Annotated in this window: 59 protein-coding genes and 1 pseudogene (1 of these 60 only partly in view); 39 read left to right on the forward strand and 21 right to left on the reverse strand. The window is 70.2% G+C overall.

Annotated features, from left to right (window positions below; translation table 11 throughout):
* Positions 1-260, reverse strand: the 5' end (the start) of a protein-coding gene (locus CVO96_RS05730; RefSeq protein ID WP_103311319.1) for a DUF1266 domain-containing protein. It extends 655 nt beyond the left edge of the window; the window shows 260 of its 915 coding nt (coding positions 1-260); it begins with the start codon at positions 258-260; its stop codon lies off the left edge, out of view.
* Between the two features lie 357 nt (positions 261-617).
* Here CVO96_RS05730 and CVO96_RS05735 point away from each other — a divergent pair, with 357 nt between their 5' ends.
* From CVO96_RS05735 to CVO96_RS05755, 5 genes are all read left to right on the forward strand, one after another.
* Positions 618-1,856, forward strand: coding sequence for a M24 family metallopeptidase (locus tag CVO96_RS05735; protein WP_243398180.1), 1,239 nt, complete (start codon positions 618-620; stop codon positions 1,854-1,856).
* A gap of 36 nt (positions 1,857-1,892) precedes the next feature.
* Positions 1,893-2,576 (forward strand): SDR family oxidoreductase, encoded by a 684-nt coding sequence (locus CVO96_RS05740; RefSeq protein ID WP_103311322.1) that lies wholly within the window; start codon positions 1,893-1,895, stop codon positions 2,574-2,576.
* An 85-nt stretch (positions 2,577-2,661) separates the two neighbouring features.
* Positions 2,662-3,291, forward strand: coding sequence for a LysE family translocator (locus tag CVO96_RS05745; RefSeq protein ID WP_103311324.1), 630 nt, complete (start codon positions 2,662-2,664; stop codon positions 3,289-3,291).
* Between the two features lie 68 nt (positions 3,292-3,359).
* Complete coding sequence (locus CVO96_RS05750) at positions 3,360-4,706, forward strand: flavin monoamine oxidase family protein (RefSeq protein ID WP_103311326.1); 1,347 nt, start codon at positions 3,360-3,362, stop codon at positions 4,704-4,706.
* A 184-nt stretch (positions 4,707-4,890) separates the two neighbouring features.
* On the forward strand, positions 4,891-5,532 hold the full coding sequence (locus CVO96_RS05755; RefSeq protein WP_103311328.1) for a class I SAM-dependent methyltransferase: 642 nt from the start codon (positions 4,891-4,893) through the stop codon (positions 5,530-5,532).
* A 25-nt stretch (positions 5,533-5,557) separates the two neighbouring features.
* On the opposite strand, the gene CVO96_RS05760 is transcribed toward CVO96_RS05755, so the two are convergent.
* Positions 5,558-6,163: a DUF998 domain-containing protein gene (locus CVO96_RS05760; protein WP_103311330.1), complete on the reverse strand. Its 606-nt coding sequence runs from the start codon at positions 6,161-6,163 to the stop codon at positions 5,558-5,560.
* 54 nt (positions 6,164-6,217) lie between these two features.
* Complete coding sequence (gene ttcA, locus CVO96_RS05765; protein ID WP_103313319.1) at positions 6,218-7,111, reverse strand: tRNA 2-thiocytidine(32) synthetase TtcA; 894 nt, start codon at positions 7,109-7,111, stop codon at positions 6,218-6,220.
* A gap of 203 nt (positions 7,112-7,314) precedes the next feature.
* Here ttcA and CVO96_RS05770 point away from each other — a divergent pair, with 203 nt between their 5' ends.
* The 4 genes from CVO96_RS05770 to CVO96_RS05785 all read left to right on the forward strand — a co-directional run bounded on the left by CVO96_RS05770 (position 7,315) and on the right by CVO96_RS05785 (position 11,293).
* A complete protein-coding gene (locus tag CVO96_RS05770; protein ID WP_103311332.1) occupies positions 7,315-9,819 on the forward strand; it encodes a transglycosylase domain-containing protein in 2,505 nt (834 codons plus the stop codon).
* A gap of 42 nt (positions 9,820-9,861) precedes the next feature.
* Positions 9,862-10,143: a hypothetical protein gene (locus CVO96_RS05775; RefSeq protein WP_103311334.1), complete on the forward strand. Its 282-nt coding sequence runs from the start codon at positions 9,862-9,864 to the stop codon at positions 10,141-10,143.
* 86 nt (positions 10,144-10,229) lie between these two features.
* A complete protein-coding gene (locus CVO96_RS05780) occupies positions 10,230-10,718 on the forward strand; it encodes a winged helix-turn-helix domain-containing protein (RefSeq protein WP_103310445.1) in 489 nt (162 codons plus the stop codon).
* On the forward strand, positions 10,616-11,293 hold the full coding sequence (locus tag CVO96_RS05785; RefSeq protein ID WP_279326991.1) for a transposase: 678 nt from the start codon (positions 10,616-10,618) through the stop codon (positions 11,291-11,293). The genes CVO96_RS05780 and CVO96_RS05785 overlap by 103 nt, the downstream gene beginning before the upstream one ends.
* A 22-nt stretch (positions 11,294-11,315) precedes the next feature.
* Here the strand turns inward: CVO96_RS05785 and pnp are convergent, their stop codons facing one another.
* The 4 genes from pnp to CVO96_RS05805 all read right to left on the reverse strand — a co-directional run bounded on the left by pnp (position 11,316) and on the right by CVO96_RS05805 (position 18,264).
* Positions 11,316-13,487: a polyribonucleotide nucleotidyltransferase gene (gene pnp, locus CVO96_RS05790; protein ID WP_103311337.1), complete on the reverse strand. Its 2,172-nt coding sequence runs from the start codon at positions 13,485-13,487 to the stop codon at positions 11,316-11,318.
* A 553-nt stretch (positions 13,488-14,040) separates the two neighbouring features.
* Positions 14,041-15,309, reverse strand: a complete 1,269-nt coding sequence (locus CVO96_RS05795; RefSeq protein WP_103311340.1) for an alpha/beta fold hydrolase — start codon at positions 15,307-15,309, stop codon at positions 14,041-14,043.
* Between the two features lie 32 nt (positions 15,310-15,341).
* On the reverse strand, positions 15,342-17,156 hold the full coding sequence (locus CVO96_RS05800) for a S8 family peptidase (RefSeq protein WP_103311342.1): 1,815 nt from the start codon (positions 17,154-17,156) through the stop codon (positions 15,342-15,344).
* 151 nt (positions 17,157-17,307) lie between these two features.
* Positions 17,308-18,264: a DNA/RNA non-specific endonuclease gene (locus CVO96_RS05805; protein WP_103311344.1), complete on the reverse strand. Its 957-nt coding sequence runs from the start codon at positions 18,262-18,264 to the stop codon at positions 17,308-17,310.
* 115 nt (positions 18,265-18,379) lie between these two features.
* Here CVO96_RS05805 and dkgB point away from each other — a divergent pair, with 115 nt between their 5' ends.
* Together dkgB and CVO96_RS05815 are read left to right on the forward strand one after the other, a co-directional pair.
* Positions 18,380-19,183, forward strand: a complete 804-nt coding sequence (gene dkgB, locus CVO96_RS05810) for a 2,5-didehydrogluconate reductase DkgB (RefSeq protein WP_103311347.1) — start codon at positions 18,380-18,382, stop codon at positions 19,181-19,183.
* 83 nt (positions 19,184-19,266) lie between these two features.
* The gene (locus CVO96_RS05815) at positions 19,267-20,334 is read left to right on the forward strand and encodes a M36 family metallopeptidase (RefSeq protein ID WP_103311350.1); all 1,068 of its coding nucleotides are present in this window, start codon (positions 19,267-19,269) and stop codon (positions 20,332-20,334) included.
* 23 nt (positions 20,335-20,357) lie between these two features.
* Here CVO96_RS05815 and CVO96_RS21020 read toward each other — a convergent pair whose 3' ends face one another.
* The 3 genes from CVO96_RS21020 to CVO96_RS05825 are packed head-to-tail and all read right to left on the reverse strand — an operon-like array spanning position 20,358 to position 21,846.
* Positions 20,358-20,531, reverse strand: coding sequence for a hypothetical protein (locus CVO96_RS21020; protein WP_165795215.1), 174 nt, complete (start codon positions 20,529-20,531; stop codon positions 20,358-20,360).
* Positions 20,528-21,124: a GrpB family protein gene (locus CVO96_RS05820; RefSeq protein ID WP_103311354.1), complete on the reverse strand. Its 597-nt coding sequence runs from the start codon at positions 21,122-21,124 to the stop codon at positions 20,528-20,530. The genes CVO96_RS21020 and CVO96_RS05820 overlap by 4 nt, the downstream gene beginning before the upstream one ends.
* 50 nt (positions 21,125-21,174) lie before the next feature.
* On the reverse strand, positions 21,175-21,846 hold the full coding sequence (locus CVO96_RS05825) for a winged helix-turn-helix transcriptional regulator (protein WP_103311357.1): 672 nt from the start codon (positions 21,844-21,846) through the stop codon (positions 21,175-21,177).
* 191 nt (positions 21,847-22,037) lie between these two features.
* On the opposite strand from CVO96_RS05825, the gene CVO96_RS05830 reads away from it, so the two are divergent.
* From CVO96_RS05830 to CVO96_RS05925, 20 genes are all read left to right on the forward strand, one after another.
* On the forward strand, positions 22,038-22,601 hold the full coding sequence (locus CVO96_RS05830) for a dihydrofolate reductase family protein (RefSeq protein WP_103311359.1): 564 nt from the start codon (positions 22,038-22,040) through the stop codon (positions 22,599-22,601).
* Entirely contained in the window at positions 22,594-23,175 is a 582-nt protein-coding gene (locus CVO96_RS05835; RefSeq protein WP_103311362.1) for a dihydrofolate reductase family protein, read from the forward strand. Before CVO96_RS05830 ends, CVO96_RS05835 begins: the two co-directional genes overlap by 8 nt.
* A gap of 20 nt (positions 23,176-23,195) precedes the next feature.
* Entirely contained in the window at positions 23,196-23,738 is a 543-nt protein-coding gene (locus tag CVO96_RS05840) for a dihydrofolate reductase family protein (RefSeq protein WP_103311364.1), read from the forward strand.
* 20 nt (positions 23,739-23,758) lie between these two features.
* The gene (locus CVO96_RS05845; protein ID WP_103311367.1) at positions 23,759-23,956 is read left to right on the forward strand and encodes a hypothetical protein; all 198 of its coding nucleotides are present in this window, start codon (positions 23,759-23,761) and stop codon (positions 23,954-23,956) included.
* A complete protein-coding gene (locus CVO96_RS05850; RefSeq protein ID WP_103311370.1) occupies positions 23,953-24,657 on the forward strand; it encodes an N-acyl homoserine lactonase family protein in 705 nt (234 codons plus the stop codon). The genes CVO96_RS05845 and CVO96_RS05850 overlap by 4 nt, the downstream gene beginning before the upstream one ends.
* Before the next feature lie 117 nt (positions 24,658-24,774).
* Positions 24,775-25,155, forward strand: coding sequence for a VOC family protein (locus tag CVO96_RS05855; RefSeq protein ID WP_103311373.1), 381 nt, complete (start codon positions 24,775-24,777; stop codon positions 25,153-25,155).
* A gap of 27 nt (positions 25,156-25,182) precedes the next feature.
* Positions 25,183-25,635, forward strand: a complete 453-nt coding sequence (locus CVO96_RS05860; protein ID WP_103311375.1) for a DUF1569 domain-containing protein — start codon at positions 25,183-25,185, stop codon at positions 25,633-25,635.
* A 23-nt stretch (positions 25,636-25,658) separates the two neighbouring features.
* On the forward strand, positions 25,659-26,207 hold the full coding sequence (locus tag CVO96_RS05865) for a DUF4287 domain-containing protein (RefSeq protein ID WP_103311377.1): 549 nt from the start codon (positions 25,659-25,661) through the stop codon (positions 26,205-26,207).
* A 126-nt stretch (positions 26,208-26,333) separates the two neighbouring features.
* Complete coding sequence (locus CVO96_RS05870) at positions 26,334-26,783, forward strand: VOC family protein (protein ID WP_103311378.1); 450 nt, start codon at positions 26,334-26,336, stop codon at positions 26,781-26,783.
* A 203-nt stretch (positions 26,784-26,986) separates the two neighbouring features.
* Positions 26,987-27,541 (forward strand): dihydrofolate reductase family protein, encoded by a 555-nt coding sequence (locus CVO96_RS05875; protein WP_103313320.1) that lies wholly within the window; start codon positions 26,987-26,989, stop codon positions 27,539-27,541.
* A gap of 55 nt (positions 27,542-27,596) precedes the next feature.
* Positions 27,597-28,190, forward strand: coding sequence for a dihydrofolate reductase family protein (locus CVO96_RS05880; protein ID WP_103311380.1), 594 nt, complete (start codon positions 27,597-27,599; stop codon positions 28,188-28,190).
* On the forward strand, positions 28,187-29,650 hold the full coding sequence (locus CVO96_RS05885; RefSeq protein WP_103311382.1) for a DHA2 family efflux MFS transporter permease subunit: 1,464 nt from the start codon (positions 28,187-28,189) through the stop codon (positions 29,648-29,650). The genes CVO96_RS05880 and CVO96_RS05885 overlap by 4 nt, the downstream gene beginning before the upstream one ends.
* 62 nt (positions 29,651-29,712) lie before the next feature.
* Entirely contained in the window at positions 29,713-30,156 is a 444-nt protein-coding gene (locus CVO96_RS05890) for a YdeI/OmpD-associated family protein (protein WP_103311383.1), read from the forward strand.
* A 3-nt stretch (positions 30,157-30,159) separates the two neighbouring features.
* Positions 30,160-30,570, forward strand: coding sequence for a VOC family protein (locus CVO96_RS05895; RefSeq protein ID WP_103311385.1), 411 nt, complete (start codon positions 30,160-30,162; stop codon positions 30,568-30,570).
* Positions 30,567-30,980 carry a VOC family protein gene (locus CVO96_RS05900; protein ID WP_103311387.1) on the forward strand — a complete coding sequence of 138 codons (414 nt, stop codon included), beginning with the start codon at positions 30,567-30,569 and terminating at the stop codon, positions 30,978-30,980. The genes CVO96_RS05895 and CVO96_RS05900 overlap by 4 nt, the downstream gene beginning before the upstream one ends.
* Before the next feature lie 4 nt (positions 30,981-30,984).
* Positions 30,985-31,383 (forward strand): VOC family protein, encoded by a 399-nt coding sequence (locus tag CVO96_RS05905; protein WP_103311389.1) that lies wholly within the window; start codon positions 30,985-30,987, stop codon positions 31,381-31,383.
* 85 nt (positions 31,384-31,468) lie between these two features.
* Positions 31,469-32,098: a dihydrofolate reductase family protein gene (locus CVO96_RS05910; RefSeq protein ID WP_103311391.1), complete on the forward strand. Its 630-nt coding sequence runs from the start codon at positions 31,469-31,471 to the stop codon at positions 32,096-32,098.
* A gap of 137 nt (positions 32,099-32,235) precedes the next feature.
* Positions 32,236-32,778: a dihydrofolate reductase family protein gene (locus tag CVO96_RS05915; RefSeq protein ID WP_103311392.1), complete on the forward strand. Its 543-nt coding sequence runs from the start codon at positions 32,236-32,238 to the stop codon at positions 32,776-32,778.
* Positions 32,779-32,879: 101 nt separating this feature from the next.
* A complete protein-coding gene (locus CVO96_RS05920) occupies positions 32,880-33,497 on the forward strand; it encodes a TetR/AcrR family transcriptional regulator (protein ID WP_103311394.1) in 618 nt (205 codons plus the stop codon).
* Between the two features lie 52 nt (positions 33,498-33,549).
* The gene (locus CVO96_RS05925; RefSeq protein ID WP_103311396.1) at positions 33,550-34,815 is read left to right on the forward strand and encodes a glycosyltransferase; all 1,266 of its coding nucleotides are present in this window, start codon (positions 33,550-33,552) and stop codon (positions 34,813-34,815) included.
* 6 nt (positions 34,816-34,821) lie between these two features.
* On the opposite strand, the gene CVO96_RS05930 is transcribed toward CVO96_RS05925, so the two are convergent.
* Positions 34,822-36,558, reverse strand: coding sequence for an ABC transporter ATP-binding protein (locus CVO96_RS05930; protein WP_165795216.1), 1,737 nt, complete (start codon positions 36,556-36,558; stop codon positions 34,822-34,824).
* 411 nt (positions 36,559-36,969) lie between these two features.
* Between CVO96_RS05930 and CVO96_RS05935 the strand changes: the two genes are divergently transcribed.
* Entirely contained in the window at positions 36,970-37,362 is a 393-nt protein-coding gene (locus CVO96_RS05935) for a cytidine deaminase family protein (RefSeq protein ID WP_103311400.1), read from the forward strand.
* An 80-nt stretch (positions 37,363-37,442) separates the two neighbouring features.
* On the opposite strand, the gene CVO96_RS05940 is transcribed toward CVO96_RS05935, so the two are convergent.
* The gene (locus tag CVO96_RS05940; protein ID WP_165795217.1) at positions 37,443-38,624 is read right to left on the reverse strand and encodes a macrolide family glycosyltransferase; all 1,182 of its coding nucleotides are present in this window, start codon (positions 38,622-38,624) and stop codon (positions 37,443-37,445) included.
* Between the two features lie 161 nt (positions 38,625-38,785).
* Here CVO96_RS05940 and CVO96_RS05945 point away from each other — a divergent pair, with 161 nt between their 5' ends.
* Both CVO96_RS05945 and CVO96_RS05950 read left to right on the forward strand, forming a co-directional pair.
* Positions 38,786-39,430: a hypothetical protein gene (locus tag CVO96_RS05945; protein WP_103311404.1), complete on the forward strand. Its 645-nt coding sequence runs from the start codon at positions 38,786-38,788 to the stop codon at positions 39,428-39,430.
* A gap of 44 nt (positions 39,431-39,474) precedes the next feature.
* Positions 39,475-41,508 (forward strand): molybdopterin oxidoreductase family protein, encoded by a 2,034-nt coding sequence (locus tag CVO96_RS05950; protein WP_103311406.1) that lies wholly within the window; start codon positions 39,475-39,477, stop codon positions 41,506-41,508.
* 502 nt (positions 41,509-42,010) lie between these two features.
* Here CVO96_RS05950 and CVO96_RS05955 read toward each other — a convergent pair.
* The 3 genes from CVO96_RS05955 to CVO96_RS05965 are packed head-to-tail and all read right to left on the reverse strand — an operon-like array spanning position 42,011 to position 43,375.
* Complete coding sequence (locus CVO96_RS05955; RefSeq protein ID WP_103311408.1) at positions 42,011-42,460, reverse strand: iron chaperone; 450 nt, start codon at positions 42,458-42,460, stop codon at positions 42,011-42,013.
* A 53-nt stretch (positions 42,461-42,513) separates the two neighbouring features.
* On the reverse strand, positions 42,514-42,924 hold the full coding sequence (locus tag CVO96_RS05960; RefSeq protein WP_103311410.1) for a VOC family protein: 411 nt from the start codon (positions 42,922-42,924) through the stop codon (positions 42,514-42,516).
* Between the two features lie 7 nt (positions 42,925-42,931).
* Positions 42,932-43,375, reverse strand: a complete 444-nt coding sequence (locus CVO96_RS05965) for a helix-turn-helix transcriptional regulator (protein ID WP_103311412.1) — start codon at positions 43,373-43,375, stop codon at positions 42,932-42,934.
* A 100-nt stretch (positions 43,376-43,475) separates the two neighbouring features.
* Here CVO96_RS05965 and CVO96_RS05970 point away from each other — a divergent pair, with 100 nt between their 5' ends.
* Genes CVO96_RS05970 through CVO96_RS21025 form a run of 3 tightly spaced genes read left to right on the forward strand, consistent with a single transcriptional unit; the run spans position 43,476 to position 46,404 of the window.
* Positions 43,476-44,222: an SDR family oxidoreductase gene (locus tag CVO96_RS05970; RefSeq protein WP_103311415.1), complete on the forward strand. Its 747-nt coding sequence runs from the start codon at positions 43,476-43,478 to the stop codon at positions 44,220-44,222.
* 59 nt (positions 44,223-44,281) lie between these two features.
* Positions 44,282-45,403 carry an acyltransferase gene (locus tag CVO96_RS05975; protein WP_243398181.1) on the forward strand — a complete coding sequence of 374 codons (1,122 nt, stop codon included), beginning with the start codon at positions 44,282-44,284 and terminating at the stop codon, positions 45,401-45,403.
* Positions 45,404-45,438: 35 nt separating this feature from the next.
* Entirely contained in the window at positions 45,439-46,404 is a 966-nt protein-coding gene (locus CVO96_RS21025) for an alpha/beta hydrolase family protein (RefSeq protein ID WP_165795218.1), read from the forward strand.
* Positions 46,405-46,428: 24 nt separating this feature from the next.
* Here the strand turns inward: CVO96_RS21025 and CVO96_RS05985 are convergent, their stop codons facing one another.
* The 6 genes and pseudogenes from CVO96_RS05985 to CVO96_RS06010 all read right to left on the reverse strand — a co-directional run.
* Complete coding sequence (locus CVO96_RS05985) at positions 46,429-46,785, reverse strand: ArsC/Spx/MgsR family protein (protein ID WP_207795279.1); 357 nt, start codon at positions 46,783-46,785, stop codon at positions 46,429-46,431.
* A gap of 67 nt (positions 46,786-46,852) precedes the next feature.
* Positions 46,853-47,752, reverse strand: coding sequence for a 4-(cytidine 5'-diphospho)-2-C-methyl-D-erythritol kinase (locus tag CVO96_RS05990; protein WP_103313323.1), 900 nt, complete (start codon positions 47,750-47,752; stop codon positions 46,853-46,855).
* A complete protein-coding gene (gene ispD / locus CVO96_RS05995; protein ID WP_103311420.1) occupies positions 47,745-48,449 on the reverse strand; it encodes a 2-C-methyl-D-erythritol 4-phosphate cytidylyltransferase in 705 nt (234 codons plus the stop codon). Before ispD ends, CVO96_RS05990 begins: the two co-directional genes overlap by 8 nt.
* Positions 48,446-49,051, reverse strand: coding sequence for a UbiX family flavin prenyltransferase (locus CVO96_RS06000; protein WP_103311423.1), 606 nt, complete (start codon positions 49,049-49,051; stop codon positions 48,446-48,448). Before CVO96_RS06000 ends, ispD begins: the two co-directional genes overlap by 4 nt.
* Positions 49,052-49,169: 118 nt before the next feature.
* Positions 49,170-51,266 (reverse strand): hypothetical protein, encoded by a 2,097-nt coding sequence (locus CVO96_RS21030; RefSeq protein ID WP_103311424.1) that lies wholly within the window; start codon positions 51,264-51,266, stop codon positions 49,170-49,172.
* A gap of 221 nt (positions 51,267-51,487) precedes the next feature.
* Positions 51,488-52,039 (reverse strand): annotated as a pseudogene (locus CVO96_RS06010) (glycerol-3-phosphate acyltransferase); the annotation flags it as partial.
* Between the two features lie 145 nt (positions 52,040-52,184).
* Between CVO96_RS06010 and CVO96_RS06015 the strand changes: the two are divergent.
* Complete coding sequence (locus CVO96_RS06015) at positions 52,185-52,955, forward strand: HesA/MoeB/ThiF family protein (RefSeq protein WP_103311428.1); 771 nt, start codon at positions 52,185-52,187, stop codon at positions 52,953-52,955.
* Positions 52,956-53,160: 205 nt separating this feature from the next.
* On the forward strand, positions 53,161-53,526 hold the full coding sequence (locus CVO96_RS06020) for an HU family DNA-binding protein (RefSeq protein WP_103311430.1): 366 nt from the start codon (positions 53,161-53,163) through the stop codon (positions 53,524-53,526).
* Positions 53,527-53,890 lie beyond the last annotated feature (364 nt).

Raw genomic sequence — 53,890 nt, forward strand, 5'->3', positions numbered from 1 at the left:
ACCTCGGTAAAGGGCGCTCGCAGGTTCAGGGCGAAGCGGTCAGCGGGGCTCAGGGCCTGGGCCGCCGCCTCGACCGCCTCCTGGTGCTGCCGGGCCGCCTCTGCCGCCGCCGCGTCTTTCGCCGCCTTCTCCTGGGCCAGTTCCTCGCCCGCTTCCTTCAGGCCCTCGCGCCCGCCCTCGATCACCGCTTTGCCGATCCACCACAGCGCGGCCAGCCCGAGGCCCACCAGCAGGGGCAACACCAGATTCCAGAAGGACATGGTTCAGGCTAACAGGCCCAGGCGAGCGAAGCGGGCGAGGGTGAGGAGTGGCTGCAACGTTAAACGCCCTGCATTTGACGGCTGGGCTGTGGACGACCCCTCTGCTTCGCAGCTCTGCGAGTCCACCCCTCCGGGCCGCCTCACCCTTAAAAGAGAGAGGAGAAAAAGCGCGGCTGGCACGTCCTTCCTGGCTCCCTTCTAAGGGGAGCTGGCTGAGAAGCAGACTGGTTGGTACAGCTCCGAAGGAGAGGGGTCGCCCACAGCCCAGCCGCACACAGCAGTGCATTCGACTCTGCCCTGGCCTGCAGCTGTAGGCCATGCGCTCCCCTGTTCCGTCCCGTCCCTTACCCTGCGTCCATGACCTCAGCAACTTCCCCTATCCAGCGAATGCAGCAGGCGCTGGCCTCCACCGACTTGGGCGGCTGGCTGATCTACGATTTCCGGGGCCTGAACCCGCACGCCGCGACCGTGCTGGGGCTGCCCACGGGCGCCTTCCTAACCCGGCGGTTCTTCGTGTGGGTGCCGCGTGCGGGACAGGCGGTGGTGCTGCACAACCACATCGAGGGCGGCACCTGGCGCAGCATCACCCAGGGCTGGGACGCCGAGTTACGGCCCTTCGGCTCGCACGGCGAGCTGGACGCCGCGCTGGGCCGGGTGGTGGCCGGGCAGCGGCTGGCGATGGAGTATTCCCCGAACGGCGAGGTGCCCTACGTGAGCCGCGTGGACGCCGGGACGCTGGAGCGCGTGCGTGCGGCGGGGGCGGCAGAGATCGTGACCAGCGCCGATCTGCTGCAGGCCTTCCTGGTGTGGTCGCCCGAGGATCTGGCCGCGCACCGCCGCGCCGTGGACGTGCTGATGGCCGCCAAGGACGCCGCCTACGAGTTGATCCACGACCGCCTGAAGGCCGGGCGGCCGGTGACCGAACTCGACGCCCAGGCGGTGATCATGGAGCGTATCGCGGCCGCCGGCATGGACGCCGGGCACCCGGTCAACGTGAGCTTCGGCGTGAACGCGGCCGACAGCCATTACGAGCCGGGCGGCGAGCTGAACGCCACGCTCAGGGCGGGCGAGTGCGTGCTGATCGACCTGTGGGCGCAGGAGCCGGGCCGCCCCTTCGCCGACGTGACCTGGGTAGGCTTCGCTGGAGAGCCGGGCGCCGAATATCTGGACGCCTGGACGGCGGTGAGCCGGGCGCGCGACGCCGCGCTGGAACGCCTTCGCCGCATGCACGCGCAGGATGGCTGGGGCCGCATCCAGGGCTGGATGCTCGACCGGGCGGCCAGAGACACGATGGGCGACGAGTGGGGCCCCTACTTCCTGCACCGCACCGGCCACGACCTGGGCGTGCAGATCCACGGGGCGGGCGCCAACCTCGACGACTACGAGACCCACGACACCCGCGCCCTGACGCCCGGCCTGGGCGTGACCGTGGAGCCCGGCACCTACCCGGCCGCGCGGGGCTTCGGCATCCGCAGTGAAGTCAACATCTATCTGGCCCCGGGCGGCCCGGAGGTCACGACGCCGGTGCAGGCGCGGCCCTTCGTGCTGGGCAGCGGCGACTGGGCGCAGGTACGCCGCGCCGCGCTCGGGTCATAAGGCTTCCTGAAGCCCACTTGCGGCTAGGCTGTAGGCATGGCGAACCTCAGCTCCTCGATAGTCATGCTGACCGGCGCCGGTGGCGCCCTGGCGACCGCCATTGCCCAGGAACTCGACGACGCCGGCGCCCAGATGGTGCTCGTCGGGCGCGGCGAGGCCCTGGAGCGCGCCACCGACCGCTTCCCCGCCACCGAGGTGCTCGATCTCGACCTGACCAACCCCGCCAGCGTGGAGGAACTCCGCAAGGTCAAGGTGGACATCCTGGTGCACACGGTCGGCGCCTTCGCCATGCAGGACGCGCAGAAGGCCACCACCGACGACCTGCGGGCGATGTTCGACGCCAACATGCTCAGCCTGTTCCACGCGGTTCAGGGCGTGCTGCCGCACATGCTCAGGCGCAAGGACGGCCTGATCATGGGCGTCAGCGCCGGGCAGGCTGCCCGCATGAGCGGCCCCCGGGCGGCGCTGTACACGGCCAGCAAGGCGGCCGTCGCCGCCTACGTGCTCAGCCTGCACGACGAGCTGAAGGCCAAGGGCGTGCGCGGCTGCGTGCTGTACCCGATGGGCGCCATCGACACGCCCGCCAACCGCGACGCCGGCCTCAAGTGGGAAACCATGATCGACGCTCGCGGCCTCGCCAAATCGGTGGCCCATACCCTGACCCGCCCGGATCGCGCCCACATCACCGAGATCAAGGTGTTTCCGGACGAGGAAAAGTAGATGGATGATCGTTGATGGGTGATGGTCAAGGCTCTGTCCATCAACGATCAACTATTGACCATCAACGCCGCCGGAGGCGGCCCCCATGCCTGACCTCTCCACCCTCCTGACCTTCTCGGCCGCGGCGCTGGCGCTGCTGCTGGTGCCGGGGCCCAGCGTGCTGTACATCGTGGCGCGCAGTCTGCAGGGGGGGCGGCGCTCTGGGCTGGTCTCGGCGCTGGGGGTGCAGACGGGCGGACTGGTGCATGTGCTGGCGGCCACCGTGGGCGTCTCCGCGCTGGTGATGTCGTCGGCGCTGCTGTTCACGGCGCTGAAGGTCGTCGGGGCGGGGTACCTGATCTATCTGGGCGTCCGCACCCTGCTGGGCCGCGACGGGAGCGCCGAGCTGCCGACCCCGCCCGCGCAGCCGCTGGGGCGGGTGTTCCTGCAGGGCGCGCTGGTCAACGCCCTGAACCCCAAGACGGCGCTGTTCTTCCTGGCCTTCCTGCCGCAGTTCGTGAATCCGGCGCGTGGCCCGGTGGCCCCGCAGACCCTGGCGCTGGGGGCGCTGTTCCTGGCCCTGGCGACCCTCAGCGACGGTACCTACGCGCTGCTGGCGGGCAGCGTGGGCCGGCGGCTGCAGGGCAACCGGGTGTTTGCCCGACGCCAGAAGTACGTCACGGGCGGCGTCTACATCGCGCTGGGCGTGGGCACGGCCACGGTCGGGCACGGCTAGACGCGGGAGGGCCCCGGCCCTCACGCATCTGCGGCCCACCTGGGCCCCTCGCCGGTCTACGCTGGACTATGGACACGGACGTCATCGTGGTCGGCGCCGGCCTCGCGGGTCTGACCGCGGCCCGGCGGCTCTCCCAGGCGGGCCGGCGCGTGCGGGTGCTCGAGGCACGTGACCGGGTGGGCGGGCGCACGCACACCCTCCGGCTGCCGGTCACCGGCGTCAGCGTGGACGTGGGCGGGCAGTGGGTCGGGCCCAACCAGCCGAACATCATGGCCCTGCTGGGCGAGCTGGGCCTGGAGACCTTCCCCACCCATGACCAGGGGCAGAACCTGGCGCGGCTGGGCGGCCGGATGCTGAGGTACAGGGGGCTGATCCCGCCGCTGCCGGTGCCCGTGCTGGCCGACTACGCCCTGCTGGAGCGCCGCTTCCTGGCCCTCTCGCGCACCATTCCGCCAGGCGCCCCCTGGACGGCCCCCGGCGCCGCCGAACTGGACGCCCAGACCTTCGACACCTGGATCACCCGCCACGCCCGCACCGCGCAGACCCGCGCGCTGATGCGCCTGTACGCCGGAGCGGTCTTCAGCGCCGACCCCGCCGAGATGAGCCTGCTGCATGCGCTGACCTACACCGCGCATGGCGGCGGCATCAACGGGCACACCCTGGTTCGCGGCCACGCCCTGCAGGACCGCGTGCTGGGCGGCGCCCAGGCCATCGCCCAGCGCCTCGCGGACGGGCTGGAGGATGTGCGGCTGGAGAGCCCCGTGAGCCGCGTCGGGCAGGACGACTCCGGCGTGACCCTGCACACGCCGCAGGGCAGGCACCGCGCCGCGCACGCCATCCTGGCGGTGCCGCCGGCCCTGTGGTCGGGCGTGGCCTTTGAGCCTCCCCTGCCCGCCCGCCGCGCCCAGCTTCAGCAGCGCCTCCCAATGGGCGCCGTCATCAAATTCATGGCCGTATACGAGCGCCCCTTCTGGCGGAGCGCCGGCCTGAGCGGCCTGGCGATCAGCGACACCGGCCCGGTCACCGTGACCTTCGACAACTCGCCGCCCCAGGGCACGCCGGGCATCCTGCTGGGCTTCATCGAGGGTGGGCACGCCCGCGAGCTGATGGAGCTGGACGAGGAGGCCCGCCGGAAGGCCGCGCTGGACTCCCTGGCCCGGCTGTTCGGAGATCAGGCCCTGCGCCCGCTGGAGACCGTGCAGCGCGACTGGGCGGCCGAGGCCCACAGCGGCGGCTGTTACGGCGCCCTGTTCGGCCCCGGCGTCTGGACGGGCTACGGCCCGGCGCTGCGCGAAAGCGTGGGCCGGCTGCACTGGGCGGGCGCCGAGACCGCGCGGATCTGGATGAACTACATGGACGGCGCGGTGGAGAGCGGCGAGCGGGCCGCGCGGGAGGTGCTGGACAGGGAAGGATGATGGCCCTGGAGAGACCGACCTTCACCGTCCCAGAGGGTTCGCTTCCCTGAATCTGCCGACATCCACCCGGCTTCCGGATGCATAGGTTGACCCAGGCTGCATAGCGCGCTATATTTTCCCAATCACCGCCTGAGAGGGCGGATTTTTCTTAGCGTCCGAACGCATTCTTTCCACGGAGGCAGACATGGCCGCCCCGATCCCCCTGCGCTCGCCCGGCCGCCCGCTGCTAACCGCCCTGCTGACCGGCCTCGTGCTGACCCAGCTTGGCCTGCGGCTGTGGATCCGGCGCTGGCCCCGCCCCATTCCCTACGGCTGGGCGTGGCTGCTGGAAAACCCCTGGCGCCGCAGTTACCGCGACCCGGAGCGGCTGGCCGCCGCCTGCGCCCTGCGCGCAGGCGACGAGGTGCTGGAGGCCGGCTGCGGCTCGGGCCTGTTCACGCCCGCGCTGGCCGCCCACTGCGCCCACCTGAGCGCGCTGGACATCGAGCCGCGCTACCTGGCCCAGACGGCCCGGAAAACGGCCGGACTGGGCAACGTCACGCTGCTGCAGGGCGACCTGGCGGCGCTGCCCTGCCCCGACGCCAGCCTGGACGTGGTCGTGCTGATCTCGGTGCTGACCGAAGTGCCCCGGCCGGTGGACGCGCTGCGCGAATGCCGGCGGGTGCTGAGGCCCGGCGGTCGCGTGGTCATCGGGGAGGAGTTCTTCGGCCCGGAGTACGTGCGGGCCGGCACGGTGGAGCGCTGGGCGCGGGAGGCGGGGCTGCGGCCACTCGGCCGCCAGGGCAACCCCTGGGCGTACCTGCAGACCTACGCCGGGCCAGCCTGAGGCACTCGGGGGCCCGGTGCCCCGGTCAGGGCCCATCCAGCGCGCGCCGCAGCCAGGCGGCCCCCAGCCCCAGCGGCACGAAGACGACCACGCCCAGCAGGCGCTGCCACAGCCCGTCCTGCCCCGCGCGATCCACGGGCAGGATTCCCGACAGCACCGCGGCCAGGGCGACCAGGGCCAGCAGCGCGAGGATCAGAAACCAGCGCAGCGCGGCAGGTGCCGGCCGCCACAGCGCCCAGAGCAGCAGCGGCGGGGTCAGCAGCAGTCCGGGCGTGAAGGGGTTGCGGGCATGTCGGGGATCGGGCTGCGGAAACGTGCCGGCCCAGAGGTTCCCCAGGGCGCCCAGCACCAGGGCCACGACCAGCAGCGCGGTGGGCCAGATCCCCACCCGCAGGCGGCGCAGGGCCCCCGCGTAGCCGGCGGCGGCGCCCAGGCCCAGCAGGCCGCACAGCAGGGCCCCCGCGTTCAGCACCCCCGGCAGGCGCGACTGCGGCGAGCCCAGGTCGCTGGCGGTCGTGCCGACCAGACTGAATTCCGGGTAGAAGGGCGCGGCCAGCGCCTGCACACCGAAATACACCAGCGGCAGGGCGACCCCGGCGCCCAGGGCCTGCCGGACACGGCGAGTCTGCATGGTCTGAGCTTAGTCCCTGAACGCGCATCCTGGCCTCTGCCCAGCCCATTCTGCTCAGCCCAGCATCTCCATCTCGTCCAGCCCCGCCAGGAACTCTTTTTCGGGGAACTCGTCGCCATCGAAGGCCCGGTCGCCCTCCTGCGGCGACACACTCAGGCCCGCGAAGTCGTACAGCGCGCGGTCGAGCAGGTGGCTGAGGCTCACCTGGCCCAGCGCCCGCAGGATGTTCTGCAGACGGCCCGGATGCTCGCGCTCCCAGCCGCGCAGCATCTCGCCCACCACCTGACGCTGCAGGTTCGGCTGGGCGCCGCACAGGTCGCAGGGGATGATCGGGAACGCGCGGGCCTGGGCGTAGGCCACGATCTCGCTCTCGGGCACGTAGGCCAGCGGGCGGATCACCACGTGCCGGCCGTCGTCGGACTGCAGTTTGGGCGGCATGGCCTTCAGGCGGGCGCCGAAGAACAGGTTGAGGAAGAGCGTCTGCAGGATGTCCTCGCGGTGGTGCCCCAGCGCGATCCTGGTGGCCCCCAGGCGGGTGGCCTGCGCGTATAGGGCGCCCCGGCGCAGGCGGCTGCACAGCGTACAGGTGGTCTGGCCCGGCCTGGTCTTCGCCTTCACGACCGAGTAGGTGTCCTGCCGGATGGGTTCGAAACGCACCCCCAGCGCGTCCAGATACCCCGGCAGCACGTGGGCGGGGAAGCCCGGCTGCCCCTGATCCAGGTTGACCGCCACGATCCCGAAGTCGATGGGGGCCCTGCGCTGCAGGTGCAGCAGCACGTCCAGCAGCGTGTAGGAGTCCTTGCCGCCCGAGAGGCAGACCATCACGAGGTCGCCGTCCCCGATCATGCGGTAATCGGCGATGGCCTGCGCGGCGCCCTTCACGATGGGCCGCAGCAGGCGGGCGGGGTCGGCCGGGCGGGGTGGCGGAGTCGGGGCAGGCTGGGTCATGGTCAGGGGGCCAGGAACGTCGTCCCAGCGGGTCATTCTAACAGTTCCGTGTGAGTGGCCCGGCCCGCGTCATGCTTAGGGTGGACGCCCCGGCGCGCCCCGCCGCGCATACTCCGGCCTGACATGGCTGCTCCCCCCTGCCCCCCACCAGACCGTGTGCCCCGTCCGGGCAGCTCACATGGGACTGGGCTAGAGTGGGCCGGATGAGGACGGCAGGGAGATTCTTCACCGGACTGGGCGTGCTCCTGATGCTGGGGGCCGGTGGGGCGGGCGGCCTATGGTGGGCCTGGGGCCGCGACCTGCCCAGTGTGAGCGATCTGGACGTGCTGGAGTTCAGCGGTCAGACGCGCGTGTACGACCGCACGAACACCCTGGTCGGCACCCTGACCCCCAGCCTCAGCTCCTCGGGCAGCGTGAACCGCAACCTGCTGGGGCTGGGCAGCGTCAGCCCCTGGCTGCAGAAGGCGGTCGTGACCAGTGAAGACCGGCGCTTCTTCGAGCACCACGGCGTGGACTACATCGGGATCACGCGCGGGCTGCTCAAGGGGCTGCTGAAAAACGATCTGGAGGGCGGCTCCTCCATTACCCAGCAGGTCGTGAAGAACACCCTGCTGGCCGATCTGCAGGGCGCCCGCACCCCCGAGCGCAAGTTCAAGGAAGCGGTGCTGGCCTATCAGCTCGACCGCAACTTCGACAAGAACAAGATCCTGGGCGCCTACCTGAACGTCGTGTACTGGGGCGACGGCGGGCGCAGCGACATCATCGGCGCGGGCACGGCGGCGCACGCCTATTTCAGGAAGAACGCCGCCGACCTGAACCTCGCCGAGAGCGTGTATCTGGCGACCATCATCCCGGCGCCCAACCGGCGCTACAAGGACTTCAAGGCCTACCGCCCGCTGATGAAAGACCTGCTCGCGCGCATGGTCGAGGACGGCCGGGTCACGCAGGCCGAGGCGAACGCCGCCTGGAAGACCCCAATCTACCCGGCCGGCTGGCGCATCGGCTGGAACGACGACGGCACCCTGAGAACCGCCACGCTGGAGCGCCCGGAGCGCTTGCAGGAGAACATCAACACCTTCGAGGCCCGCAGCGCGCAGCGCTTTCCGTACCAGCACTACCTGCAGGCGGTCGAGAAGGAACTGCTGCCGGTCATCGGGCGCAGAGCGCTGTATGGGGGCGGCAAGGTCTTCACCGGGATGAGCGTGGCGGCCCAGGAGGCGGCCGAGAAGGCCAGCCTGAACGCCGAGTTGCCGGACGGCGCCACCCTGGGGATCGCGCTGGTGAGCCCGCAAAGCGGCGAGGTGCTGGCGCTGGTGGGCCAGAAGCTCACGGGCGGGCGCGCCAGCGACTGGAACAACGCCACCCAGGCGCGGCGGCAGGTCGGCAGTTCCATCAAGCCGCTGCTGTATACCCTGGCGCTGCAGAGGGGCTGGAAGCAGAGCGACACCGTGCTGGACTCGCCCCTGGTGGGCTCGGAGTACCAGCCCCAGAACTACGACGGGCGCTGGACTGGCCGGTACGTGACCATGCGCTATTCGCTGGACCACTCGCTGAACCTGCCCACCGTGCGGATCGGGCAGGAACTGGGGGTGCCCACCTTCGAGACCAAGCTGCGCGAGCTGGGCTTCACGCCCCCCGCCGAGGGCGGCCTGTCGCTGACCATCGGCACGCTGGAGGCCAGCCCGCTGCAGATGGCGGCCGCGTATGCCAGCTTCGCCAACGGCGGCCTCTACTACGCGCCCAGCCTGGTTCGCAAGGTCGAGGACGGGCGCGGTCAGGTGCTCTACACCCGCCCCGCCCCCACCCCCAAACGCGTCTGGGACGCGCAGACCGCCTGGCTGGGGCTGGACATGCTGCGCGGCGTGGTGAACGACCTGACCCCCGCCCAGGGCGGCCTGGCGACCCGCGCGCAGATTCCCGGCGTGGACGTGGGGGGCAAGACCGGCACCACCAACGACATCAAGGATCTGTGGTTCGCGGGGGTCACGCCGACGGTCGCGGGAGCCGTCTGGGTGGGCAAGCAGGCGGGCGGCCCGCTGCCCCAGTGGGCCTACTCCGGCGAGGTGCCCACGCCCATCTGGCAGCAGGCGGTCTCCGGCGCCCTGCAAGGTCAGCCCAGAGCGACCTTTCAGGAACCCCAGGGCATCACCTACCGGGTGGTGCGCCAGGTCAACATGGCCTTCCGCAGCGCCGAGGCCGACCAGGAACCCGTGGCCCGCGACGGCAGCGGCCAGGGCGGCGGGGGCTTCTTCAGCCGCCGCAACCGCGCGCCCGCCCCGGCGCCCCAGCCCGTGCCGGACTCAGGCCCGGCGAACTTGTCCGACACGCCCCCCGAGCAGGTCGGGGGGGTCACGGGGGCCGACGTCCCGGTGGAGCAGACCGGCGCCGACCAGACCGGGTCGGATCAGAGCGGTACAGATCAGACCGGTACAGACCCGGCGACCGACGCCACGGTTCCGGCGGTCGAGGAGCTTCCTGCGCCGCCCGAAGCGCTGCCCGCGGCCCCCGTGGACGCAGAGCCGCTGTCCCCCGTACAGGATCCGGCGACCGGCGATCCGCCCACCGAGGCCCTTCCGCCCACGCCCGCCGGCCCGCCGGACGGCCCCGAGGCGCCGCCCACCGATCCGGTGCTCACGCCGGAGCCCGATCCGGCCCCGGTGTCGCCGGAGCCCGCGCCGCTGGACAACGAGATTCCGCCGCTGAACTGAGGCGCGGCCCAGGACGCACAGCACGCCCGGTACACTGCTCCCATGACCCTGACCCTGTGGCTGCTCACCATGCTCGCGGCGGCGCTGGCCCTGGGCGGCGGCCTGCTGCTGGGCCGGTCGCTGATGGGCCAGCGGGGAAGCGGGTCGCCCTCGGCCCCGCCCATCTCCGGCCTCTCGGTGCCCGGCATGGTCGCGGAGGCGCTGAGCGTGGGCCTGCTGATCTGGCTGGTGGTGCTGGGCGCCCCGCTGTATGCCCTGCTGGTGGTGCTGGCGGCGGGCATGGTGGGCACGGGCCTGACGCTGCTGCGGGTGCTGGGGCGCTGAAGATGGGGCTATGAGCTATGAGCCATGAGCCATGAGCATTCAACCCATAGCCCACAGCTCATACGGGATTAAGATGAGTTGCAAGCATGGACACGCTGCCACTGCACCCGTACCGAACCGTCACGGAACTTGAAGCGTCGTATCGATCGGCCCACCGTCCGGTCGAACGCTCCCGCTGGCACATCCTGTGGCTTAAAGCCAAAGGGTATCCCCCGCGCCAGATCGCTGATGCCACGGGGTACAACCGCAACACCATCAGCACCCTGGTGCGCCGATACAACCAGCACGGCCCTGAGGCGGTGCGCGACAAACGTCAGGACAACCACTCCGACCCCGCCCTGACCCCCGATCAGCAGCGGCAGCTCTCGGAGGCGCTGATGGAGACCCCGCCCAGGGGCGGGGTGTGGACGAGCGGCACCGCCCAGGCGTACATCTACGAGCACTTTGCGGTGGCGATCACCGAGGTGTGTGCGTGGGGGTATCTCAAACGCCTGGGGTTCAGTGTGCAGCTGCCACGTCCCCGTCACCATCTGGCGGCCGATCCAGACGTGCAGGCGGCGTTCAAAAAAAAGTAGCCCAAACATTGCGCACGGCGCAGGCAGCGTACCCGCACCAGCGGGTACGCCTGTTTGTTCAGGACGAAGGCCGCGCTGGGCTCAAACCTGTGCTCATGCGGGTGTGGGCCAAGGTCGGCCAGCGACCCATCGCGGTGCAGCATCGGGGGTTCCAGTGGCTCTACGTCTATGTCTTCGTGGAACCGGTCACCGGCACGAGTGACTTCTTGATCCTGCCGACAGTGAGCACGGCGGTCATGCAGGTGGCCCTGGCGGCCTTCAACGATGCGGTGAATCCGACTGGGCGGGACATCATCGTGCTGTTGCTGGATGGTGCGGGCTGGCACACCAGCCCGCAGCTGACCGTGCCCCCCACGATGCTGCTGGTCACGTTTCCCCCCTACACCCCGGAGCTGTCCCCAGCAGAACCGCTGGTCGGTCGAGTCAAGCGTCCCCTGGCGAACCGAACCTTCACGACCCTGGATGACGTGCAAGACGTCTTGAGCCACGAGTGCCAGCGCTTGATGGCGTCACCGTCCGAAGTGCAGTCGCTGACCGCTTTCCCCTGGATACGCCATGCCCTGAATTCATGTTAGTCCGGTATCATAGCCCTTCGTCTCAGTCCCGGCGGGGGGGCCGGCCGCCCCGGTCGCCGCCGGAACGGGGCTCGCGCGGCGCCCGCGGAGCGATCTTGCCCTCCAGCTCGGGGCGCACGAGGTCGATCTTGCCCCGGTCGTCGATCCCGGCGATCTTCACGCGCAGCCGGTCGCCCACGTTCATGACGTCCTCGACGGCGTTCACGCGTTCCTCGGACATCTGCGAGATGTGCAGCATCCCGTCCTGACCGGGGAACAGGTTGACGAAGGCGCCGAAGGGCGCGGTCTTGACCACCGTGCCGTCGAACTCCTCGCCCACCTGGGCTGAGCGGGTCAGCCCCTCGATCTTCGCCTTCACGGCCTCGGCCGACGACGCCTCGGCGCTGAAGATCCGCACCGTGCCGTCCTCCTCCACCGTGATCTGGGCGCCCATGGCCTCCAGCTCGCGGATCTGCTTGCCGCCGGGCCCGATGACCTTGCCGATCAGCTCGGGGTTGATCTTGAGGCTCACGATGCGCGGCGCGGTGGGCGAGAGTTCGGGGCGCGGGGCCGCGAGCACCTCGGCCATCTTGCCAAGGATGTGCAGGCGGCCGTCGCGGGCCTGGGCCAGCGCCTCGCGCATGATCTGGGGGGTGATGCCGCCGACCTTGATGTCCATCTGCAGGGCGGTGACGCCCTCGGCAGTGCCGCAGACCTTGAAGTCCATGTCGCCCAGCGCGTCCTCGGAACCCAGGATGTCGGTCAGCACGCGGTACTTCTCGCCTTCCATGACCAGGCCCATCGCCACGCCCGCCACCGGCGCCTTGATCGGCACGCCCGCGTCCATTAGAGCCAGCGTGCCGGCGCAGACGGTCGCCATGCTCGAGGAGCCGTTGGATTCCAGCACCTCGCCCACGATGCGGATCACGTAGGGGAACTCCTCGAAGGAGGGCAGCACCGCGCGGATGGCCCGCTTGGCGAGGTTGCCGTGGCCGATCTCGCGGCGCGACTGGCCGCCCATGCGCTTGACCTCGCCCGTGGAGTACGGCGGGAAGTTGTAGTGCAGCATGAACTTGTCGTTGTCTTCCACGGTCAGGTCGTCGACCATGATCTCGTCGCGCTCGGTGCCCAGCGTCGCCACGCCCAGCACCTGGGTCTCGCCGCGCGTGAAGATGGCGCTGCCGTGCGCGCGGGGCAGGGGCCGCGCCTCGATCCAGATGGGGCGCACGGTCTTGGAGTTGCGGCCGTCGGCGCGCAGGTCGTCTTCCACGATCAATCGGCGCAGCTCCTGCTTCTCGACCTTGTAGAAGGCGTTTTTCAGCGCGGTGATGCGCTCCTTGGCGCCCTCGGCGGCGGGGTCGGGTTCGTAGCCGGCGATGATGGCGTCGCGCAGGGCCTTGGTGCGGGCCGAGCGGTCTTTCTTGCCGGCGGTCAGCAGGGCGTCTTTCAGGCCGCCCGCCAGCGCCTTCTCGGCCAGCTCGGGCACGATGTCGGTGCTCAGATCGGCATCGGCCAGAGCCAGATGGTTGAACTTCTCCTGGCCCAGTTCGGCGCGCATGGTCTCGATCAGCGAGATCACGCCCTGCATGCCGGCGTGCGCGAACTCGATGGCGCCGACCAGATCCTCCTCGGAGACGCTCTGGGCGCCGGCCTCCACCATCATCACGGCGTCCTTCGTGCCCGCCACGACCAGATCCATGCGGCTGCGCGAGAGCTGCTCCACGGTGGGGTTGAGCACGTACTGGCCGTCAAGCTGGGCCACGCGCACGCAGGCGGTCGGGCCGCCCCAGGGGATGTCGGAGATACTCAGGGCCGCCGAGGCGCCGATCGGCCCCAGGACGTCCGGCAGGTTCTGCTGATCGGCGCTGATGACCGTGATGATGACCTGCGTTTCCTGGCGGTAGCCCTTGGGGAACAGCGGGCGGATCTGGCGATCCGTGATGCGCGCGCCCAGGATGGCCTTCTCGCCGGGGCGGCCCTCGCGGCGGTGGAAGGAGCCGGGGATTTTCCCGACGGCGTAGTGGCGTTCCTCGAATTCCACGGTCAGCGGCAGGAAGTCCAGCGAGGAGCGTTCCTCACGGGCCTGCGCGGTGACCAGCAGCATGGTGTCGCCGTAGCGCAGGGTCACGGAGCCAGCCACCAGCTTGGCCAGTTTGCCCGTCTCGATGCTCAGTTCCCGGTCGCCAAGCATCGTGGTGTACGTTTTTCCAATCATGAGTACGAGTCTATCCCGCAGGCCCGGGGAAACACGGTGAGCGATATGGCGCTGCGGCGGGGAGGCGTGAGGTCGAGGGAGTTGCCGGGAGCGTTTGAGCGGCGGACGACCCCTCTGCTCCGCAGCTGTACCAGCCGGTCACCTTCGGTGCCAACTCCCCTTAGAACGTCTGATGTGAAATGAGAAGAAGCGGCAACGGACACGGGATGAGAAATGAGCGTCCAGTACGAGGGCGAGCTGCGCCCGCCACCCCCCTCTGCTTCGCAGCTGTTCAAGTCCCCAACCCTCTCTGCGAGCTGTCCCAGTCCCCCACACGGAGGGAGGGAGAAAAGGCGGTGATCAGGACGACTCCGTTCGCATTTCACATCGAGCGTTGAGAAGGGAGCCAAGGAAAGACTGAACATCACGCGGTTTCCTGGCTCCCCCCAACTCGTAGAGCCCTGAGGGAGGGGAGCTGGCACCGAAGGTGACTGGCTGGTACAGCTGCGAAGCAGAGGAGTCGCCCACAGCGCCATCAAACACCCCACCCCACACACTCCGCCATACCTCTCTCTCACCCCGCCAATACCCCATGCAGCACGGCGCGCACCACGCCCGGCTGCTCCACGTCGCCGTGGTTCGGGATCATGTCGGCGTGCAGGTTGTAGATCCGGCCGGGCCTGAAGTCCAGGGGCGTGTCGTTCCCCAGCGTCATCTCCACCGCGCCGGCGTTCAGCGCGCCGTTGGAGCCGATGGCGCCGTACAGGTCGCTCCGGTCACCGATGGCCGAGGCGTTCTGCCCCGCCAGCGCCGAGGCGACCGCGTAGGCCAGCCCCACCGCGAGGTCGTTTTTCGTATGCGTGACCAGCAGCGGCCCGCTGATCCGCGCCTGGGTCACGACCGGGCGGAAGTAGCCCTCAGGGGCCGGTGGGCGCGCCTCACCGAAACCGTAGTGCGAGAAGGCGGCCTGCAGCAGATGCAGCGAATCGATGGGCAGGGGCGGGTCGCCGTCGGGGCCACGCGCGGCAGCGCTGATCAGGCGGCCGCCGAAGGAGTGGCCGATCAGGTGCAGCCGCAGCGTGGGGCGAACCGCGCGCAGGTCGCGCAGCAGGCCGCGTGCGCCGGTCTGGCCGATCTGCCCGGCACGGTCTTTCATCTCGTAGTAGGTGGTCAGGTTCAGCAGGTTGCGGAAGACCTGCAGCGGCCCGTTGAACAGCGTGCCCGCCGCGTGTCCCTGCACGTCCCCGGCGACCACGCCCCGCACCGGGGTACTCAGGCGATCCTTGACCCGGCTGTCTTTCAGGTTCTTGTCGGGGATGCCCGGTTCCTGGTGCTGCGTGGCGCTGGCGTGGAGCTGGGCCTGGATCGCCTTCAGGAAGCTGCGGCGCACGCTGCCCCGGTCTTCCAGCACGGCCAGGTTGCGGCGCAGCTCCTCCAGCGCGGCCGGGATGGGGCTGTCCGGAGCATCGGCGAAGAGCGCCTGGGCGGCCTCCAGCTCCTCTTTCAGCAGCGGGCGCAGGTCGGCGCTGGCGGCCCCGCCGGGAATCTGCAGGGCGTCGGCGAAGCGCATGGAGGGCCACACGATCCCCACCACGCCCAGCCGCCGGCCCTGGAAGCCGGGGCGCAGTTCGCCGTCCAGCAGCGGGCGGGCGACCTTCAGGAAGTGGGTGTAGCGTTCCAGGGCCGAGTCGATGGTGGAGTTCCAGCCGTGCACCAGCACCAGCAGGTCGCTCAGGTCGTGGGCGAGCACCTGATCCTGGGCGGCCTGTACCTCGGCCCGCGCGACGGGGGCGCCCCGCCGGTCGAACTGCACGGTCTGGTAGGGAAAGCCGGCGATCTGCATGTGTCCCCCCTGCTGGCTGTGCTCCGATCTTCTCAGACCGACTGGATGGCGCGCATCACGTCCACCATGCCCTTGCCCTGGAAGTCGCGGTGGCGCCCCAGGTCGGTGGCGGTGTCCATCAGGATGCGCTTGACCGCGTCGGGCCGCCCGATGTACTCGCGCTGCACCGACAGGAAGGCGGCAATGGCCCCGGAGACGTGCGGGGTCGCCATGGAGGTACCGCTGTCCTCGGCGTAGTCGGCGTCGGCACCCTTGTCGCGCATGGTCTGTCGCTTCTGGCCCGCCGCGCACGATAGGATGCGCTCGCCCGGCGCGACCAGATCGGGCTTGAGGCGCCCGTCGCCGGTTGGGCCCTTCGAGGAGAAGTACGACACGCCGTAGGTGTGCGGGGACTCGCGGTGCGCCGCGCCCACGGTGATCGCCAGCTCGGCGTTGCCCGGGTCGTTGATGGTCAGGGCCAGACTGGTCGACACCGGGCCGAGCAGCTTGCTGGCGATGGTGCCGTAACCCGAGTTGCCGGCCGCCACCACCACCACGACCCCCGAGCGCACCAGCCGGTCGACCTCTATGCACACCGGGCTCTGCCCGCAGGCGAACCATTCGGGGTCGAAGGGATAGCCGATGGAGATGTTGACCCCGTGGATCTGCAGCAGCTTGCCGTAGCCGTTGCGTTCCTGCACGTCCGCGATGGCGGCCATCAGGTTGCTGACCTCGCCGTCGCCGCCCGCGTCGAGCACCTTGTAACTGACCAGCTTCGTGCGCGGGGCGATGCCGCTGATGCGCTCCAGCGAGAGCGGCCGGTACTTGAGGTCCTCGTCCTCGTGGCCCTCGCGGTAGGCGACGCGGGCCACGAAGGGGCGCTGGCACGGCTGACCCCGGCCGGCGCGCGGCGGGGGCACGTCGGGCACCCATTCCCCGGCGATCACGCCCGCCACGTGTGTGCCGTGGCCGCACTCGTCGGTCAGCGGCTGGTCGTCGCCGTCGAGCAGGCTCACGTGCTCCAGCGGCGCGACCTCCAGCGTGTGCCAGCGCGCAAAATGCGGGTGGTCGCCCTGGATGCCGGAGTCCATGACCGCCCAGACGATGTCCTGCCCCGCCGCCGCGAAGGCCACCCGCGCCGCCTCGGCCTTGATGGTCGCGCCCGTGCGGTGCAGCCCGGCCCTGATCCGGAAATCCGGCCAGATGCGGTGGATGAGCCTTCCCGCCTGCGTGCCCTCCACGCTGCCCGGAGCCCCTGCGGTCTCGGGCACCTGACCCAGATCGAGCTTCACGAGCTGCCGCAGCTCCGCCTCGGTCATCCGGGCGAACACGTACTGCGGCATCCGCCGGGCCTTCTTGCGGTTGACCTGCACACCGGGCAGATGGGACTCGATCAGCGCGGTGAGCTGGTCGTTGGTGTCCTGCACCATGCCCGCGTGCGAGAGGTTCAGGTCGATGATGACCGGGAAGGCCTGGGTGCGGCCGGCGGCGCGGTCGCGGGCCAGCTGATCGGCCAGGGCGGTGGAGATCACCGAGCGGTCGAGCACCTCCTGAGGAGAGACGCGCTCCGGGCCCCGGCGTCCCTCTGCGGCGCCGGCCGGCTCCGGCCGCGCCTCGGGCGGTGGCTGAGGCTGGGGCTGAGCCTCGCTCTCGAGGGCGGCCCTGGTTCGGGGCGGCGCCTGGGCCGTAGGTTCTGTGGGCGCACCCCCAGCCTCAGCCACCACCTCCCGGAGCTCGTCCAGGATGGCCCGGCGCCGCACGATCCGCTCGGCCAGCGCCCTGAGCAGCGCCGGATTCTCCGCCAGTCGCTCGACCAGCGCGTCCAATACCTCGTCCTGCAGCCGTTCCTCGTGCGCTTCGTCTGCCATGTTCCCCCCCGGGACTGGTGAGCCGAGCCAGATGAGCCGTGAACGCGAACGGGCTTCAGTGTACAGGCGCGGCCAGACGCCCAGTGACACACCTGCCGGCGCCCGGCGCCCGTCATCCGTGGCCGAGGCTGTGCGCTCCGCCGGGCAGACCCTAGCGCAGCCGCACGTCCCCGAAGCTCTCCAGGCGGCGCCGCACAGGCAAGGTTTCCAGTGTGCCCACCTCTCCCCTGTCCACCTGCGCCGCCCCCACCCCTGGCGCGAAGGTCACGCCCGTCAGGCCGCTGATCTCCTCCAGTCCTACCTGATAGACCTCGAAGCCGCCGAAATTCAGATCCTCCTCGGCCAGAGCCTCGTCGCGCAGCCCGCGCCGGGCGATGGCCGCGCTCTGATCCAGCAGGAAGGCGTAGCTCCGCAGCGTTTCGCCCTCGGCCACCACCACGACCTTCCAGAACTTCAGCGGGTACTGGACAGGGCCGGCACCGAAGTCTCCGCTGGGATCGCTCCCTGCCAGCACCGGCCCGGCATACAGGCAGGCCCGCGCCCCGGCGGCGCCCAGCGCGCCGACGAGCTGGTCTTCCAGCCCGCCCCACAGCCCGCCCGCCCGCGACTGGTTGAAGTCGGCGTGCTGCGGGGTGGCGTTCGTCCAGTGGAAGGTATCGGCGTTGGCGTACTCCAGCTCCGTCAACGTCTCGCCCCAGGCGTTGTCGTTGCGGCGCACCACGTGCCCGCGGTCGAACAGGGTATCGGCGTAGATGTCGGCGTCGCGCAGCAGGGCTTCCGGGGGCAGGCGAGGGTCGCTTCGCCACTCGTCGCGCCCCAGGGTCTGGCGGTCGGGATTCCCGAAGCGCCGCTGGGGGGTGTAGTCCACGTTCACCGCCGACCACAGCTGCGAGCGCCGGGCCGCGTGCACCAGCAGGCTGAAATGGTGGTACTGCAGTTCCAGGGGAGCGCCGTCCGCCCCCAGCACGAGGTCGGCGGCCCGCTGCGGCGTCACGCCCGGCAGGGGCACGGTGAACCCCGGCAGGAAGTCCGGCCGGTAGCCGGGGCGCCCCGCGTAATCGGGGTCGAAGCGGAGGGCCATGCGGCGGACGGGGCGGGAGTCGGACATGGGGCCTCCGGGGCGGCGGGCGGCGTGGCGGCATGAGGGTGAAGCTTCCTGCACTCTACGCGCCTTGCCTTCCCCACCCGCCGCGCGCCATGCTGCCCCTCTACGGAGGTGCTCTATGACTGTTCCACCCTTTGGTCTGGGAACGTTTCGCCTGAAAGGTCAGGTCGTCAGGGATTCGGTTCGCAATGCCCTGGAACTGGGCTACCGCGCCATCGACACCGCGCAGTTCTACGACAACGAGGGCGAGATCGGGGAGACCATCGCCCAGAGCGGCATGGGGCGCTCGGAGCTGTACGTCACCACCAAGATCAAGATGCCCAACTACAGCCGGGAGAAGCTGGTGCCCAGCCTGCGCGAGAGCCTGGAGAAGCTGCAGATGGACAGCGTCGACCTGGCGCTGATCCACTGGCCCGTGCCGAACGGCGAGGTGAAGCCCGAGGAGTACCTGGAGGCCCTGGCCGACGCCCACGCGCAGGGCCTGACGGGCGAGATCGGCGTGTCGAACTTCAACATCCAGCAGCTCCGGCGTGCCCGCGAGATCCTGGGAGACGTGCCCCTGGCGACCAATCAGGTCGAGATCCACCCCTACCTGCAGAACCGCACCCTGGCCCAGTTCGCCCGCCAGGAGGGCCTCCACCTGACCTCGTACATGACCCTGGCGGTGGGCAAGGTCATGGCCGACCCGGTGATGCAGGACATCGCCCGGGCGCACGGCGCCACGCCCGCGCAGGTCGCGCTGGCCTGGGCCCTGCAGCAGGGCCACTCGGTCATCCCGTCCTCGACGAAGCGGGAGAACCTGCAGAGCAACCTGGGGGCCCTGGAGCTCCGGCTGACCGACGAGGACATGGCGCGCATAGGCGAACTCGACCGGGGAGAACGCATCGCCAACCCGCCGCACATGGCCCCGGACTGGGACTGAGGCCAACCCCCATCGCCCACACGGCACACTCGCCGGACGTGTCGGCGCTGCTGTCACGCGCCGTGCACTAGAGTGCCCTCACCATGAAACTCAAGACCAAGGCGGCCCTGACCGCGCTCCTCAGCCTTGCCCTGCTCGCCGGATGCGGCCAGCAGACGAGCGGCACCCTGTCGGCCCAGGGGGGCAACGGCAAGCCGCCCACCGGACAGCGCACCGCCGCCGCCCGCGCCTTCCTGCCCAACCCGGTGCAGACCACGGGCGACCAGGGGCTGAGCGACCAGAAGGACAGCGCCGGGGCGGTTCCCGCCAGCGCCTACTTCCCGGTGACCCTGACAAATCTGGACGGCAGCGGGTATCTCAGCGGCGACTACGCCCGGGTCGTCAGCGAGACCGGCACGCCCGTGTACGGAACGGGGCCCTTCGACTTCACCCGCGACCAGGATGGGTTCGAGCAGGTCATGGCCTACTACTGGATCACCGAGGCCCAGAAGTACCTCCAGTCGCTGGGCTTCGGCTCCGAGCTGCCGGCGGTGAACAGCGACCAGCAGGCGGTCAAGGTGAGCCAGTACGGCCTGGACAACTCGTACCAGAACGACCACCCCGACATCATCCGGCTGGGCAAGGGCGGGGTGGACGATGCCGAGGACGGCGAGGTGATCGTGCACGAGTACGGCCACGCGGTGCACGCTGCCCAGGTGCCCGGCTTCGGCACGAGCCTGGAGGCCGGCTCGATCGGGGAGGCGTTCGGGGACTACCTGGCCCTGACGGTGGCCGACGCCGTGGCGAAGGCGAACGGCGCCCCGATCCGGACGCCCCTGCCCTGCCTGATGGACTGGGACAGCGTGTCGTACACGGCGACCACGCCGCACTGCATCCGCCGCACCGACACCGACAAGCACTACCCCGAGGACGTGCGCGGCGAGGTGCACGCCGACGGCGAGATCTGGTCGCGCCCCCTGTGGGACATCCGGCAGGCGCTGGGGGCCCGCACCGCCGACCGGATCATCGTGAACGCGCAGTTCGGCTTCGCCCCGGACACCAGCTTCGCCGCCGCCGCCCGGACGACCGTGGACACCGCTCAGCGCATGTACGGCGCGGGGATCGCCGCCACGGTGAGGAAGGCCTTCGTGAACCGCGGGATTCTGAAGTAGGGGCGGCCGTTCTGGCGAGTCGCTCAACGCCACACGGCCACCGCCCCGATCTCCAGCCGCCAGTCCGGGTTGAGGGTCTGGGCGACGATGACGGTCAGGGCCGGGACATGATCGTTCAGGCCCAGCCCGGCGGCCTCCAGACCATGCATGGAGCTGCCGACCGGTGCCCGCCCCCCGGCGGGGTGAACCGGCCTCACCCGCCCCGAGCGGCCACCGCCCGCGCGTAGATCTCACGGATCAGGGCGGCCTTGTCGTTGTTGTACTGGTGGACATAGGCGTAGGGGCGCTGCGCCAGCTCGCGTTTCAGGGCGCCGTAGCGCTGGCGGTCGGCTTCGTTCACACGCAGCCAGTCGCGGAAGATCAGGTGTCTGGTGGCTTCCGGACTGCCGGGCGACCAGACGTGCAGGTTGATGTCGGTGTCCGGCCCCTTGAGCACCCGGTGCTCGTGAAAGTCGGGCTCGCGCACGCTCAGGCGGTAGCCAGCGGCTTCCAGCTCCGGCAGGTAGGCCGCTTCATCGGCAGAATCAGCCACCGTCAGGTCGAGGTCGATGATCGGCTTGGCGCACAGCCCCGGCACCGAGGTCGAGCCCACATGCGAGAGCGCCAGCACACGCCCCCCCAGCAGGGCCCGCAACCGCCGCGCCTCGCGGCCGAACAGGACGGGCCACTGGGGATCGGAGTCGGCCAGCACGATCGGGCCACTCAGGCGCGTCAGTCCGCCCACGGAGGCGGCGGCCATCTCCGCGTCGGTCAGGGGAGCGGCGTCGGGCACCGGAGGAAGCTGGCTCATGCTGCGTCCAGTGTCCGATTTCCGGCGGCGGGCGACATCCGCCAGATGCGCTACCGCTGCACGACGTCCGGCATCTGGAACAGCGTGGGAAAGCGCTCGGCCCACTCGCGGTCGCCCTCGATACGCAGCCCGCCCGCTTCGGCCTGCGCCAGCGGCAGGCCACCGAAGCAGAGGCCGCCCAGCGTCTGCACGTCGCCCGTCAGGGTCACGTCGGCCCGCTCGGGCACACCGCGCCGCACGTCCAGTTCGCCGTCCGAGACGCGTACCTGAAAGCGCTCGTGGCCGATCCGCAGCGCCACCGTACCCCGCACCCCCTGCGCGGCGGGGGGGTGGAACATGGTCTTCATGGCCGTGACCAGCGTGGCGAGGCTGATGGGCGCCTGCGGCTTGTCGGGCGAGCGCGCCCCCCAGCGGCCCAGGTGCTGCAGCACCGGCTCCAGCTCGCGGCCCCAGGCGCTCAGGGCGTAGACGCTGCGGGCGGCGGGCGGCGGCAGTTCCTCGCGCACGACCACGCCGGTGTCTTCCAGATCTTTCAGGCGTTGTGACAGCACGTTGGGGCTGATGCCCCTCAATTCGGCGCGCAGGTCGCTGAAGCGCCTGGGCCCCAGTAGCAGCTCGCGCACCACCAGCAGCGCCCAGCGCTCGCCCACCAGATCCAGGGCGTGCGCGGCCGCGCAGCCGTCGTCGTAGCGGCGGGTGGGGGTGGTGCGCTGAACAGCCATTTCACTCAGAGTACGCCGGCACGGTACGGTTGACTAAGTGCAAGGTTGCAATTTAGGATCATTCTGTTGTAAGCTAAATGGGAAGAAAAATTATGAGTTTGGCGCTGCCCACCAGCCGCCCATCAGGAGGACGTTATGCCGCCGATCGCCGTGTTACTGAGGCCACCCCGCCTTCTGAAGGAACGCCGCCGATGACGCGCGTCTACCTCGATCTCGCCATGTCCCTCGACGGCTTCATCGCCGGCCCGGACGGTGAAGACGGCGGCCTGCACGACTGGTACTTCGCGCCGGAGGGCGCCGCCGAGGACATCAAGGCTGAACTCCTGAGCGGCATGGGCGCGATGATCCTGGGCCACCGCGCCTTCGGCACCGCCCCGGACGGCTTCGACACCGAATACAAGGTGCCGCACTTCATCCTGACCCACACGCCTTTGCCCACCGCACAGCGCGGCGGGGCCACGTTCATCTTCGTCACGGACGGCATCGAGAGTGCGCTGGCCCAGGCGAGGGCCGCCGCCGGAGACCGCGACGTCTGCGTGGCCGGCGGCGCGGACGTGGCACGGCAGTTTCTGAGGGCGGGGCTGCTGGACGAGGTGCAGGTGCACGTCGCGCCTGTGCTGCTGGGCGGGGGGCTGTCGCTGTTCGGCGCCCTGGGTCAGACGGTGCGGCTGGAGCGCGTGCGGGTCGTGGAGTCCGCGCACGCGACGCACCTGACCTACCGCATTAACCGCGTCGAGGAGGCTCCCCATGCGTAAGCTCAACGCCGGTCTGTTCATGTCTCTGGATGGCGTCGTCGAGGGCCCTGGCCCCGCCGATAGCTTCGAGCGCGCGGGCTGGACGATGCCGTACTTCTCCCCCGAACTCGGGGCGTTCATCGGCGAGTCGTCCGCCCAGAGTGACGGCCTGCTGCTGGGGCGCGTGACCTACCAGAGCTTCGAGCAGTTCTTCACCGGCCCAGGCTCCGACAACCCCGGTGCCGCGAGGATGAACAGCGCGAGGAAGTACGTGGTCTCGCGCACACTCGAACGCGCCGACTGGGAGAACTCCACCCTGCTGGGCGGCGACCTCGTGCCCGCCATTACCCAGCTCAAGGCGCAGGGCGACCGGCCCCTGAACCTCAGCGGCAGCGTGACGCTGGTGCGGGCGCTGCTGGCGCACGGTCTGCTCGACGGACTCGACCTGCTGGTTCAGCCGGTGGTGGTCGGCATGGGCCGCCGTCTGTTCGAGCCGGGCCGCGAGAGCACCCTGCCCCTGACCCTGTGCGAGACGTGCCCCTTCCCGAACGGCGTGGTGCTGCTCTCGTACGCGGTCACCGCCGGTCTGGCCTGAGGGCTTAAAGGAGCACTGACATGGGGAAAATTGTGATCTCCGAGTTCCTCTCGCTGGACGGCGTCATGGAGAACCCGGTCTGGACCGTCCCCTACCGGAACGATGATGGTGCCGCCTTCAAGCGCACAGAACTCTTCGCGTCAGACGCCCTGCTGCTGGGCCGGGTGACCTACCAGGGTTTCGCTGAAGCGTGGCCCTCGCAGACCGATGAGCAGGGATTTGCCGACCGAATGAACGGCCTCCCCAAACACGTGGTGTCCACCACCCTGCAAGGCCCCGAGTGGAACAATTCCGTGGTCATCGGCAAGAACGTCGCGGAGGAAGTCGCGCGGCTCAGGGCGCAGCCCGGCGGGGACATCCTGGTCTATGGCAGCGGCGAGCTCACCCGCTTCCTGCTGGAGCAGGGGCTGGTCGATCAGCTCAACCTGCTGGTCTATCCGTTGACGCTGGGCGCCGGCAAGCGGCTTTTCGGAGAGACGCCGGTCAAGCTCAGGCTCACCGAATCGCGCACCTTCACCTCCGGCGTGGTGCTGCTGGTGTACACCCCCGAAACGACGTCCTGACCGGCGGCGGAGGAGCACCCATGTCATTTCAGGCTTATCCCGATACCGTCGACGCACAGACCGGCAGGATCGTCGCCGAGAAGATCAATGGCGCCAGCGAATACGTGAGATTTCACCTGCCGAAGTCGGCGGACTGGGCCCTGTGGGTCTGTTCGAGCCTTGAGTCTCGCGTCTTCAACGCTGCGAACCTCCATTCGATTTCGGGGAGAAGCGTATGACCCGAACCGCCGTGAAGCGTCTTTATCTCATGCAGGTTGGATCGATGCCGCACTACCAGATTCCGATCGTCTGTTATCTGGTGCAGACGAACGACGGCAGGAACATCCTGATCGACAGCGGCCTCCCGGAGGTGATTCCGGAAGAAGGAGCGGAGTTCGAGAACGGCCAGGACGTGATCCGGCAACTGGCGAGCATTGGCCTGGCACCGGACGACATCGATACCGTCATCTCGACCCACTACGATTTCGACCATGCCGGACGACACGCGGCCTTCACGAGGGCGACCTATGTCGTTCAGCGCGTGCATCAGCTGGATGCGGCGAGCAACCCCCGTTTTGCGGCCACCCGGCCCCAGTGGGATCAGCCGGCGGAGCGCCTTCGTCTGGTGGACGGGGACACGGAGCTGCTGCCGGGGCTGACGTTGATCGAAACGAGCGGGCATGTGCCGGGACATCAATCGGTGCTGGTGCAGCTGCCCAGCACGGGGGCGGTGTTGTTGCCGATCGACGCGGTTCCCTTCGCCGAGGGGTTTACGCGTGACGCGCAGGACGACGGGAGCCAGCCGGACGCCGAAGCGATCCGCGCCAGCACCGTGAAGCTGCTCGATCTGGTGGAACGCGAGCAGATCGGGCTGGTCATCTTCGGGCATGACGGGGCCCAGTGGGAAGGGCTGAACAAGCTGCCGGAGTTCTACGGGTGAGGAGGGAGGCGTCCCCATTCCCCGAACCCCTTTCCCCAGCGGCAACCAGCCGTGGGAAGCCTCCACGCCCGAACCCCCATCCCGAGCGGTCACACCCTGCAGGAAAGGAGCACCGACATGTTCAAGAAGACACCGGCCTTCAGCGGTTTCTCGGTCGATGACATCCCCGCCGCCCACACCTTCTACCGGGACGTCCTCGGGCTGGAGGTCACGGAGGAGCACGGCATGCTGCGGCTGCACATCGAGGGCGGAAACGCGACCCTGGTCTATCCCAGGCCCGACCACACGCCCGCGACCTTCACCATCCTCAACTTCCCGGTGGCCGACATCGATTCGGCGGTGGACGAGCTGACCCGGCGCGGGGTGCCGTTCGAGCACTACGAGGGCATGAATCTGGACGACAAGGGCATCATGCGCGGCCAGGGGCCAGACATCGCATGGTTCACGGATCCGGCGGGCAATGTCCTGTCGGTCATTCAACAGGGGCCGCCATCCTGAGCGCCGCACTGGCAAAGGAGGCACGACATGTACGAACCACATCTCTTCCAGCCAGGAATATCGACGGATCTGCTCAGGCGTCTTGAGACCCTTGCTCCGTCCAGCCCGGCGCTCTGGGGCGAGATGGACGTGGCGCAGATGCTGGCTCACGTCGCGGCCAACCTGCGCCTGGCCCTCAATCGCCAGACGACCGCTCAAACCCTGCTGGGACGTCTCTTCGGCTCCTTTGCCAAACGCAGGATTCTCAAAGACGGCGTGCCCAGGAATGTCCCGACCCTCCCCAGCCTCAAGGTCTCGGATCACAGACACTTCGAGCAGGAATCAGAGGGGCTGAAGCTTGAGCTGGAGCGGTTCATCCAGGCTGGAGAGGCCGGAATCACGCGGCAGCCCCACAGCTTCTTTGGTCGCCTGACCCCTCAGGAGTGGGCGCGGTTGCAGTATGTCCATATCGATCATCATTTCCGCCAGTTCGGCGTCTGATTTCAGGGCCATAAGGAGCATCCATGTCATTTCAGACGTATCTCGATACCGTCAAGGCACAGACCGGCAAGACCGTGGCCGATTTCAGAACACTCGCCGCTGAACAGGGGCTGAGCAGGCACGGCGAGGTCGTGGCCTGGCTCAAACAGGAGTTCGGGCTGGGGCACGGGCACGCGACGGCGGTGGCGGGGGCGCTGCTCAAGGCGGATCACTTCCGAACGCCGAAAGACAGCAAGGTGGAGGCCATCTTCAGCGGGAAGAAGGCCGTCTGGCGCGGCGTGTACGACACGCTCCGGGCAACGGTCGATGGATTCGGCAATGACCTGGACATCGCGCCCACCGACTCCTACGTCAGCCTGCGGCGGGGCGGCAGGAAATTCGCCATCGTGCAGCCGGGCGCGGCGTTTCTCGATCTCGGCATCAAGCGCAAGGGGGCGGAGCCCACGGAACGCTTCGAGGCCGCCGGGTCGTGGAACAGCATGGTCACGCACCGCGTCCGGATCACGGGCGCCGCGCAGGTCGATGCCGAGGTGCTGGACTGGCTGCGCGCGGCCTACGAGGGGGCGAGCTGACGTGCGAAAGCCCGTGTCGTTCACGCCCCCGGCACTGGATGGGTTCGCCTGCGGGCCGCAGGGAGAGCCACCGAGAGCCCACGCCGCCCCACGGTGGAACAACCAGTCAGGCGCTGAGGAGACCGTATGAGCGTCAAGCGCATGGACAACGTCGGCATCGTGGTTGAAGACCTCGACGCCGCCATCGGGTTCTTCACCGAACTTGGCCTCCATCTCGAGGGGCGCGCCCCGGTCGAGGGAGATTGGGCAGACAGCGTCACGGGACTGCGCCACCAGCGCGTCGAAATCGCCATGATGCGGACGCCGGACGGTCACAGCCGCCTCGAGTTGTCGCGGTTCCTCGCGCCGAGTGTGGTCGCCGATCACCGCAACGCCCCGGTGAACGCCCTGGGGTACCTCCGTGTCATGTTCACCGTGGAGGACATCGACGAGACGCTCGCCCGGCTCGTCAAACGCGGCGCACAGCTCGTCGGCGAGGTGGTTCAGTATCAGGACACCTACCGGCTCTGCTACATCCGGGGCCCCGAGGGCATCCTCATCGGGCTCGCCCAGGAACTCGGGCAACAGGCCTCCTGAGCGTTGCCACCACACGAGAACACACCATCGTTACTCCCTCTTTACCGGCCAGAATCGCGCCGTTGGTCTGATTGAACGGGCCAGACACGCGGGCGGCGAAATCATGAATGGGCCACCACTGGTTGCAGGGCCGAAGCGCCTTCCTCCAGCTTCATGAACACCACCTTCTGGCATGTGGTGACCCGCAGAAATTGGAGGTCGTTATGGCAAAGGTAGTCTTCGGTATGACCATGTCGCTCGATGGGTTCATCGATGACGCGAATGGCAGTGGTGCCCTGCTCTCGCCCAACCTGGAAGCGCTTGATGCAACCGGTCTGATGCGGGAGGCCATTGACGAGACTGGAGCGGTCGTGATGGGACGCAGAACCTTTGAGGGGGCCAGTGATCCCGATTCATACGCCGATAGCTACGAATTTCAGGTACCGATCTTTGTCGTTACCACCCACGCGCCAGAAAGAAAACCAAAGGGAAATAGCCGTCTACACTTCACGTTCGTCAACTCGGTCGAAGCGGCTGTTGAGCAAGCCAGACAGGCCGCTGGAGAACGAGACGTCGTGGTCGTGGGCGGCCCGAACGTCGGTTGGCAGGTCTTGAAAGCCGGTCTGGTAGACGAATTGCAAATCGGCATTATGCCGGTCTTGCTCGGTCAGGGGCAGCACCTGTTCGCGCACCTCGAAAGCACGCAGATCATGCTCACCAAGACGAGGCTCGTCGAAGCAGGCCAGTGTACGTATATCTATTTCAGTGTGCAGAAGTGACGCCGCGCAGCTTGACGCCGACGGGCTGCGGGCGGCCTGCGAGGAGGGAACTGGTATGCGGAAGCTCATTTCATTCACTCACCTGACGCTGGACGGCTATGCCAATGGCCCGAACGGAGAACTGGAGTGGGCGAACGTCGAGCCGGAGATCGCCGCTGATGTCGACGCGCGCCTGAAGGCCGTGGGGGCCGCCGTGTACGGCCGCGTGGTCTACGGCATGATGGCCGGGTACTGGCCGACCGTGAATGCCAACCCAGACAGCAGCGAGCACGACCGCGCGCACATGGCCTGGGTCGAGGCGATTCCCAAGCTGGTCATCTCGCGCTCGCTGACGCGGGCCGACTGGAACAACACCACCCTGATCCGGGACGACGTGGCCGCACAGGTCAGTGCCCTCAAGGCGCACCCCGGCGGCCCGCTGATGGTCTTCGGCAGTCCCCGGCTGGTGCATCTGCTGGCGCGGCTGGGCCTGGTCGACGAATACCTGATGTACCTCAACCCCGTCACGCTGGGCGGCGGCACCCCGCTGTTCGAGCCGGGGCAGCCCGCCGGCATGCTGAAGCTGCTGGAATCCAAAACATTCGGTGCGGGTGTGACCATGCTGCGGTACGCCACGTCTGGAGTCGTCGTGCCCGGAGGACTGCCATGACCACCGCCCCCGATACCCTGGCCCAGCGCGACCGCGCCGTCATCGTCATCCTGCTGATCTCGACCTTCGTGGTCATCCTGAACGAGACCATCATGAACGTGGCCCTGCCGCGCCTGATGGTTGATCTGAGCGTCAGCGCCAGCACGGCGCAGTGGCTGGCGACCGCCTTCATGCTGACGATGGCGACGGTGATTCCGGTGACCGGCTTCCTGCTCCAGCGCCTGAGCACCCGCACGGTGTTCCTGCTCGCCATGACGCTGTTCAGCGTGGGCACGGGGCTGGCGGCCCTCTCGCCGGGGTTCGAACCGCTGCTGCTGGCGCGCGTCGTGCAGGCGAGCGGCACGGCGATCATGCTGCCGCTGCTGATCACCACGGTGCTGACCCTGGTGCCGGAGCGCACGCGAGGGGCCGTGATGGGCCAGATCAGCATCGTGATCTCGGTGGCCCCGGCCATCGGCCCGACCATCTCGGGGCTGATCCTGCAGGCGCTGTCCTGGCGTGCCATGTTCCTGTTCGTGCTGCCCATCGCGCTCCTGGCGCTGGCCTACGGAGCGCGCACGCTGCGGAACGTGGGCACGCCGCGCCGCCTGAGCCTGGATCTGCTCTCGGTGCCCCTCTCGGCATTGGGCTTCGGCGGGCTGGTCTACGCCCTGAGCAGGTTCGGGCAGGGCGGTCTGAGCGACCCCGCCGTGAGCGTGCCGCTGGCGGTGGGCAGCGTGTCGCTCGCCCTGTTCCTGTGGCGGCAGCTCCGCCTGACCCGCACGGGCGAACCGCTGCTCGATCTGCGCGCCTTCCGCTTCCCCATGTTCTCGCTGGGGGTCGGCCTGATGGTCATTGCCATGATGGCCCTGTTCGGCGCCGTGATCCTGCTGCCGCTGTACCTGCAGAACCTGCGCGGCCTGAACACGCTCCAGACCGGCCTGCTGTTGCTGCCCGGCGGCCTGCTGATGGGCCTGTGTGCCCCCACGGTGGGCCGGCTGTACGACCGCGTCGGGCCGCGCCCGCTGGTGGTGCCGGGCGCCGTGCTGATGGCCCTGGTGCTGCTGGCCCTGGGCCGGATCGACACCGCCACGCCCGTCTGGGCGCTGCTGGCGCTGCACCTGACCCTCAGCGCCGGGATGGCGCTGCTGTTCACGCCGGTCTTCACCTCCGCGCTGGGGCCGCTGCCGCCGGGGCTGTACTCGCACGGCAGCGCCATCCTGAGCACGCTGCAACAGGTCGCGGGCGCGGCGGGCACCGCCCTGCTGGTCACGCTGATGGCCGGGCGCGCGGCCACGCTGAGCGCCCAGGGCAGCGCCCCGGTCGCCGCCCAGGTCGGCGGGCTGCATCTGGCCTTCACGGTGTCGGCCGTGATCGCGGCGGTCGCGGTGGTGCTGTCACTGTTCCTGAAGCGGGCGCCGCAGCCCCAGCACGCGTCGGACACGAATGAACTTCAGTCGCTCGCCCAACCCGGAGACTGAGCACGGAAATCGGGCCGACCATCCGGATCAAGACCCCGCCCAACTGCCTCACAAGGAGCCCCATGCCCACCTTTGACGCCACGCTGATCCAGGAAGGCAAGACCGCCACCGGCATCGAGGTGCCGCCCGACATCATGGAGACGCTGGGGGGCGGCAGAAGGCCCGCCGTGACCGTCACCCTGAACGGGTACGCGTACCGCAGCACGGTCGGCGTGATGGACGGACGCTCGATGATCCCCGTGAGTGCCGAGCACCGGGGCAGGGCGGGCCTGAGCGCGGGCGACCGCGTGACCGTCACGCTGGAACCAGATACCGCCCCGCGCGAGGTCGTGGTGCCCGCCGACCTGCAGGCCGCGCTGGAGGCCCAGCCTGCCGCGCTCGCCGCCTTCGGCCGCCTCTCCTACAGCGGCCAGCGCCAGCACACCCTGAGCGTGGACGGCACGAAGAATCCGGAGACCCGCGCCCGCCGTGTCCAGAAGGCAATTCAGACGCTTCTGGAGGGCTGAGCCATGCCCCAGACCATCACCCCCTTTCTGATGTTCGAGGGCCGCGCCGAGGAGGCCCTGACCCTCTACACGTCGCTGTTCGAAGGCGGCGAAGTGCTTTCGATGGAGCGCTACGGCCCCGGCGAACCCGGCCCCGAGGGCAGCGTCAGGCTCGCGGAGGCCGTGCTGGGCGGCCTGCGGCTGCGCGTGTCCGACAGCCCCGTGCGCCACGCCTTCAGCTTCACGCCGTCGGTGTCGCTGTTCGTGGACTGCGAGAGCGAGGAAGACCTGCGTGGCCTCCATGCCGGGCTCTCGGCAGGTGGAGCCGAGCTGATGCCGCTGGGCGAGTACGGCTTCAGCAGGCTCTTTGGCTGGGTGAACGACCGCTTTGGCGTGTCCTGGCAACTGAATCTGCCCCACGGGGAGACCCCATGAACTGGACACTGGAGGTCGTGGTGGTGCCGGTGAGCGACATCGACCGGGCGAAAGCGTTCTACGAGGATGGGCTCGGCTTCAAGGTCGACCACGACACCCGCATGGGCGAGACGCGGCGCATCGTGCAGCTCACGCCGCCGGGCTCCGGGTGCTCGGTGGTGATCGGCACGGGCCTGAGCCGCATGGCGCCGGGCTCGATGCAGGGCCTGCAGCTCGTGGTGAGGGACGTGCGCGCCGCGCGGGACGAGTTGCTGGCCCGTGGCGTGCAGGTCGGGGAGATTCAGGTGATGGGCGGCCCCGCCCCGCGCCCGGCCACCCCGGACGAGGCGCTGAACTTCGTCGGCTTCCTGACCTTTCAAGACCCCGACGGCAACGGCTGGGCCGTGCAGCAGATCGACGCGAGGGAGTGATTCGATGACCCAATCAGCCCACTGGACGGACAACATCTTCGCCATCACCCTCTTCGCGGAGGATCTGGAGGGGGCGAAGGCCTTCTACCGCCGGGTCTTCGATCTCCAGACCGTGTTTGAAGGCGACACCTCCGCTGTTTTCAAGTTCGGCGGCACCCTGATCAACATCATCGCCATCCAGCAGGCGGACGAACTCATCCGCCCGGCGACCGCCGCACGGCCCCAGGACGGAGCACGCGCCGTGTACACCCTGCGGGTGGAGGACGTGGATGCCCGCTGTGCCGATCTGGCGCACAGGGGCGTCACGCTCCTGAACGGCCCGATGGATCGCCCCTGGGGCATCCGCACCGCCAGTTTCCAGGATCCGATGGGCACGATCTGGGAGCTGTCCTGCGACCTGTGAAGCTCCTCGGCACCCTGCTCGCCGACACCGACGCAGGCGGCTCGGCCCTGCAGCAGAGGGCGAGCGGCGCACGGAGGACACCCCCATGCGCCCACTGATCGTCAGCAATTTCGTGACCCTAGACGGCTGCTACGAGGACGCCAGCCGCACCCTGGTGCCCCTGTTCGAGTACCAGCACCCCCAGTACCACGGGGACGACCAGTTCGACCACTCCAACCTGAAGCTGCTGGAGGCGGCGGGCACGCTGCTGCTCGCGGGCCGGGAGTCCGCCCTGAACAACCTGCGCTACTGGCAGGGCGTGCAGGGCGATCCGGAGGCGACCGAGGTGCGCCGGGCCTTCGCGCGGCGGATCGCGCAGATCGAGACGGTGATCGTGTCGGATCACCTCACGCCGGAGGAGCTGACGCCCTTCCCGAACGCCCGCACCGTGAAGATCGCCGACAGTGCAGACACCGTGCGCGCCCTGAAGGCGCAAGGCGGCCCGCCCCTCCTGATCCTGCTGGGCCGTCTGCTGTGGAACGACCTGCTGGGGCGCGGGCTGGTGGACGAACTGCATCTCACGACCTTTCCGCTGCTGGCCGGCCCGGACGGCACGCCGCTGTTCGTGGGCCGCCCGCCCGCGCAGTTCCGGCTGCTGCGCGTACGAACCTTTCCCGGTTCGGGGAACGTGCTCAGCGTGTACGACGTGAGCGGCCGCACCGCGGGGAGGGCGTGAGAGTCCTGCCGCACGCTGGCCGACCTCGCCCGGCGCACCGAAAGGCAGGGGCAGGGCGGCCGGACGGGGCCCCGGCGCCCCACGGACTGACGTTCCAGACGAGCCAGACCCGCCGATGAGCGGCACAGGGAGTCCAGATGCGGAGGCTGATCGTGACCGAGTTCCTGACCCTCGACGGCGTGTTCGAGAACCCCGCCCCGCCGCCGGGCTATCCGAGCCCCGAGATCGGCCAGTTCAAAGCCGAGGAACTCTTCGGGAGCAGCGCCCTGCTGCTGGGCCGCGTGACCTACCAGGGCTTCGCCCGGTACTGGCCGGGCATGGCCGGGACGAGCGACTTCGCCGACCGGATGAACAGCCTGCCGAAATTCGTCGCCACGAGCACACCCACTCCCCTGGAATGGAACGCCACCGCGCTGGAGGGGGACGTGATGGCCGCCGTGCAGGCGCTGAAGCAGCAGGCGGGCGGGCCTCTCCTGACCTACGGCAGCGGCACCCTGGCCCGGACGCTCCTGCGCCACGGCCTGGTGGACGAGCTTCGCCTGATGGTCTACCCGCTCGTCCTGGGGCGGGGCCGGCGCTTCTTCTCGGACGATGACCGCCTGACGCTGCGCCTCACCGGGACGAGAAACCTCGGCGCGGGCGTGGTGCTCCTGACCTACGAGCCCGCAGCAGGCGGCTGATTCGGTCACACCCCCCGGTAGGGTGCCCTTGACCCCGTGACCCTGAAACGCCACTATGAATGAGCATTCATTATTCTGAATGACCATTCAAGGTGGTTGGCATGACTCAGGAACCCAGACCGCAGGGACTCAGGGCACAGGTGGCGGCCACCAAGCAGGCGCACATCCTGAAGGCGGCGTCGGCGGTGTTCGCCCAGAAGGGCTTTCACGCCGCGACCATCCGCGACGTGGCGCGGGCGGCGGGCGTGGCCGACGGCACGATCTACCTGCATTTCGAGAACAAGGGGGCGCTGCTGCTGGGGCTGTTCGCCCAGATGGCGGACGAGGTGAGAGCCGGCATCCAGCCCACCGATCAGACCGGACTGAACGCCCGTGGACAGATCAGCGCGGCGCTGGCGCTTCCGCTGCGGGCCATGCAGGCTAGGCAACTGGAGCTGATGCGCGTGGTGCTCTCGGAGGCGCTGGTGAACCCCGAGCTGGCCGCACAGTTCCGGGCACAGGTGCTGACGCCGATGATGGACGGCACCGGGCCACTGTCCTCGCCAGACGGAGACGGCGCGGCCCTGCGCTCCCGCCTCGTCATCGGCCTGATGCTGGGCCTGCTGGTGCAGCGTGCCCTGGGCGACGAGACGCTGGAGGCCGCCTGGGACGAGTTGCCCGACGAGCTGGCCGGCCTGCTGTTGAATGGGCTGCTGCCGAGTCCCGGAGGTAAGTCATGACGGCAGGCACGAGCACCCTCCTAGCCCAGACCCCATCCCCCCGGAGGACACCATGAACATCGGCATGATCGCGCTGGGCTCGCAGGGCGACGTGCAGCCCTACCTGGCACTGGGCCGCGCCCTGGCCGGCGCCGGACACCACATTCGGCTGGTGGTGCCGCAGGGCTACCCCGACCCCGGCACGCCGCGCCTGGAATTGCGGCACGTCACCGGCGATCCGCGCAGCGTGATGGACTCGCCCGAGATGCGCGCCCTGCTGGAGACCGGCAACTTCATGAAGATCCAGCGCCACGCCAACGCGTTGGCCCGTCAGGTCGCGCCGGACTGGGCGCGCACCGCTTTTGCTGCCTGCCAGGGCATGGACGTGCTGCTGGCCGGGCTGGGCGGCCTGAATCTGGCCCAGACCGTGGCCGAGGCGCTGAAAATCCCGGTAATCGAGGCTCACGTGGTGCCGCTGACCCCCACCCGAGAGTTTCCGGGGCCGCTGCTGCCGCCCGGCGCGCCGCGTCTGGGCGGCACCTTCAACCGCCTGACTTACGTCCTGATCCGCCAGATGATGTGGCAGGGCGCGCGGGCCGGAGACGCCGACAGCCGCCGCGAGGTGCTGAAGCTGCCGCCCGCGCCGTTCTTCGGGCCGCGCGTTCGGCACGCCGTGCCCACCCTGTACGGCATCAGCCCGGCGGTACTGCCCCGCCCCGCCGACTGGCCCCAGGATGTCCACCTGACCGGCTCCTGGTTTCTGGACGCCGAAGCGGGCTGGACGCCCCCGCCCGCCCTGAGCGCCTTCCTGGCCGCCGGCCCGCGCCCGGTGTACATCGGCTTCGGCTCAATGGGCAGCCGCGACCCGGAGGCCACCGCCGACCTGGTGCTGGCGGCGCTGGAACGCAGCGGGCAGCGGGCCGTGCTGCTGAGCGGCTGGGGCGGCATGGCGCGCGGCGAACTACCCGAGAACGTGTTCCTCAGCGGCCCCGCGCCGCACACCTGGTTGCTGCCGCAGATGGCCGCCACCGTCCACCACGGCGGGGCAGGCACCACGGCGGCGGCCCTGCGCGCGGGCGTGCCCAGCCTAGTCGTGCCCTTTTTCGGCGACCAGCCCTACTGGGGCGGGCGCGTGCAGGCCCTGGGCGTCGGCCCCGCGCCGCTGCCCCGCCGCAGCCTGAGCGTGGACGGACTGGCCCGCGCGCTGGACACCATGAGCAGCGACACCGCCATGCAGGAGCGGGCCGAGCGTCTGGGCGCGGCCATCCGGCAGGAACGCGGCCTGGAACGTGCGGCCGAGCTGATCGAAGGCTACGGGGCGCGCCTGGGGGTGGCGTAGGTAGATCTACAGACTGAGCTGAAGCCCGTGCAGCCGCGCGTACACGCCGCCCCTGGCCATCAGCTCCTCGTGCGTGCCCTGTTCGCTCAGGCCGGCCTCGGTCAGCACCAGAATCCGCTGGGCGTGGCGCACGGTGGAGAGGCGGTGGGCGATCACCAGCAGCGTGCGCTGTCCGATCCACCCCTCCAGCGCCGACTGCACCGCCCGTTCGCTCTCGTTGTCCAGCGCCGAGGTCGCCTCGTCGAAGATCAGCACCGGGGGGTCTTTCAGGAACACCCGCGCGATGCTCAGGCGCTGGCGCTGCCCGCCCGACAGCCGCACGCCGCGCTGCCCGATCTCGGTGTCGTAGCCCTGGGGCAGGGCAGAGATGAAGTCGTGGGCACCGGCCCGCTTCGCGGCGTCCACCACCTCCTCCCGGCTCGCCCCCGGCCGCCCGTACTCGATGTTCTGGGCCACCGTGCCCGCGAACAGGTAGACCTCCTGCTGCACCATGCCGATCTGAGCGCGCAGCGAGGCCAGGGAGAGCGTGCGGACATCGTGGCCGTCGAGCATCACCGCGCCGGCCTGCACGTCGTAGAAGCGCGGGATCAGGGCGCACAGGGTCGTCTTGCCCACCCCGGACGGCCCCACGAGCGCCACGAACTCGCCGGGCCGGATCTGCAGGTTCAGCCCCTCCAGCACGGCCTCCGACTCCGGGCCATAGCGGAAACTCACGTCCCGGAACTCGATCTCGCCGCGCGCACGCCCGATCTCCAACGCGTCCGGCGCGTCAGCGATCTCGGGCGTCACCTCCATGATCTCCAGAAAGCGGGCGAACCCCGTGGCCCCTTCGCCATACAGCCGCGCGATGTTCACGAAGCGGTTCACCGGATCGACCAGCACGCCCAGGCACAGCAGGAAGGTCACCAGCCCATCCGGGCGCAGCGAATTCCCGGCGATGGCGAGGCCGCCGCCCACGATCACGGCGACCGACATCAGCTGCGTGAAGGCCGTCATGCCCTGCGAGAACACCGCCTCGCTGCGGTAGCCCGCCCGGCGGCTCTCGACGAAGCGGCGGTTCTCATGGTCGAAGCGGGCCTGCTCGGTCGCCTCGCCCGTGAACGACTGCACCACCCGGATGCCCGAGAGGGTGTCCTCGACCTGCGTGTTCACGCTTCCCACACGCTCGCGGCTGAGGCTCAGGGCGGCGTTCATGCGGCGGCTGGAATACAGCGCGAACGCCGCCATGATGGGCAGAAACGCGAACACCAGCAGCGTCAGCCGTAGGTCGATGGACGAGAGAATGGCGAACACGCCGATGCCTTTCACCAGCGCGATGGTCAGGTCTTCGGGGCCGTGGTGGTACAGCTCGCTGACGTCGAACAGGTCGTTCGTCAGGCGGCTCATCAGCGCACCGGTGCGCTGGCGGTCGTAGAAGCCGAAATTCAGGCGTTGCAGGTGCGCGAACAGGTCGCGGCGCAGGTCGGCCTCCATGCGGGCGCCCATCAGGTGGCCGTGGAAATCCACGTAGGCGTTGCACAGGGCGTACAGCGCCACCAGCCCGACCATCAGGCCACCTGTCCAGGCCAGGCGGGGGCGGACATCCTCGGCGCCGGCGTTCAGCACCTGCCGGGTCAGGTCGCCCGCCAGCAGCGGCAGCAGCACGGTGATGCCGGCCACGAACACGGCACACAGCAGATCCGTGGTCAGGATCCGGGTGTAGGGACGGTAGTAGGAGAGAAACCGGCGGAAGCGGGGGCTCAACAAAAGGGCTCCAGGGAGTGTGTCAGAGCGGCCAGGCGCACCAGTCAGGCACGCGGCACTCTTCGGAGGAGGCAGATCGGTCGCGCGATCCCGCCACTCCATTCCCGGTTGTCCGTCCGCGCCCGCAGGCGTTCAGGACAGGGCCGACCTCAAAAGGTTGGGCTTCAGCCGTTCAGGCCAGCGCTCAGGGAACGGGGCAGGGTCGCGGGGCGGGCAGCAGTGGGGCTTTTCATGGTGGTTCCTCCGAGGGGCGGGCTGGGGGTGGGGCTCAGATGGAGGTCAGGATACGGCCTGGACGGGAGGTGGGCGGTAGTGGAGATGGCCTAGGGGCGGGGTGACGGCTAAGTCTCAAGCCACCCCAACGCCGTGGGAACCGCACGATTCACTGTGTAGTCGGTCATATTGAGGCGCATGGACGTATTCGAAGGGCTGGTCGCGCGGGCGCGGGCCGTTCAGGGGCAGTTCGTTCGAGGTGATCTGAAGGCCGCCAGCGTCGCGGCGGCTCTCCAGACCGTTGGGGGGCAGGTGTACACGGGGGTCAACATAGACCTGGCCTGCGGCATCGGCCTCTGCGCCGAGCACAGCGCCGTATCACGCATGCTGGAAGCGCGCGAGACGCAGATTGACGCCATCGTCGCTGTGTGGGACGACGGCCATATCTTTCCCCCGTGTGGCCGCTGCCGCGAGCTGCTCCTGCAGGTCGATGCAGCCAATGTGGGAACCCGGGTGATGCTGACCCCCACCGAGGTCAGGACGCTGGGAGAGCTGATGCCATTCCGCTGGCAGGAACACCGCGGCTGGTAGGCGAGCAGCATCCAACCCGCCGGGGTCAGGTTCCTCTTCCCCCATCCACCCGAGGTTCCGACCTGCCCGGGCGCCGGCCCTCACGGCGCGGCCAAGGCCCCCAGGCTCCGGGCCAGGATCACCTCCGCGGCCCGCACTGCGCCGCCCAGGTGCAGGGCCTCCTGACCGGCAGCGGCGCTGGCCGCCGCATAGCGCGGGTCGCTCCACAGGGCCCGGACGTGGGCGCGCACGTCCTCGGCAGTAGCAGCCCGGCGCTGGAGCACCCGCCCCGCCCCCCGGTCACGGACACGCGCCGCCACGAGGTGCTGGTCTGAGCCCTGCGGCACCAGCAGCATCGGCACGCCGTAGGCCAGCGCCTCGTGGACGCTGTTCATGCCGCCGTGGGTCACGAAGACCCCGGCGCGGCTCAGCACCTCCAGCTGCGGCACGCTGGGACGCACCGAGATGTGCCCTGGCAGCGGCCCCAGCGACGAGGGATCGACGGTCTGACCGACCGACATGATCACCTCGACCGGCTCGTCACGGAAGGCCCCGACACAGGCGCGGTAGAAGTCGGGCGCCGCGTTGAGCAGCGTACCGAGCGACACGTAGATCAGCGGTGGCCCGGCGCTTGCCGCTCGGGCAGGGCGCTGGGGCGGCAGGGACGGCCCCACGAAGTGGAAGGTCGGCGGGACGCGGTGCCCGGCCGGTTGCAGCGTCCGGGAGGTGTAGACCACGTTGACCGGCGCGTGCACGCTCAGCACCTGCAGGGGCGAGCGGATATGGAGGCCGTAACGCTGACGCAGGCGGCCCGCCACCGAACGGAAGGCCCGCCGGGCCGGCCCGCTGCCCGCCAGCGTGCGCCACGCCTCGCCCGCCAGCGCCGGGGTGCCCAGCACCAGCCCGGCCGACAGGACGAAGGTGGTCACCGACCCCACCGCCCTCACCCCGCTCAGCCGGGCCAGGGCCGCCCCCCAGGGGCACAGGGAATCGTGCACGATCACGTCGGGCGGCGCGGCGAGCAGCCGGGGCAGCAGCGCCTCCAGGATGGTCTCGGTGGCGCGCAGCAGCATGTCGGCCAGCCGGATGTGGTTGGGATCGGGGGGCGAGGCGTCTGCCGGCAGCCACGGCGAGAGGTCGGTGAACTGCGCCCCCGCCCCCTCGATGGCCGGGCGGAAGGGCGGCGTGGCGTGGTACTCCACCTGCGCCCCCCGCTCGACCAGGGCCGCCACCACCGGCAGCGTGGGATTGATGTGCCCGTGCGCCGGCACGTTGAAGAACACCACCCTGATCGGCCGCTCCCCCGGGGAACGCGGCTCTGCGGCGGGTCTGCTGGCGCGGGATGACGTCGTGACCAAGTGGAACCACCTCTCCTTGTCGTTCGTGCCGTTCTCCAGCCCCGTTCCTAGGAGGCAGAGTCGAGCGTAGGGCTAAGCTGCTCTCTATGACCGGCCAATCCGAGACCAGCGCCTGGATCTGGATCACCGATCCGGACGTGGCGAGCGAACTGAGCCGGCCCACCCTGCTCAAGGCCCTCGGCCCCTTCCTGGGCCGCGAACTGACCATCAGCGAGGCGGGCGCCGAACTGGGCTGGACGGTCAAGCGGCTGTTCCCGCTGGCGCTGCGCCTGCACGCGCTGGGGCTGCTGCACGTCTCCAGGGTGACCCCGCGCCCGGGCCGCGCCATCAAGCACTACACGGCCCCGGCGGCGGGGCTGTTCCTGCCCTTCGACGCCACGAACTTTGAGACCCTGGAGCTGGCCCTGGAACGCGCAGACGCCCTGTTCCGTCCCCTCTATTTTCGCAGTCTGGCCCGCCTGGGGCTGGAAAGGGGGCAGCGCTGGGGCCTGCGGATCACGCGCAGCGGCCCCTCGGTGCAGGTCTCGGCCGGCGTCCCGCCCGGCGAGGATCTCGACCTGCTGGACGCCGGGGCGCCGGCCGTGCTGCCCGCCGCCTGGGATCTGGGCCTGATGCTCGATTTCGCGGACGCCAAGGCGCTGCAACGTGACCTCGAAGCCCTCCGCCGCTCATACAGCGGCCGGGGTGGCGCCCAGGCCTACCTGCTCGGGCTCAGCCTGACCCCGCTGTGAGGGCCAGCCCTCCGCCCCCGCAGCCCCGCGCGTAGACTGGCCGGATGACCGCCCTTCCCACCACGCGCGACGTGCTGCTCACCTGCCCGCTGGACTGCCCCGACGCCTGCCGCCTGAAGGTGACGGTGGGCCGGGGCGAGGACGGCCTGGAACGCATGACCAAACTGACGGGCGACGCGAATCACCCGTACACCAAAGGCTTCGCCTGCGTGAAGACCGTGCACTATCCCTCGCGCGCGAACCACCCCGAGCGCCCGCTCTACCCCATGCGCCGCGTGAACCCGAAAACGGACGCCGAGCCCGTGTTCGAGCGCGTGACCTGGGACGAGGCGCTGGACGACATCGCGGCCCGGATGAGGACGCTGCTGGACACGCGCGGCCCGGCCTCCGTGCTGCGTTACCACTACGCCGGCACCATGGGCCTGATGGAGAACAACCACGCCCACGCGCTGTTCCGGGCGCTGGGCACACCGGAACTGGACGAGACCATCTGCGCGTCGGCGGGCACCGAGGCGTGGATGATGGGCTACGGCACGCGCTACGCCGTGGAGCCCGAGGACGTGGCCCACGCGCGGCTGATCGTGCTGTGGGGCATCAATTCGCTGAGCACCAACTCGCACCTGACCCCGCACCTGACCGCCGCCCGCAAGGCCGGGGCGCGCATCGTCCATGTCGATCCCTATGAGAACCGCACCAGCCGCTTCGCCGACCAGCACCTGAAGCTGAGGCCCGGCACCGATACCGCGCTCGTGCTGGGCCTCATGCACGAACTGTTCGCGCACGGCTGGACGGACGAGGCGTATATCGCCGAGGCCACGACCGGGATCGACGAACTGCGGAGGGCGGCGCAGGAGTGGACGCCCGAACGCGCCGCCGAGGTGACCGGCCTGAGTGCCGACGAGGTGCGCGACTTCGCCCGGCTGATCGGCACCACGCGGCCCACGTACATCCGCGTGGGCTACGGGATGACGCGCCACGAGCACGGCGGCACGGCCCTGCGCGCGGTGACGCTGCTGCCCGCGCTGACCGGCGACTGGAGAGTGCGCGGCGGCGGCTGTGCCCTGAGCGCCAGCGGGGCCTTCAAGCTGAACCGCACGCGGCTGGGCGCGGCGCACCTGATCCGCCCGGAGACGCCGCACGTGAACATGAACGAGCTGGCGAACGCGCTGGCCCCGTCGGCGGGCGTGGGGGCCACGGTCATCTACAACTGCAACCCGGCGGTGGTCGCGCCGGATTCCTCACGGGTGCGTGCTGGGCTGCGGCGGGACGACCTGCTGGTGGTCGTGCTGGAACAGGCCATGACCGAGACCGCCCGGCTGGCCGACTACGTGCTGCCCGCCACCACCTTCGCCGAACACGCCGACGTGTACACCTCCTACGGGCACCACTGGCTGGGCTACAACCCGGCCGCCATAGAAGGCCCCGGCGAGACCCGCCCGAACTCCTGGGTCATGGCGCAGCTCGCCCGCCGCCTGGGCGTGAGCGAGCCCAGCGTGTACTGGACGGTGGACGAGCTGCTGGCCGAACTGCTGGGCACCGATCACCCGCATCTGGCGGGCATCACGCCGGAGCGGCTGAAGGCCGAGGGCAGCGTGCGGCTGAACCTCCCCGAGACTTTCCTGCCCTACGCGCACGGGGCCGAGACGCCCAGCGGCAAGGTGCAGCTCTCCCCCGCCCCGGCGTACCGCGAGCCCCAGGCCGCCTTGAACGCCGAGTATCCGCTGCGGCTGGTCACGCCGCCCGCGCACCACTTCCTGAATTCCACCTACGGGATGCTGGACGTGCTGACCCGGCCCGAAGGCCAGGAGCCGCAGGTGATGCTCCACCCGGCCGACGCGGCCGCTTCCGGCCTGAGCGACGGCGACTATGCCCAGCTTCAGAGCGAGGTCGGGCAAGTCAGGCGCCGCGTGCGCGTGACCACCGAAGCGCAGCCCGGCGTGGCGGTCGTCGAGGGGACGTGGTGGGGCCTGAGTGCCCCGGACGGTGAGAGCATCAACACTCTGACCGCGCAGACGCTGACGGATTTAGGTGGGGGGAGTACGTTTCATAACACGAGGGTGAGGGTGGAAAAAACCTGAAATCGCCTAAATCGGCAATACCTATCCGCTAAGCTTTACATATGCACGAATTTGTTTGTGTGTGGCATCGGGACGAGTGGTGCCTGGTCGTCATCACCCCTGGCGAATTTCTAGGGAGAAAAGTTCGAGCTGATCGTGCTTTTAGGACACCAAACGCCAAGTACCGGGGCGGACTCAAGCACCGAGCTCATGCAGGTAATACCCCGAGTTGCGACCTGATAGGTGGGCTCTCAGCGCTTGAGCGATGCGTCGATCCTGCAACACCAGAAGAGATTCGCCTCGCTCAAGCTAATATCAAATCCCTTTGGTAGTTAGGTACAGCGAGACACCTCCACACAATCGCCACGAGTGCAGGAAGGTGCCTCTTGCCTGCTTGCACATTGGCTCATTAGGTTGAGTGAATTATACGATTACTCTCTGAAGCAAGACAATCAGCTCGCCTCTTTTACCCTGAACTCCCCATCAGCCCAAGATGGGGCCTCGGCTTAGTTGGCGGAACCCCTCACCCCACCGCCTTCTTTACCAGCCCGACAATCCTCGCCTCCACGTCAGCCGTCCACGCCTTCAGCGCGAAGGAGGTCGGCCACAGCTCGCCGTCGTCCAGGCGCGCCTCGTCGTTGAAGCCCAGGGTCGCGTACCGAGCCTTGAATTTGTCCGCACTCTGGAAGAAACACACGACCTTGCCGCCCCTGGTATAGGCGGGCATCCCGTACCAGGTTTTCGGCGCCAGGGCGGGCGCGTTGGCCCGCATCAGGTCGTGGAGCCGCCGGGCCAGGGCCCGGTCTGCGTCCGGCATCTCGGCGATCTTCGCCAGCACGGCGCTCTCCCCGTCCTCCCTGGCGGCTTCCGCCTTCAGCTCCTGCGCACGTTCCTTCATGGCGGCGCGTTCCTCGGGGGTGAAGCCCTTCGTTCCAGCCTTCGCGGTTCGCATGCTGATGGTCTGTTCCGTCATGGCGTTCCCTCCTGTCGGGGACGAGGTGGTCGGACGGCTCAGCGCACGTCCTGTCAGCGCACTTCCTGAATGCGGATCAGGTTGCCCGCCGGGTCGCGGAAGGCGCAGTCGCGCACGCCGTAGGGCTGCTCGGTCGGCTCCTGCACGACCTCGGCGCGGCTGGCCTGGAGGCGCTCGAAGGTGCCGTCCAGATCCGCCGTGGCGAGGATGATGCTGGCGTAGCTGCCCTTGGCCATCAGCTCGGCCACGGTGCGGCGCTCGTCGTCGGTCATGCCGGGCGTGGCCTGGGGTGGATACAACACGATGGACGGGCCGCCCTGGCCCTCGGGCCCGACCGTGATCCAGTGCATCCCGTTATAGCCAACATCGTTCTGCACCGTGAACCCCAGGGTGTCGCGGTAGAAGGCCACGGAGGCTTCGGGGTCGGTGTGCGGCAGGAACGTCTGGTGAATGCTGATGTCCATGGCGACATTATTCGCCGCGGGCCGGGGCCGGCGCTTCTCGATTCCTGACCGGTCGCGTGACCTGTTTCGCCACACAGGGAGGCATCCCGGCGCTGCCCGCCGCGTGCAGCCGGTAGGCGCTGGGCGACATCCCGACCAGCTCGCTGAAACGGGTGCTGAAGGTGCCCAGCGACGAGCAGCCGACCTCGAAACAGACGTCGGTGACGCTCAGGTCGCCGCGCCGCAGCAGGGCCATCGCGCGCTCGATGCGGCGCGTCATCAGGTAGCTGTACGGCGACTCCCCGTAGGCCAGCCGGAACTGGCGGCTGAGGTGCCCGGCCGACATGTTGACGCCCCCCGCCAGCGCCTCCACGTCCAGTGGCCGCGCGTACTCCCGGTCGATCCGGTCGCGCACCCGCCGCAGCCGCGCGAGGTCGCGCAGGGTCGGCGCTGTGGCGGGTCGGCCGGTCATTTCCCTGATCGTGCCACGGAGCGCCGCTGCGCTCAAGTCCGCTGGCTCAGGATTCACCACCGCGCCGCGCAGGGCCCCTCCGGCGCGTTACCCTGCATCCATGACCCCCACCCTCCTCATCACCGGCGCGGGCCGGGGCATCGGCGCGGCGGTGGCGACCCTGGCGGCGGCGCGGGGCTGGGCGGTGGGCGTGAACTACCGCCAGGACGGCGCGGCGGCGGCCGGGGTGGTGGGGCGGATCGAGGCGGCCGGGGGCCGCGCCCTCGCCGTGCAGGCCGACGTGAGCGTGCCGGAGGACGTGGAGCGGCTGTTTGGCGAAGTGACCGCCGCCTTCGGCCCGGTTCGCGGGCTGGTGAACAACGCGGGCATCCTGGAGCGGCAGGCCCGCGTGGACGAGCTGGACGCGGATCGCCTCGCGCGCATTCTGAACACCAACGTGGTCGGGGCGTTCCTGTGCGCGGGCGCGGCGGTGCGGCGCATGTCCACCCGCTTCGGCGGCGTGGGCGGCGTGATCGTGAACGTGTCGTCGCGGGCGGCGGTGCTGGGCTCGGCGGGTGAATATGTGGACTACGCGGCCTCGAAGGCGGCGCTGGACACCCTGACCGTCGGTCTGGCGCGCGAGGTCGCCGCCGAGGGCATCCGCGTGTGCGGCGTGCGCCCCGGCCTGATCGAGACGGACATCCACGCCTCGGGCGGCGAGCCGGGGCGGGTGGCGCGGCTCTCGGGGGGCGTACCGCTGGGCCGGGGCGGCGCCCCGCAGGAGGTCGCCCACGCCGTCCTCTGGCTGCTCTCCCAGGAGGCCAGCTACGTGACCGGCACGACCCTGGACGTGAGCGGCGGACGTTAACGTGTCTTGAGTCCCTTCGGCCCAGCCCGGAAACCGCTCCGCCTACGGTGGACGCGGTCATGACCGTGAGTACCCAGCCCCCTGAAGTCCTGCCCGCCCCGGCGACCCGGCCGATGCCAGCAGCTCGGGTGGCCGCCATCGACGTGTTCCGGGGGCTGGCGATCCTGGCGGTGGTGGCGCATCACCTCGCCGGCCTGGGCCTCCGCTACGCGCCGGAGGGTTCGAATCTGGAGCTGGGGCTGATCACCATCAACCGCTCGCTGCTGTTCGTGGTGCCGGCGTTCGTGTTCATGACCGCGCTGGTGCTGACGCGCTCGGCGCTGCGGCCCCGCCCGGACGGGGGCCGCTTCGACGCCGGGGCCTACTACCGGGCACGCGCCCGCACCGCGCTGCTGCCGTACCTGATCTGGACCGTGCTGTACGTGCTGTTCCGGGTCGCCACCGGGCAGGAGAGCGGCGCCGCGCTGTCCGATCCGGCGCGCTGGCAGACCTGGGTGCAGTATGGCAAGGGCTACTTCCACCTGTATTTCCTGCTGGTCGTGCTGCAGTTCTATCTGGTGCTGCCGCTGCTGCTGCCGCTGTGGCGCCGGCGCTGGCCCTTCTGGGCGGTGCTGCTGGGCGCCTTCACGGCGCAGCTCGCGGTGTACGCCCTGAACCGCGTGGGCATCCTGAACTTCGCCTTCCCCGCCACCATGGCCGTGTGGTATCTGCCCGCCCTGACGCTGGGCATGTACTTCGGAGCGAACGAGGGCGCTTTCGAGGCCCTGTGGGCGCGCGGGCGCTTCTGGATCGTGGCGGCGGCCGGAGGGGCGCTGCTGTGGTTCCTGCCGCTGGCGGTGGCCGTGCTGGACGACGCTCAGGTGAGCACGCTGGCCTTCAGCGCCGCCAACTGGGCGTATACGGCGGCGGCCACACTCGTGATCCTGGGGGTGGCCTACAAGCTGGCCCCGGCACCGGCCTGGTGGAGCCGCGCCCTGGCCGTGCTGGGCACCCTGAGCCTGCAGGTCTACCTGCTCCACCCGGCGCTGCTGTACCTGCTGGAGCGCTGGGGCTTTCCGCCGCACCCGCTGCTCTTCTCGCTCACGCTGGCCGCCTACGGTCTGGTCGCGCTGGGGGTGCCGGTGCTGGTCGCGCGGGCCCTGGCGGGCACGGCCGTCTCGCGCTGGCTGTTCGGCCGTTAGATTTGAGGCAGATGGGCCTTGCTACCCTTCTGGGGATGAAGCGCGTGGTTCTTCCCCTCCTGCTGGGCGCTGCCCTGATGACTGCCGCCGCCCGGTCGGCCCTGACCACGCCGCCCGCGGCCCCCGACCGCACCACCCCGACCCGTGTCGCCCCCGCCCGTGCCGCCGAGGTGCCCATGCCCGTGCTCCAGCCCGAACCGCTGCGCTTCGCGCACCCGCTGGGCGACGCCTTCCTGTTCACGCCCGCCGCCTGCGAGCCGGGCTGCCCGCTCGTGGTGGTCTCGCACTCGCGCGGCATGACGGCCGAGCTGAGCCTGAGCCGGCCGCACCTGCTGGCGATCTACCGGCGGCTCCAGGCGGCCGGCTACGCGGTGCTGGTCAGCAACGACGCCGGCCCGACCACCTGGGGCGCGCCGCAGGCCCTGACCTACCTGGGCGACATGCACTCGCGCGCCACCCGCGCGTTTCCTTTCAACGGCCGCACCTACAACTTCGGCTATTCCATGGGCGGCCTGCCCGCGCTGCTCACGGCCTCGCTGGGCGTCTACCCGGTCTCCGGCGTCATCCTGCTGGACGCCCAGGTGAGCCTGCAGGACGTCTGGCGCAGCGGCCGTGGGAACCCCACCTTCGTGGCCGATATCGCCGCCGCCCATGGCCTGACCCGGGGCGAGACGCCGCCGCCGGAGCGCGACCCCTGGACGAGGGCCCGCGGCACCTGGGCGGCCCTGCCCCTGCTCGTCGCGGGCGGCGCCGGCGACACGGTGGTCTCGTTCGCCCGCAACGGCGAGGCCCTGTTCGCGCAGAGCAGCGCCCAGGGGAGCCAGCTGCTGCGCCTGGAGGGGCCCCACCTGGGCGGCTCGCACTTCGGGGACGCCCTGCTGGAGCCCATGCTGGCCTTCCTGGGCCGCCTGGAAAGTGCCCAGGCCAGGGCGCCGAAGCCGCTGGTGCCGGTGCCTGATCCGGCCGCGCCGGCCCCTGCCCCCACCGACGCCACGGAGTAGGCACAGGGTGGGGGGTGAAGCGGGTCAGCCCTCCAGCATGGCCTTCCAGCCCGCCGGATCGTCGCCCACGGTCAGCACCTTGCCGCCGCGCACCAGCGGGAGCCTCAGCAGTTCGGGCGTCTCGATGACCCTGGCGATCACGCCCTCCTCGGTGGTGCGCAGGTACGCGAGGTTGGAGCGTTCGTAGGCCTTGCCCTCCAGATCCAGCAGGGCGTTCAGGCCGAACTTCTGCACGAAGCGGGCCAGCTCGCCTTTGGCGATGGGCCGCTCGTTCAGATCCACCAAATGGATCTTGACCTTGCGCTCCTTGAAAAAGCGCTCGGCCGCGCGGGTTTCCTTACTTTTCTTGGTGCCGAACACCTGCACCTGCACGTCGCTCATGGGTGAAGTCTAGCGACCCCAACCCACGAGAAGGCTGACCAGCGACCGTGCCCGGCGGGTGCCAGGTCTACAGCGTGCTGGTCGCCCGCACCCACCACGCCGGATGCTGGGCCTGGAGGGCCTGGGCCACGGCGTGGGCCTGGGAGTCGGTCGCCGCCAGGGCGAAACAGGTGCTGCCGGAACCGCTCATCAGGGGCGCGCGCAGCCCGGCGTCGGCCAGAGCCCGCAGCACCTCGCCGATGGCCGGATGACGGGCCGCCACGCCGCTCTGCAGGGCGTTCAGGTAGGGCACGGGTCGGCCGTCCTGCAGGCTGGTCAGGATGGCGTCGATGTCCAGGGGGGGCGTGAAGCCTTCCTCGGTGTCGAGCCAGTGGTAGGCGTCGCGGGCACTGACGGCCACGCCGGGGTTGACCAGCACGAGCGGGGTACGCGGCACCGGCAGCGGCGTGAGGATCTCGCCGATGCCCTGCGCCACGGCGGCGCGCCCGAGCAGGAAGAAGGGCACGTCGGCGCCCAGTGTCCGGGCCAGGGCGTGCAGATCCAGGCGAGCCGGATACAGGCGGGCCAGGGCCATCAGGGTCGTGGCGGCGTCGGAACTGCCGCCGCCCAGACCCGAGGCGACCGGCAGCGACTTCTCCAGCGTGATGCGGGCGCCCTGGGAGAGCTGCGCGGCGTCCAGATAGGCGCGAGCCGCGCGGTACACCAGATTGCGCTCGTCGCTGGGCAGGTCGGCGCCACGCACCTCCAGGCTCAGGGTCTCGGCCGGGGCGATCCTCAGGTCGTCGCCCAGCGCCAGGGGCACCATCAGGCTATGCAGTTCGTGGTAGCCGTCGGCGCGGGCGCTGCGGACGCTGAGGCCCAGGTTCACCTTCGCAGGGGCGAAATACGGCGCGGGAGCGTCGGGCGCACTGGAGGCGGACACACCGGATTCAGGCGCAGGGGACTCGGGCGCGGTTCGGTCAGGCATCGGGCTCAGCATCCCACACGGCCGCCAGGGCCTGCGCGAGGGGCAGGTCGTCCGGGGTCGTGATCTTGAACAGGCGGGCGTCGCCGCGCACGAGGCGCACCTGTCCCCCGCTGCGGGCGATCAGGCCGGCGTCGTCGGTGGCGGCGTGCCCCTCGGCGTGCGCCCGGTCGTGCGCGGCCAGCAGCAGCTCGCGGCGAAAGGCCTGCGGTGTCTGCACCGCCCACAGCCCCTCGCGCGCGACCAGTTCGCCCCAGAGGCTTCCCGTGCCCGCCGCCCCTCCGCGAACCAGGGTGTCGGCCACCGGGCGGGCCACGGTGGCGGCGCCGGTCTCGGCCACGGCCTCCAGCAGGTCGTGGATGATCCGGGCCCCCAGGAAGGGCCGGGCGGCGTCGTGGATCAGCACGTAGTCGGCGGTGGTGGCGTGGAGCAGGCGGCGCACGCTGAGCTGGCGGGTCTCCCCCCCGGCGATGAAGCGCACCTGCGGATCGGGGGCGGCCTGGAACTCGTCCCCCCTTCCCTCCGGCAGCGCCACCACGACCTCGTCGACATGGGGGCGCAGGGCCCCGATGCTGCGCTCCAGCAGGGTGCGCCCGGCCAGCGTGTACAGCGCCTTGGGGCCGTGGCCCAGGCGGGTGCCCGCCCCGGCGGCGGGGATCAGGGCGGCGACCGTGCCGGCCAGCAGGCAGGCGCCGCTCATGCGGGTTCTGGCTGGATGGACTCGGGCTGGGCAGGCGTCGGCTCCGGCTCGCCCCAGCGGCGGAAGCCGGGGACATCCAGGCCGAACTGGTCGAGCACGCGGGCGGTCACGAAGTGCAGCAGTTCCTCCACGCTGCGTGGGGCGTGGTAGAAGCCGGGACTGGCGGTCATGACGGTCGCGCCCGCGTCGTGGGCGGCGAGCATGTTGCTCAGGGCTGGACGGGGCAGGGGGTCTTCGCGCACGACCAGCACCAGCGGCCGGCGCTCCTTGAGGGTCACGTGCGCCGCGCGGCACAGCAGGGAATCGGCGAAGCCGTGGGCGATCTTGGCCAGCGTCCCGGCGCTGCACGGGATCACCAGCATGCCGCTGGTGCGGAACGAGCCACTGGCCACGCCCGCCGCCAGATCGCGGTCGTCGTGCAGGTGGGTCGCCAGGGCGTTCAGGTCGGCCAGGGTGGGGCCGGCCGCCTCGGCGCTGATCACGCGCTTGGCGCCGCTGGAGACGATCAGGTGGGTCTCGACCCCGGCCGCCTGCAGCGCCTGCAGGGTTCGCAGGGCGTAGGGAATCCCGCTGCCGCCCGAGACCCCGACCACCAGCTTCATTCGGGCCGACCCCCGCGAACCAGACTCCATGCCCGCAGGCTAGCAGGGCGCGGGGGCCGGATGTCCCCGGGTTCCGGAAGGCTCTCAGTAGGGTTCTGAAGGCCCGTGTTCCGGGGCGTCATGCTCCGGCCGCCGCCTCGCGCCGCAGCCGACGGCTGTGCCGCAGCTCGGCCGCCACGAAGACCAGCGTGTTCAGGGCGTAGGTGCCCAGCAGCAGGGCCAGCAGGGCCCCCTGGGCGCCCCCCTGGGTCAGCGGGGCGAGATCCGGGAAGGCGATCAGGCCGCTGCGGGGGGCCAGGGCGGCCAGCGCTGCACTCCAGGCCAGCAGCAGCACGCCGCCCCAGGCGCTGTCCAGCAGCGAGGTGCCGGGCAGCAGCGCTCCCAGCAGCCGGTAGAGCGGCGGACGCGACTGGGCCAGGGTGAGCGGGGCACGGGGCAGCAGCAGCGAGAAGGCCAGCACCGTTCCCAGCAGGGTCGTGAGGATCAGCAGCAGGCCCAGCCGGACGCTGCGGCCCGGCCCGGGGCTCAGGGCGCCCTGGGGCTGGCGCAGGAACTGGCCCAGGGTCACGCTCAGGTCGCCCGTGACGGCGCGGGTCAGGCTGCGGGCATCGGGCAGGCAGAGGCGGGGCTGACCGGGCCGGTACAGGCGCTGGAACGCCGTGCCCGGCGTGGACGGGTTCAGGCCCAGGTTGAAGGCGGCGGCCGCCAGTTCGGGGCGCGCGGCGAGCGCCGCACGGTAGCGCTCGCGGGCCTGGGCCTGATCCCCTCTGTTCTGGGCGATCACACCCAGGTTGTTCTGGGCGCAGGCGTCGGGCAGGGCGCGCAGGTACTGTTCGCGGGCGCTGGCGTCCTCGCCGTCGAACTGGGCGGCCAGCCCCCCCAGCAGCGCGGCGTCGGGGCCGGGGCGCAGGTTGAGCGCGGGCAGGTTGGCCGCGCTCCAGCCGCCGTAGGTGCCCAGGTTCAGGGCCGGCGACCGCAGGGCCGCGCTGGCGAGGTTGGCCCACTGCCAGCCCCCCACGGCCAGGATCAGGGCGGCGGCCAGCAGCGTCAGCAGCAGCCGCTCGCTCCACGACGCGTAGGCGACCACGGCGCGCCGGGCCCGCGACAGCGGATGGCGCAGCCACGACAGGAAGCGGCCCCCCAGTTCCGCCGTCTGCGCCCCCTGCGGCCCCCAGGCGCGGGCCAGCAGGGTCAGCAGGGCGGCGGCCAGGCTCAGGCCCAGGCTCAGGGTGGCCAGCCGGGCGGCGTCCCTCACCGAGCGCAGGCCCTGGGGGCCCAGGTTGTACAGCGTGCCGGCCCGCAGCGTGCGGGTGAACTGCCGCCACTCCTCGGCCTCGCCGCTGCGGCCCTGGGTGTCCAGGATGCGGGCGTAGCGTTCGTAGAGCGCCGGCCCACCCTCGAAGCGCGGGTGCAGCTCCCGCAGGTAGCGCATCCAGGCCTCGGCGCGCGCCAGGCGGTTCTGCTCCAGCAGGGTGCCCACGTAGCCGCTGGGGTTGCCGTAGGCAAAGAGCGCCGAGCGGCTGAGGGCGATGTCCGGGTCGATGCCGCGACTGGCCGCGTCCTTGAGGGCACGCCCCAGGGCGGCGTCGGCGGCGGCCGGGAAGCCGGCGCCGTCCAGCCGGGCGGCCAGCTGCACCCAGGCCGGGAAGGGCACGCTGCCGCTCAGGGCGCGCCGCACCTCGCTCAGGGTCAGGTAGGGGTCGCGGGTGGCCTGGGCCCGCCGCAGCGCCAGGAAGGGATTGGTCGGGTCGTCGGCCGCCGCCCGATCCAGCGCGGCCCTGGGGGTGGCGTCGGCCACGCGGGCCAGGAAACCGGTGATCCGCACGTTCGGGGGCAGCACCACCCGCTCGCGGACGTTCAGGCCGCCGCCCGTCTCCAGGCTGTACTGGCCGCTCAGCCCGCCCTCCTGCACCGTGGCGCGCACCGCGCCGCCCGAGGCGTCCAGCGACGTGACCAGACCCGGCAGGTCGGCGCGTCCCAGCAGCGCGCCCGCCGCGTTCAGCGCGTAGACCACCGGCCCGGCGCCCAGATACACCACGCCCTGCACCTCCAGCGGCCCGCTCAGGTCGCCCAGGGTGGCCGGGAAGGTGCGCTGCCAGACCACGCGGGGGCCGTCCTCGTAGCGCAGGACGCGGCCCTCCAGCACCGGCGCGGCCTGCGCGCTGAACAGGCCCAGCGCCAGCAGCCCCAGGCCGAGGCCCACCCGCCGGAGCATCCGCGCCCAGAGCGTCCGCCAGCGTCGCGCCGCGGCGCGGCCCGGAACGCTGCCCCACCTCTGTCCCGCACTGCCCTGCCCCCCACTGCCGGTCATGGTCGGTTCGCGGCGCGCGTGTCGGGGCGCGGCTCCGGCTGCGGGCTGGCGGGCGGGGTCGTGGAAGACTGTGTAGTGGACGGCTGAGTAGTGGACGGCTGAGCCTCGCGCACGGGGGGCCGGATCAGCAGGTGGGCGGCGCGCAGGGCCATCACCGCGCCCCCCACCAGCAGGTCGGCCAGACCGCCGAAGCGGCCGGCGAGCAGCAGGCCCAGCGGCAGGGCGACCACGGTCGCCACCGGCACCGCGTTCAGCTTCAGGCGAGCCTGCAGGAACCGGCGGTAGAGCGGAATGACCAGCAGGGCCGTGCCCAGCGTGCCCAGCAGGGTCAGCGGCGCGGCCACCAGCAGGGCACCCAGCAGCGGCGCGATCCCGCCGCCGCCCCGGAACCGGAAGAAGACCGGGTAGCAGTGGCCCAGCACCACACCCAGCACGGCGAGCCAGGTGGCCTCGGGCGTCAGGGCCAGGGCCAGCAGCGCCGCAAGGGCGCCTTTCAGCATGTCGAGCGCCGTGACCATCAGCGCGGCGCGGCGGCCGTACTGCCGGTAGGTGCCGCTGCCCCCCGGCAGGTCGCGGCCGCGGATGTCCTCGCCGCGCGCACGGGAATACAGCACACCGGCCACCAGTGACCCCAGCAGATAAGACATGGCAACGACGAACAGGGGCGGGGCGAGCATACGCGCTGCATTCTACGGGGCCCTGTGCCGCCTGTCCGGCCCCTGGTGCCCGGCCTCTGTTGCCCGGCGCTCAGTTGCCCGGCCCCTGGCTGCGGCGGCTCCCGCCGGCACCTTCGCCCGGCCGTGGCCCGCCTACACTGACGCCATGACCCCGGCCACCGCCGACCCGGCCTCTGCCCAGCCCCCTGTGCCCGAGCTGTCCAGAAGCGAACTGCGCCGCTACTCACGCCCGCTGCTGGTGCCCGAGTGGCTGGACGCCGGAGCGCAGGAACGTCTGAAGGGCGCCGCCGTGCTGGTGGTGGGCGCCGGGGGCCTGGGCGGGCCGGTGATCGCGCAGCTGGCCGGAGCGGGCGTGGGCCGCCTGACGATCGCCGACGGAGACCGGGTCGAGCTGAGCAATCTGCACCGCCAGACGCTGTTCGCCACGCCCGACCTGGGGCGCGGCAAGGCGCAGGTCGCGGCCGCGCGGGCCCAGGCCATCAATCCCTACGTCCAGGTGGAGCTGGCGCCGGCGCTGGACGCTGGCAACGCCGGGCGGCTCATCGGGGCGGCCGATCTGGTGATTGACGCCACCGACAATTTCCTGGCCCGCTACGCCATCGCGGACGCCTGCACGCGTGCGGGCCGGGAGTGGATCTGGGGAGCGGCGGCCGGAACGAGCGGCATGGTCAGCGTGTTCGGGCCTCAGCTGGGGCTGCGCGACGTGTTCCCGGAACCGGCAGACGCCGAATCCTGCGCCGAGGCGGGCGTCCTGGGGCCGCTACCGAACATCGTCGGCGGCATGATGGCCCTCGAGGCGCTCAAGGTGCTGGGCGGCCTGGGCGACGCGCTGCGGGGGCGACTGTGGACGCTGGACGCGCTGTCGGGCCGGGTTCGGGTGCTGCAATTGCGTCCCCCGATACCAAGTGTGCCTTAATGATTTCTTAATTTTACACATAATTTTTTTGGCCGTGCAGGACAGCGCCGCGCCGATTTGACAGCGTTTTTGTCCTTACGGTAACAGCAGAATTGACCCGCCAATGCCGACCCAGCGCAGGCCCACGGGCTTGACGGCAATGAACTGTGTGTTAAGGTTCAATTGAGCCGCACCTCAGCTCAAATCTATGCCTGGAGGTTCACACATGGCCAAAGCCAGTAAACCCGCAGCCAGTAAACCCGCCGCGAAGAAGCCCGCCGCCAAGGCCGCCCCGAAGAAGGGCGCCGCCAGCAGCAGCAAGATCGCCAAGACGCAGATCATCGACATGGTGGCGGACAAGACCAGCCTGAACAAGAAACAGGCCGGCGACGCCGTGGCGACGATGCTCGACGCGATCGTGGGCGCGCTCCGGGGCGGCCAGAGTGTGGGCCTCCCCGGCCTGGGCACCCTGAGCGTGGCGCAGACCGCCGCGCGCACGGGCGTCCGCCCGGGCACCAGCCAGAAGATCACCATTCCCGCCGGCAAGAAGGTTCGTTTCAAGGTCGCCAGCACCCTGAAAGGCACGCTCTAAGCCAGCCGTTTTCCTGGCCGGGTCATCCCAGATGGGGTGGCCCGGCCAGTCTGTGTCTGCCTGTGGACGACAGGGACAGCCGGCGACCTCCGAGACCGCCTCTCCCGAACAGCCAGGGCCACGGGCCTCTAAGGCTGGCCTCCGACGACTCCGATTCGTACCGTGGGTAAGGTCGGCCTCGCTTTCCATCGGCCCGCCCCGCCCGCCCCTTGCCCCGGACTTAACTCGGCTCCGTATGCAGCGCAGGACACGGCCTTTGAGGCGGGTGCGTACCGCCACCATCCGGGCCCGGGCCGGGCGTTTACAGAGTCTTTATCTTCCAGGCTGGTCGGCCCCGCAGGGGTTCGGAAGCGGCGCGGGTGGG

The sequence above is a fragment of the Deinococcus koreensis genome (genome assembly GCF_002901445.1).
GTDB classification, from domain to species: Bacteria; Deinococcota; Deinococci; order Deinococcales; family Deinococcaceae; genus Deinococcus; species Deinococcus koreensis.

Excerpts from the sequence above, each read along its gene's own strand:
- CVO96_RS05950 (WP_103311406.1), top strand. The coding sequence starts at position 39,475 with ATGACCGCCCTTCCCACCACGCGCGACGTGCTGCTCACCTGCCCGCTG.
- CVO96_RS05830 (WP_103311359.1), top strand. The coding sequence starts at position 22,038 with ATGACGCGCGTCTACCTCGATCTCGCCATGTCCCTCGACGGCTTCATC.
- CVO96_RS05965 (WP_103311412.1), bottom strand. The coding sequence starts at position 43,375 with ATGACCGGCCGACCCGCCACAGCGCCGACCCTGCGCGACCTCGCGCGG.
- CVO96_RS06000 (WP_103311423.1), bottom strand. The coding sequence starts at position 49,051 with ATGAAGCTGGTGGTCGGGGTCTCGGGCGGCAGCGGGATTCCCTACGCC.
- CVO96_RS05925 (WP_103311396.1), top strand. The coding sequence starts at position 33,550 with ATGAACATCGGCATGATCGCGCTGGGCTCGCAGGGCGACGTGCAGCCC.
- CVO96_RS05735 (WP_243398180.1), top strand. The coding sequence starts at position 618 with ATGACCTCAGCAACTTCCCCTATCCAGCGAATGCAGCAGGCGCTGGCC.
- CVO96_RS05805 (WP_103311344.1), bottom strand. The coding sequence starts at position 18,264 with ATGTCCGACTCCCGCCCCGTCCGCCGCATGGCCCTCCGCTTCGACCCC.
- CVO96_RS05750 (WP_103311326.1), top strand. The coding sequence starts at position 3,360 with ATGGACACGGACGTCATCGTGGTCGGCGCCGGCCTCGCGGGTCTGACC.
- CVO96_RS05835 (WP_103311362.1), top strand. The coding sequence starts at position 22,594 with ATGCGTAAGCTCAACGCCGGTCTGTTCATGTCTCTGGATGGCGTCGTC.
- ttcA (WP_103313319.1), bottom strand. The coding sequence starts at position 7,111 with ATGACCCAGCCTGCCCCGACTCCGCCACCCCGCCCGGCCGACCCCGCC.
- CVO96_RS06020 (WP_103311430.1), top strand. The coding sequence starts at position 53,161 with ATGGCCAAAGCCAGTAAACCCGCAGCCAGTAAACCCGCCGCGAAGAAG.
- CVO96_RS05850 (WP_103311370.1), top strand. The coding sequence starts at position 23,953 with ATGACCCGAACCGCCGTGAAGCGTCTTTATCTCATGCAGGTTGGATCG.
- CVO96_RS05915 (WP_103311392.1), top strand. The coding sequence starts at position 32,236 with ATGCGGAGGCTGATCGTGACCGAGTTCCTGACCCTCGACGGCGTGTTC.
- CVO96_RS21025 (WP_165795218.1), top strand. The coding sequence starts at position 45,439 with ATGAAGCGCGTGGTTCTTCCCCTCCTGCTGGGCGCTGCCCTGATGACT.
- CVO96_RS05880 (WP_103311380.1), top strand. The coding sequence starts at position 27,597 with ATGCGGAAGCTCATTTCATTCACTCACCTGACGCTGGACGGCTATGCC.
- CVO96_RS05970 (WP_103311415.1), top strand. The coding sequence starts at position 43,476 with ATGACCCCCACCCTCCTCATCACCGGCGCGGGCCGGGGCATCGGCGCG.
- CVO96_RS06015 (WP_103311428.1), top strand. The coding sequence starts at position 52,185 with ATGACCCCGGCCACCGCCGACCCGGCCTCTGCCCAGCCCCCTGTGCCC.
- CVO96_RS05945 (WP_103311404.1), top strand. The coding sequence starts at position 38,786 with ATGACCGGCCAATCCGAGACCAGCGCCTGGATCTGGATCACCGATCCG.
- CVO96_RS05895 (WP_103311385.1), top strand. The coding sequence starts at position 30,160 with ATGCCCCAGACCATCACCCCCTTTCTGATGTTCGAGGGCCGCGCCGAG.
- CVO96_RS05770 (WP_103311332.1), top strand. The coding sequence starts at position 7,315 with ATGAGGACGGCAGGGAGATTCTTCACCGGACTGGGCGTGCTCCTGATG.
- dkgB (WP_103311347.1), top strand. The coding sequence starts at position 18,380 with ATGACTGTTCCACCCTTTGGTCTGGGAACGTTTCGCCTGAAAGGTCAG.
- CVO96_RS05860 (WP_103311375.1), top strand. The coding sequence starts at position 25,183 with ATGTACGAACCACATCTCTTCCAGCCAGGAATATCGACGGATCTGCTC.
- CVO96_RS05975 (WP_243398181.1), top strand. The coding sequence starts at position 44,282 with ATGACCGTGAGTACCCAGCCCCCTGAAGTCCTGCCCGCCCCGGCGACC.
- CVO96_RS05815 (WP_103311350.1), top strand. The coding sequence starts at position 19,267 with ATGAAACTCAAGACCAAGGCGGCCCTGACCGCGCTCCTCAGCCTTGCC.
- CVO96_RS05960 (WP_103311410.1), bottom strand. The coding sequence starts at position 42,924 with ATGGACATCAGCATTCACCAGACGTTCCTGCCGCACACCGACCCCGAA.
- CVO96_RS05745 (WP_103311324.1), top strand. The coding sequence starts at position 2,662 with ATGCCTGACCTCTCCACCCTCCTGACCTTCTCGGCCGCGGCGCTGGCG.
- CVO96_RS05920 (WP_103311394.1), top strand. The coding sequence starts at position 32,880 with ATGACTCAGGAACCCAGACCGCAGGGACTCAGGGCACAGGTGGCGGCC.
- CVO96_RS05990 (WP_103313323.1), bottom strand. The coding sequence starts at position 47,752 with ATGCCTGACCGAACCGCGCCCGAGTCCCCTGCGCCTGAATCCGGTGTG.
- CVO96_RS05855 (WP_103311373.1), top strand. The coding sequence starts at position 24,775 with ATGTTCAAGAAGACACCGGCCTTCAGCGGTTTCTCGGTCGATGACATC.
- CVO96_RS05780 (WP_103310445.1), top strand. The coding sequence starts at position 10,230 with ATGGACACGCTGCCACTGCACCCGTACCGAACCGTCACGGAACTTGAA.
- CVO96_RS05845 (WP_103311367.1), top strand. The coding sequence starts at position 23,759 with ATGTCATTTCAGGCTTATCCCGATACCGTCGACGCACAGACCGGCAGG.
- CVO96_RS05755 (WP_103311328.1), top strand. The coding sequence starts at position 4,891 with ATGGCCGCCCCGATCCCCCTGCGCTCGCCCGGCCGCCCGCTGCTAACC.
- CVO96_RS05885 (WP_103311382.1), top strand. The coding sequence starts at position 28,187 with ATGACCACCGCCCCCGATACCCTGGCCCAGCGCGACCGCGCCGTCATC.
- CVO96_RS05905 (WP_103311389.1), top strand. The coding sequence starts at position 30,985 with ATGACCCAATCAGCCCACTGGACGGACAACATCTTCGCCATCACCCTC.
- ispD (WP_103311420.1), bottom strand. The coding sequence starts at position 48,449 with ATGAGCGGCGCCTGCCTGCTGGCCGGCACGGTCGCCGCCCTGATCCCC.
- pnp (WP_103311337.1), bottom strand. The coding sequence starts at position 13,487 with ATGATTGGAAAAACGTACACCACGATGCTTGGCGACCGGGAACTGAGC.
- CVO96_RS05955 (WP_103311408.1), bottom strand. The coding sequence starts at position 42,460 with ATGACGGAACAGACCATCAGCATGCGAACCGCGAAGGCTGGAACGAAG.
- CVO96_RS05740 (WP_103311322.1), top strand. The coding sequence starts at position 1,893 with ATGGCGAACCTCAGCTCCTCGATAGTCATGCTGACCGGCGCCGGTGGC.
- CVO96_RS05865 (WP_103311377.1), top strand. The coding sequence starts at position 25,659 with ATGTCATTTCAGACGTATCTCGATACCGTCAAGGCACAGACCGGCAAG.
- CVO96_RS05825 (WP_103311357.1), bottom strand. The coding sequence starts at position 21,846 with ATGGCTGTTCAGCGCACCACCCCCACCCGCCGCTACGACGACGGCTGC.
- CVO96_RS05875 (WP_103313320.1), top strand. The coding sequence starts at position 26,987 with ATGGCAAAGGTAGTCTTCGGTATGACCATGTCGCTCGATGGGTTCATC.
- CVO96_RS05800 (WP_103311342.1), bottom strand. The coding sequence starts at position 17,156 with ATGGCAGACGAAGCGCACGAGGAACGGCTGCAGGACGAGGTATTGGAC.
- CVO96_RS05870 (WP_103311378.1), top strand. The coding sequence starts at position 26,334 with ATGAGCGTCAAGCGCATGGACAACGTCGGCATCGTGGTTGAAGACCTC.
- CVO96_RS05890 (WP_103311383.1), top strand. The coding sequence starts at position 29,713 with ATGCCCACCTTTGACGCCACGCTGATCCAGGAAGGCAAGACCGCCACC.
- CVO96_RS05900 (WP_103311387.1), top strand. The coding sequence starts at position 30,567 with ATGAACTGGACACTGGAGGTCGTGGTGGTGCCGGTGAGCGACATCGAC.
- CVO96_RS05775 (WP_103311334.1), top strand. The coding sequence starts at position 9,862 with ATGACCCTGACCCTGTGGCTGCTCACCATGCTCGCGGCGGCGCTGGCC.
- CVO96_RS05840 (WP_103311364.1), top strand. The coding sequence starts at position 23,196 with ATGGGGAAAATTGTGATCTCCGAGTTCCTCTCGCTGGACGGCGTCATG.
- CVO96_RS05985 (WP_207795279.1), bottom strand. The coding sequence starts at position 46,785 with ATGAGCGACGTGCAGGTGCAGGTGTTCGGCACCAAGAAAAGTAAGGAA.
- CVO96_RS05910 (WP_103311391.1), top strand. The coding sequence starts at position 31,469 with ATGCGCCCACTGATCGTCAGCAATTTCGTGACCCTAGACGGCTGCTAC.
- CVO96_RS05760 (WP_103311330.1), bottom strand. The coding sequence starts at position 6,163 with ATGCAGACTCGCCGTGTCCGGCAGGCCCTGGGCGCCGGGGTCGCCCTG.
- CVO96_RS21030 (WP_103311424.1), bottom strand. The coding sequence starts at position 51,266 with ATGCTCCGGCGGGTGGGCCTCGGCCTGGGGCTGCTGGCGCTGGGCCTG.
- CVO96_RS05820 (WP_103311354.1), bottom strand. The coding sequence starts at position 21,124 with ATGAGCCAGCTTCCTCCGGTGCCCGACGCCGCTCCCCTGACCGACGCG.
- CVO96_RS05935 (WP_103311400.1), top strand. The coding sequence starts at position 36,970 with ATGGACGTATTCGAAGGGCTGGTCGCGCGGGCGCGGGCCGTTCAGGGG.
- CVO96_RS05795 (WP_103311340.1), bottom strand. The coding sequence starts at position 15,309 with ATGCAGATCGCCGGCTTTCCCTACCAGACCGTGCAGTTCGACCGGCGG.